The 56893-nt window shown below is 56.9% G+C and carries 63 protein-coding genes, 1 pseudogene and 1 riboswitch (1 of these 65 cut by a window edge); of the genes and pseudogenes, 11 read left to right on the top strand and 53 right to left on the bottom strand.

The features are described from left to right. The 5 genes from MOST_RS03510 to MOST_RS03490 form a co-directional block, all read right to left on the bottom strand. A protein-coding gene (locus MOST_RS03510; protein WP_054937371.1) for a phosphodiester glycosidase family protein crosses the window boundary here: on the bottom strand, positions 1-1876 show its 5' portion. Its footprint begins 323 nt before the window's first position; the window shows 1876 of its 2199 coding nt (coding positions 1-1876); its start codon is at positions 1874-1876; its stop codon lies off the left edge, out of view. 131 nt (positions 1877-2007) lie between these two features. After that, positions 2008-2688 carry a metallophosphoesterase gene (locus tag MOST_RS03505; protein WP_054937372.1) on the bottom strand — a complete coding sequence of 227 codons (681 nt, stop codon included), beginning with the start codon at positions 2686-2688 and terminating at the stop codon, positions 2008-2010. Positions 2689-2709: 21 nt separating this feature from the next. Continuing rightward, positions 2710-3717, bottom strand: coding sequence for an isocitrate/isopropylmalate dehydrogenase family protein (locus MOST_RS03500; protein ID WP_054937373.1), 1008 nt, complete (start codon positions 3715-3717; stop codon positions 2710-2712). 102 nt (positions 3718-3819) lie between these two features. Then, on the bottom strand, positions 3820-4482 hold the full coding sequence (locus MOST_RS03495) for a coenzyme F420-0:L-glutamate ligase (RefSeq protein ID WP_083476715.1): 663 nt from the start codon (positions 4480-4482) through the stop codon (positions 3820-3822). Between the two features lie 4 nt (positions 4483-4486). Next, positions 4487-5374: an N-acetylmuramoyl-L-alanine amidase family protein gene (locus MOST_RS03490; RefSeq protein ID WP_054937374.1), complete on the bottom strand. Its 888-nt coding sequence runs from the start codon at positions 5372-5374 to the stop codon at positions 4487-4489. A 199-nt stretch (positions 5375-5573) separates the two neighbouring features. Between MOST_RS03490 and MOST_RS03485 the strand changes: the two genes are divergently transcribed. Both MOST_RS03485 and MOST_RS03480 read left to right on the top strand, forming a co-directional pair. Continuing rightward, complete coding sequence (locus tag MOST_RS03485) at positions 5574-7241, top strand: hydantoinase/oxoprolinase family protein (protein ID WP_054937375.1); 1668 nt, start codon at positions 5574-5576, stop codon at positions 7239-7241. Then, positions 7241-8554: a histone deacetylase family protein gene (locus tag MOST_RS03480; RefSeq protein ID WP_054937376.1), complete on the top strand. Its 1314-nt coding sequence runs from the start codon at positions 7241-7243 to the stop codon at positions 8552-8554. The genes MOST_RS03485 and MOST_RS03480 overlap by 1 nt, the downstream gene beginning before the upstream one ends. Positions 8555-8566: 12 nt before the next feature. Here the strand turns inward: MOST_RS03480 and MOST_RS03475 are convergent, their stop codons facing one another. The 27 genes from MOST_RS03475 to ftsY form a co-directional block, all read right to left on the bottom strand. Further along, positions 8567-8929: a YraN family protein gene (locus MOST_RS03475; protein WP_054937377.1), complete on the bottom strand. Its 363-nt coding sequence runs from the start codon at positions 8927-8929 to the stop codon at positions 8567-8569. A 29-nt stretch (positions 8930-8958) separates the two neighbouring features. Then, positions 8959-10389: an NADH-quinone oxidoreductase subunit N gene (locus MOST_RS03470; protein WP_054937378.1), complete on the bottom strand. Its 1431-nt coding sequence runs from the start codon at positions 10387-10389 to the stop codon at positions 8959-8961. Then, a complete protein-coding gene (locus tag MOST_RS03465) occupies positions 10389-11918 on the bottom strand; it encodes a complex I subunit 4 family protein (protein WP_054937379.1) in 1530 nt (509 codons plus the stop codon). Before MOST_RS03465 ends, MOST_RS03470 begins: the two co-directional genes overlap by 1 nt. Beyond that, positions 11915-13789, bottom strand: a complete 1875-nt coding sequence (nuoL, locus tag MOST_RS03460; protein ID WP_054937380.1) for an NADH-quinone oxidoreductase subunit L — start codon at positions 13787-13789, stop codon at positions 11915-11917. The genes MOST_RS03465 and nuoL overlap by 4 nt, the downstream gene beginning before the upstream one ends. 26 nt (positions 13790-13815) lie before the next feature. Continuing rightward, positions 13816-14124 carry an NADH-quinone oxidoreductase subunit NuoK gene (gene nuoK / locus MOST_RS03455; RefSeq protein ID WP_054937381.1) on the bottom strand — a complete coding sequence of 103 codons (309 nt, stop codon included), beginning with the start codon at positions 14122-14124 and terminating at the stop codon, positions 13816-13818. Next, positions 14121-14618, bottom strand: a complete 498-nt coding sequence (locus MOST_RS03450; RefSeq protein WP_054937427.1) for an NADH-quinone oxidoreductase subunit J family protein — start codon at positions 14616-14618, stop codon at positions 14121-14123. The genes nuoK and MOST_RS03450 overlap by 4 nt, the downstream gene beginning before the upstream one ends. Before the next feature lies 1 nt (position 14619). After that, the gene (locus MOST_RS03445) at positions 14620-15024 is read right to left on the bottom strand and encodes a NuoI/complex I 23 kDa subunit family protein (RefSeq protein WP_054937382.1); all 405 of its coding nucleotides are present in this window, start codon (positions 15022-15024) and stop codon (positions 14620-14622) included. Position 15025: 1 nt separating this feature from the next. Further along, complete coding sequence (nuoH, locus tag MOST_RS03440) at positions 15026-16066, bottom strand: NADH-quinone oxidoreductase subunit NuoH (RefSeq protein WP_054937428.1); 1041 nt, start codon at positions 16064-16066, stop codon at positions 15026-15028. Between the two features lie 36 nt (positions 16067-16102). Further along, the gene (locus tag MOST_RS03435; protein ID WP_054937383.1) at positions 16103-17218 is read right to left on the bottom strand and encodes an NADH-quinone oxidoreductase subunit D; all 1116 of its coding nucleotides are present in this window, start codon (positions 17216-17218) and stop codon (positions 16103-16105) included. Between the two features lie 3 nt (positions 17219-17221). Then, on the bottom strand, positions 17222-17671 hold the full coding sequence (locus MOST_RS03430; protein WP_054937384.1) for an NADH-quinone oxidoreductase subunit C: 450 nt from the start codon (positions 17669-17671) through the stop codon (positions 17222-17224). A gap of 1 nt (position 17672) precedes the next feature. Continuing rightward, positions 17673-18173, bottom strand: coding sequence for an NADH-quinone oxidoreductase subunit B (locus MOST_RS03425; RefSeq protein ID WP_106007026.1), 501 nt, complete (start codon positions 18171-18173; stop codon positions 17673-17675). Continuing rightward, positions 18164-18523, bottom strand: a complete 360-nt coding sequence (locus tag MOST_RS03420; RefSeq protein WP_054937386.1) for an NADH-quinone oxidoreductase subunit A — start codon at positions 18521-18523, stop codon at positions 18164-18166. Before MOST_RS03420 ends, MOST_RS03425 begins: the two co-directional genes overlap by 10 nt. Before the next feature lie 55 nt (positions 18524-18578). Then, positions 18579-19253 carry a ribonuclease HII gene (rnhB, locus tag MOST_RS03415; protein WP_244267121.1) on the bottom strand — a complete coding sequence of 225 codons (675 nt, stop codon included), beginning with the start codon at positions 19251-19253 and terminating at the stop codon, positions 18579-18581. Positions 19254-19265: 12 nt separating this feature from the next. Further along, positions 19266-19934 carry a response regulator gene (locus MOST_RS03410; RefSeq protein WP_054937387.1) on the bottom strand — a complete coding sequence of 223 codons (669 nt, stop codon included), beginning with the start codon at positions 19932-19934 and terminating at the stop codon, positions 19266-19268. Next, the gene (locus MOST_RS17160) at positions 19900-20076 is read right to left on the bottom strand and encodes a hypothetical protein (RefSeq protein ID WP_157049491.1); all 177 of its coding nucleotides are present in this window, start codon (positions 20074-20076) and stop codon (positions 19900-19902) included. The genes MOST_RS03410 and MOST_RS17160 overlap by 35 nt, the downstream gene beginning before the upstream one ends. 2 nt (positions 20077-20078) lie before the next feature. Then, positions 20079-20894 carry a ribosome biogenesis GTPase YlqF gene (ylqF, locus tag MOST_RS03405; RefSeq protein WP_054937388.1) on the bottom strand — a complete coding sequence of 272 codons (816 nt, stop codon included), beginning with the start codon at positions 20892-20894 and terminating at the stop codon, positions 20079-20081. 64 nt (positions 20895-20958) lie between these two features. Then, positions 20959-21489 (bottom strand): signal peptidase I, encoded by a 531-nt coding sequence (gene lepB / locus MOST_RS03400; protein ID WP_054937430.1) that lies wholly within the window; start codon positions 21487-21489, stop codon positions 20959-20961. 84 nt (positions 21490-21573) lie between these two features. Continuing rightward, on the bottom strand, positions 21574-21915 hold the full coding sequence (gene rplS, locus MOST_RS03395; RefSeq protein ID WP_054937389.1) for a 50S ribosomal protein L19: 342 nt from the start codon (positions 21913-21915) through the stop codon (positions 21574-21576). 128 nt (positions 21916-22043) lie between these two features. Continuing rightward, a complete protein-coding gene (trmD, locus tag MOST_RS03390; RefSeq protein ID WP_054937390.1) occupies positions 22044-22805 on the bottom strand; it encodes a tRNA (guanosine(37)-N1)-methyltransferase TrmD in 762 nt (253 codons plus the stop codon). 12 nt (positions 22806-22817) lie between these two features. After that, positions 22818-23330, bottom strand: coding sequence for a ribosome maturation factor RimM (rimM, locus tag MOST_RS03385; protein WP_054937391.1), 513 nt, complete (start codon positions 23328-23330; stop codon positions 22818-22820). 2 nt (positions 23331-23332) lie between these two features. After that, positions 23333-23563 (bottom strand): KH domain-containing protein, encoded by a 231-nt coding sequence (locus MOST_RS03380; protein ID WP_054937392.1) that lies wholly within the window; start codon positions 23561-23563, stop codon positions 23333-23335. A 12-nt stretch (positions 23564-23575) separates the two neighbouring features. Then, positions 23576-23848, bottom strand: coding sequence for a 30S ribosomal protein S16 (gene rpsP / locus MOST_RS03375; RefSeq protein WP_054937393.1), 273 nt, complete (start codon positions 23846-23848; stop codon positions 23576-23578). Positions 23849-23864: 16 nt separating this feature from the next. Next, positions 23865-25208, bottom strand: coding sequence for a signal recognition particle protein (ffh, locus tag MOST_RS03370; RefSeq protein WP_054937394.1), 1344 nt, complete (start codon positions 25206-25208; stop codon positions 23865-23867). Positions 25209-25401: 193 nt separating this feature from the next. After that, complete coding sequence (gene ylxM / locus MOST_RS03365; protein ID WP_054937395.1) at positions 25402-25770, bottom strand: YlxM family DNA-binding protein; 369 nt, start codon at positions 25768-25770, stop codon at positions 25402-25404. A gap of 62 nt (positions 25771-25832) precedes the next feature. Then, complete coding sequence (locus MOST_RS03360) at positions 25833-26771, bottom strand: aldo/keto reductase (RefSeq protein ID WP_054937396.1); 939 nt, start codon at positions 26769-26771, stop codon at positions 25833-25835. Between the two features lie 140 nt (positions 26772-26911). Further along, positions 26912-27058, top strand: a riboswitch (cyclic di-AMP (ydaO/yuaA leader). Positions 27059-27063: 5 nt separating this feature from the next. Continuing rightward, the gene (locus MOST_RS03355) at positions 27064-28350 is read right to left on the bottom strand and encodes an amidohydrolase (RefSeq protein WP_054937397.1); all 1287 of its coding nucleotides are present in this window, start codon (positions 28348-28350) and stop codon (positions 27064-27066) included. Positions 28351-28355: 5 nt separating this feature from the next. Next, positions 28356-29291 (bottom strand): signal recognition particle-docking protein FtsY, encoded by a 936-nt coding sequence (gene ftsY / locus MOST_RS03350; protein WP_054937398.1) that lies wholly within the window; start codon positions 29289-29291, stop codon positions 28356-28358. Positions 29292-29657: 366 nt separating this feature from the next. Here ftsY and MOST_RS18415 point away from each other — a divergent pair. The 5 genes and pseudogenes from MOST_RS18415 to MOST_RS03335 all read left to right on the top strand — a co-directional run bounded on the left by MOST_RS18415 (position 29658) and on the right by MOST_RS03335 (position 31890). Next, positions 29658-30763 (top strand): annotated as a pseudogene (locus MOST_RS18415) (stalk domain-containing protein). A 5-nt stretch (positions 30764-30768) separates the two neighbouring features. Further along, a complete protein-coding gene (locus tag MOST_RS17155; RefSeq protein WP_157049492.1) occupies positions 30769-30912 on the top strand; it encodes a hypothetical protein in 144 nt (47 codons plus the stop codon). A gap of 79 nt (positions 30913-30991) precedes the next feature. Further along, positions 30992-31132 carry a hypothetical protein gene (locus tag MOST_RS17150; RefSeq protein WP_157049493.1) on the top strand — a complete coding sequence of 47 codons (141 nt, stop codon included), beginning with the start codon at positions 30992-30994 and terminating at the stop codon, positions 31130-31132. 102 nt (positions 31133-31234) lie between these two features. Next, positions 31235-31489, top strand: coding sequence for an AbrB/MazE/SpoVT family DNA-binding domain-containing protein (locus tag MOST_RS03340; RefSeq protein WP_054937399.1), 255 nt, complete (start codon positions 31235-31237; stop codon positions 31487-31489). Continuing rightward, complete coding sequence (locus MOST_RS03335) at positions 31486-31890, top strand: type II toxin-antitoxin system VapC family toxin (RefSeq protein WP_054937400.1); 405 nt, start codon at positions 31486-31488, stop codon at positions 31888-31890. Before MOST_RS03340 ends, MOST_RS03335 begins: the two co-directional genes overlap by 4 nt. Positions 31891-32105: 215 nt before the next feature. On the opposite strand, the gene MOST_RS03330 is transcribed toward MOST_RS03335, so the two are convergent. The 19 genes from MOST_RS03330 to MOST_RS03240 form a co-directional block, all read right to left on the bottom strand. Further along, on the bottom strand, positions 32106-32657 hold the full coding sequence (locus MOST_RS03330) for a TRAP transporter large permease subunit (RefSeq protein WP_083476716.1): 552 nt from the start codon (positions 32655-32657) through the stop codon (positions 32106-32108). After that, positions 32650-33525 (bottom strand): ABC transporter permease, encoded by an 876-nt coding sequence (locus MOST_RS03325; RefSeq protein ID WP_054937402.1) that lies wholly within the window; start codon positions 33523-33525, stop codon positions 32650-32652. The genes MOST_RS03330 and MOST_RS03325 overlap by 8 nt, the downstream gene beginning before the upstream one ends. Continuing rightward, a complete protein-coding gene (locus MOST_RS03320) occupies positions 33516-34433 on the bottom strand; it encodes an ABC transporter ATP-binding protein (protein WP_054937403.1) in 918 nt (305 codons plus the stop codon). Before MOST_RS03320 ends, MOST_RS03325 begins: the two co-directional genes overlap by 10 nt. Continuing rightward, positions 34433-35557 (bottom strand): anti-sigma factor family protein, encoded by a 1125-nt coding sequence (locus MOST_RS03315; protein WP_106007025.1) that lies wholly within the window; start codon positions 35555-35557, stop codon positions 34433-34435. Before MOST_RS03315 ends, MOST_RS03320 begins: the two co-directional genes overlap by 1 nt. Next, positions 35520-36032 (bottom strand): RNA polymerase sigma factor SigX, encoded by a 513-nt coding sequence (locus MOST_RS03310; RefSeq protein ID WP_083476717.1) that lies wholly within the window; start codon positions 36030-36032, stop codon positions 35520-35522. Before MOST_RS03310 ends, MOST_RS03315 begins: the two co-directional genes overlap by 38 nt. A gap of 87 nt (positions 36033-36119) precedes the next feature. After that, complete coding sequence (smc, locus tag MOST_RS03305) at positions 36120-39683, bottom strand: chromosome segregation protein SMC (protein ID WP_054937406.1); 3564 nt, start codon at positions 39681-39683, stop codon at positions 36120-36122. Between the two features lie 56 nt (positions 39684-39739). Continuing rightward, a complete protein-coding gene (locus MOST_RS03300) occupies positions 39740-40000 on the bottom strand; it encodes a stage V sporulation protein S (RefSeq protein ID WP_054937431.1) in 261 nt (86 codons plus the stop codon). Positions 40001-40106: 106 nt separating this feature from the next. After that, positions 40107-40808 (bottom strand): ribonuclease III, encoded by a 702-nt coding sequence (rnc, locus tag MOST_RS03295; RefSeq protein WP_054937407.1) that lies wholly within the window; start codon positions 40806-40808, stop codon positions 40107-40109. A gap of 59 nt (positions 40809-40867) precedes the next feature. Continuing rightward, complete coding sequence (gene fabF, locus MOST_RS03290; protein ID WP_054937408.1) at positions 40868-42103, bottom strand: beta-ketoacyl-ACP synthase II; 1236 nt, start codon at positions 42101-42103, stop codon at positions 40868-40870. A 58-nt stretch (positions 42104-42161) separates the two neighbouring features. After that, complete coding sequence (acpP, locus tag MOST_RS03285; RefSeq protein ID WP_054937409.1) at positions 42162-42395, bottom strand: acyl carrier protein; 234 nt, start codon at positions 42393-42395, stop codon at positions 42162-42164. Positions 42396-42426: 31 nt separating this feature from the next. Next, positions 42427-43176 carry a 3-oxoacyl-[acyl-carrier-protein] reductase gene (gene fabG / locus MOST_RS03280; RefSeq protein ID WP_054937410.1) on the bottom strand — a complete coding sequence of 250 codons (750 nt, stop codon included), beginning with the start codon at positions 43174-43176 and terminating at the stop codon, positions 42427-42429. Between the two features lies 1 nt (position 43177). Then, a complete protein-coding gene (fabD, locus tag MOST_RS03275) occupies positions 43178-44116 on the bottom strand; it encodes an ACP S-malonyltransferase (RefSeq protein ID WP_054937411.1) in 939 nt (312 codons plus the stop codon). Between the two features lie 359 nt (positions 44117-44475). Further along, the gene (fabK, locus tag MOST_RS03270; protein ID WP_054937412.1) at positions 44476-45417 is read right to left on the bottom strand and encodes an enoyl-[acyl-carrier-protein] reductase FabK; all 942 of its coding nucleotides are present in this window, start codon (positions 45415-45417) and stop codon (positions 44476-44478) included. Between the two features lie 5 nt (positions 45418-45422). After that, positions 45423-46439 carry a beta-ketoacyl-ACP synthase III gene (locus tag MOST_RS03265; RefSeq protein ID WP_054937413.1) on the bottom strand — a complete coding sequence of 339 codons (1017 nt, stop codon included), beginning with the start codon at positions 46437-46439 and terminating at the stop codon, positions 45423-45425. Next, on the bottom strand, positions 46424-47443 hold the full coding sequence (gene plsX / locus MOST_RS03260) for a phosphate acyltransferase PlsX (RefSeq protein ID WP_054937414.1): 1020 nt from the start codon (positions 47441-47443) through the stop codon (positions 46424-46426). The genes MOST_RS03265 and plsX overlap by 16 nt, the downstream gene beginning before the upstream one ends. 55 nt (positions 47444-47498) lie before the next feature. Beyond that, positions 47499-48080: a transcription factor FapR gene (gene fapR, locus MOST_RS03255; RefSeq protein ID WP_054937415.1), complete on the bottom strand. Its 582-nt coding sequence runs from the start codon at positions 48078-48080 to the stop codon at positions 47499-47501. A gap of 124 nt (positions 48081-48204) precedes the next feature. Continuing rightward, complete coding sequence (gene rpmF / locus MOST_RS03250) at positions 48205-48390, bottom strand: 50S ribosomal protein L32 (RefSeq protein ID WP_054937416.1); 186 nt, start codon at positions 48388-48390, stop codon at positions 48205-48207. Between the two features lies 1 nt (position 48391). Beyond that, the gene (locus MOST_RS03245; protein ID WP_054937417.1) at positions 48392-48928 is read right to left on the bottom strand and encodes a YceD family protein; all 537 of its coding nucleotides are present in this window, start codon (positions 48926-48928) and stop codon (positions 48392-48394) included. A gap of 42 nt (positions 48929-48970) precedes the next feature. Continuing rightward, entirely contained in the window at positions 48971-50167 is a 1197-nt protein-coding gene (locus tag MOST_RS03240) for an acetate/propionate family kinase (protein ID WP_054937418.1), read from the bottom strand. 169 nt (positions 50168-50336) lie between these two features. Between MOST_RS03240 and spoVV the strand changes: the two genes are divergently transcribed. Continuing rightward, complete coding sequence (spoVV, locus tag MOST_RS03235; RefSeq protein WP_083476719.1) at positions 50337-51569, top strand: dipicolinic acid transporter SpoVV; 1233 nt, start codon at positions 50337-50339, stop codon at positions 51567-51569. Here spoVV and MOST_RS03230 read toward each other — a convergent pair. After that, positions 51554-52069: an SPFH domain-containing protein gene (locus tag MOST_RS03230; RefSeq protein WP_054937419.1), complete on the bottom strand. Its 516-nt coding sequence runs from the start codon at positions 52067-52069 to the stop codon at positions 51554-51556. The genes spoVV and MOST_RS03230 overlap by 16 nt on opposite strands. Then, a complete protein-coding gene (gene rsmD / locus MOST_RS03225; protein WP_054937433.1) occupies positions 52047-52625 on the bottom strand; it encodes a 16S rRNA (guanine(966)-N(2))-methyltransferase RsmD in 579 nt (192 codons plus the stop codon). Before rsmD ends, MOST_RS03230 begins: the two co-directional genes overlap by 23 nt. 499 nt (positions 52626-53124) lie before the next feature. Here rsmD and iorA point away from each other — a divergent pair, with 499 nt between their 5' ends. Genes iorA through MOST_RS03210 form a run of 3 tightly spaced genes read left to right on the top strand, consistent with a single transcriptional unit; the run spans position 53125 to position 56747 of the window. Beyond that, positions 53125-54906, top strand: a complete 1782-nt coding sequence (iorA, locus tag MOST_RS03220) for an indolepyruvate ferredoxin oxidoreductase subunit alpha (RefSeq protein WP_083476720.1) — start codon at positions 53125-53127, stop codon at positions 54904-54906. Beyond that, positions 54907-55485 carry an indolepyruvate oxidoreductase subunit beta gene (locus MOST_RS03215; protein WP_054937420.1) on the top strand — a complete coding sequence of 193 codons (579 nt, stop codon included), beginning with the start codon at positions 54907-54909 and terminating at the stop codon, positions 55483-55485. It abuts the gene before it with no gap. Between the two features lie 2 nt (positions 55486-55487). After that, on the top strand, positions 55488-56747 hold the full coding sequence (locus MOST_RS03210; RefSeq protein ID WP_054937421.1) for a phenylacetate--CoA ligase: 1260 nt from the start codon (positions 55488-55490) through the stop codon (positions 56745-56747). Positions 56748-56893 lie beyond the last annotated feature (146 nt).

Raw genomic sequence — 56893 nt, 5'->3', positions numbered from 1 at the left:
CTAACGTCGCTGCTGGCTGGATTTGCTGGACCACCGCTCCCGCTACCGGCGCACCGTTGTGGCGGACGACCAGGGTTACCTCCTGCCCGGCTACGGGCCGGCCTTCTAGAGCCAGCTCCAGGGCGGGGTTGATTGCGGCTATAGCTTCCTGGTCACCCAGCCTGACCTTGACCCAGGCATTACTCGCTGTCTTGGTCAGTGACAGCTGCCTTTTTTCCGGGTCAAACCGGCCCAGCCCTTCGCTGACCGTCCACCGGTACAAAGAGCTGTCGACATAGATTTCGTTGCCTTCGGCATCAAAGGCCGTTACTGTAAACTGCTGGACAGCACCGGGCTGCAGGGTGGCAATGGCCGGGGTAATTTTGAGCCTGTATACCTTATCGACGACAGTAACCCTGGAGGTAGCTTTTACCATCCCTGTCCGGGCGGTAATCTCACCCTGGCCGGGGTTATCAGCCTGGAACAGGCCGGGGGAGATAAAGCGGCCCACATTCCCCGCCACGCGCCAGGTCACACCGGCAGGTACCGGGGCAGGGTTATAATAATTATCCTGAGCCTTGAGGCTGAATTGCACTTTACTGCCTTTATACACCTTTATTACATCAGGAACCAGGTATAAATGGCTGAGCTGACCCCGGGGGGCAGTAGAAAAAACCACCAGGCCATTAGTAACCGGCCTTTCCTGCCCGTCGGAGGGTTTGTTTAAAATCGATAGCTCGTACTCGCCAGCATTACGGGCCGCCAGCACTGATGAACCGCCACCGTCAAGGTTCAGGGCCGTGACTATCCCCTTGGCCTGCATAAATGCGGCCAGTTCGTAAAGGGTCATACCGTCACTGTAGCCTGGCTGGCGGCCATCGGCAACCACGATCTGGAGGCGCCCATCCTTCGTGAGGCCAACAGCCGTCCGGGGGTGGCGGGACCTCACCAGGGTGTCCCTGCTATCCGCGGGCAGGACGACCTGCCCGTTTTGCAGGATAATCTCATGGCCGCCCACGGCCTGGATAACATCATGCCAGCGGGTATCGGTAAATCTGATGGTGAAATTAACCCTGTCGCCAACATGAAGCTGTTTTAAAAACTCCTGGGCCTTACCGTGGCCGGACAGGATCAGGCCGTCCGGCGGGATGGGGTTATTACCCTTGGCGTCAATCCTGGCGGCTACGGTGCCGCTGTATGTACGGCCTGCTTTAACGGGCAGGTCAACGCCTTGCAGAATTATTTCCGTACCGTAGTCATTGGTACCGGTGCTGGCCGCAAAGGCCGGGGTATAGAGGACAAGCATGTCGGCCTCCCTTTCCCGGTTGACGTGGGCGATGGGGTAAGTGTAAACCATCCGGGCCACGCTTCCCCCTTTCCCCGGTATTTCCCTGGTCACCGTCAGGTAGGCAGCCATGACAGGAGTACCGATAATGGCTTCTTTGTCCCTGGTCAACCCCAGGGCTGGAAACCCCTGGGGGCTGATTAACAGCTCGCCGTTGCTTATTTGCAGGCCGATGGGCAAGTAAGGTACCCGGGTGCTGTAGAAATCACCATTTGTTGCCGCTACGGCGGCCTTGCCTTCCCTGGCCAGCCTGGCGGCCATAGCCGTCGGTCTTTCCTGGTCAAGGGCCAGGTTGCCGTGGGATACGGCCGTCTCCAGAATCGTAAACCTGTCCCGGGGATCGATAGTTAAGACCTTCAGCGCTTCCTTATAGTCGGGAGTACTGATTTTATAGGCTGAATACTGCACTCCTGTGGCCAGGGGGACTTCCTCTACCTCTGGTACTACCTGCCAGGCACTGGCAGCCAGGGCTACCAGGGGATTGGCCAGGAAGCTGAAGGCCAGAATAATAGCCAGTAAGACGGGTAAAACCTTTTTGCGTTTGTAGCTCATAATTCTTCCTCCAAAAATACGACTTGGCTGGCTTTGTTATCGTTCGCTCTATTATATATTAGACGTCCTTAAGGACCGTAAGGTTCCCAAAACTCAGCGACCTGTCCACATAATATGGACAGGTCACCATCTTAACAGGATACCAGAACCGGGGTAAAATTTACATAATCAGCGGCCACCAGGTGAAAGTTGATGCCCCACTCCTCCCCCACCAGGGCCCTTTCCTGGTCGGCGCCGTGGAGGTGCCCGTAATAACAGTGACTGACGCCATAGCTCTGCATTAGAGTTATAAAATCGGTCGCTTCACCCCGGCAGGCCGGAGGAAAATGCATCATCACGGCCAGGGGCTCTTCCCGGCGTAACTTCTGCACTCCATTCAGGGCCATCTCCAGGCGCAATACTTCTCGCCGGTAAACTCTCCCATCAGTCTCTTCATTAAAAAGTGGGTGCCGGGGAACCAGCCAGCCACGGGTGCCGCAGACGGCCACCCCGGCGATGATCTCCGGCTTTAAAAGGGCGAGATCCGCATCAAGGATGGCCGCCGCCATCTTGCGCTCCGTCTGCCACCAGTAGTCGTGGTTCCCCTTCAGGATGCGCTTGGACCCCGGCAGGGACTTGAGGAACTGCAGGTCGGGCAGGGCATCCTCGAGGCGCATGCCCCAGCTAATATCTCCCAGGATTAAAACTGTATCCCCGGGGTTCACCACCCTCTGCCAGCGTGCGGCGAGTTTCTCCCGGTGGTTTTCCCATACCGGTCCAAACATGGCCATATCGCGGCCCAGGTGCAAATCAGCAATGGCAAATAATGCCACTCCTACCCCTCCGCCAGGTGGCTACGCCTTTTCCAGCTGCCTTACTATGGCGTCGGCCATTTCGCTGGTACCGGCATTGCCTCCCAGGTCGTAGGTTAAGTATTTTCCTTCGGCCAGGACAGCCAGGATGGCCTTTTGAATCCTGCCGGCAGCTTCTTTTTCGCCTAAATGCTCCAGCATCATCACGCCGGACAGGATGGTTGCCAGGGGGTTAACCTTATTCTGGCCGGCATATTTGGGCGCACTGCCATGGATGGGTTCAAAAACAGCAGCCCGGTCACCGATATTCGCCCCCGGTGCCACCCCCAGGCCGCCTACCAGGCCGGCGCAGAGGTCGGAGAGGATATCGCCGTAGAGGTTGGGCAGGACCAGGACATCATATTGTTCCGGTTTCTGCACCAGCTGCATGCTCAGGTTGTCCACAATGCGGTCGTCGGCAGTTAGATCGGGGTAATCTTGAGCCACTTCATAAAAAGTCCGCAAGAAAAGGCCGTCGCTGAATTTCATGATATTGGCTTTGTGTCCGGCCGTCACCCTTTTCCGCCCATTGCGGCGAGCATATTCAAAGGCCGCCCGGGCAATCCGCTCTGAACCTTTGCGGGTGATGATTTTAATGCTTTCCGCCGCTTCTTCCCCTACCATATGTTCTATGCCGGCATAGAGATCCTCGGTGTTTTCCCGGAAGATGACCAGGTCAACGCCTTCATAACGGGAGGGTACATTGGGCAGGTTACGGGCGGGACGAATATTGGCATAGAGGTCCAGCTCTTTCCGCAGGGCCACATTAACGCTGCGGAAACCGGTGCCCACCGGGGTGGTTATGGGCCCTTTGAGGGCCACGCCGTTTTTACGAATGGAAGCCAGGGTTTCCTCCGGTAATACGCTGCCGTACTTCTCCTGGGCCGTCTCCCCGGCCACCATTACTTCCCACTCCAGTCCGGCCCCGCTGGCATCCAGGACCCGCCGGGCCGCAGCAATTAGTTCCGGGCCAGTACCATCACCCGGTATCAGGGTAACCACATGCTTCAACAAAAGCCACCTCCAGAAAATCTCATTACCCCATTATTATACGGTTTTGTCCACCTGCAGGACAAGTAAAAAATCGCCCTCTCGGGCGATTACAATTACAATCTACAATCTGGTTTTCCGGCGTTTGAGGATAACTATGGGCGTCTGCTCGTCTTCATTACCAAAGGGGTTATCCTTTAAAGCCTCAATTACTGCTTGCCTGTAACTTTTATCAGTGATGCCCAGGATGTCAACACACTTTTTATCATTGACATCGGCAATCACGGCTTCTGCCCCGGTAGCCTTTTTAATGGCCTGCACCAGTTGGCCCGGGTTTTTAGGTCCCATGACGATATGCCGCTGATAGGGGTACATGGTCCCGGCTATATCGTCGATCAGGGCCAACTCGCGCCCGGCCACAATGTAGAAGAGGCCTTTTTTCTTGATTAACCGGCCCAGGACGGCGGCGGCACAGCCGGCCAGGATGCGTGCTGGGCCTACTTCTTCAATGGCTAATTGCATGGCCGGCGGGGTGGCGAGACTCCCGTCTTTACCGGGAAAACGGCTTAAAAAACGGGCCAGTCTGCCGGGACGCACCGCTTCCGGTAAAATGGCCCGTCCCTGGGTAATGGCAACGACGCTTTCCGCCAGGCAGATGACATCGCCGGGCGCGGCAATACCGGCGCTATATTTTCGGGCCAGGTCAACTATATCATCGTTTTCAGTAACGATATGGGTACGGATGGGTATTTTATAGAAAAAAATTTTTTTATCCTTCCTGGCCATAAGCTTATTTCCCCCGCTGGAAATGTTGTTTAATAGCCACGGCGGTAGCCAGGGCTACCTTCTGGTGGAAATAGGGGTTACGTAACAAACCTTCGTCAACCCAGTTGGTAATGGCCACCGGCTCCAGCTTTAAGCCAGGTATCTCCCCCAACCGGGCCAGTTCCTCGTCAGCTTTGACTCCCCGTGCCGGCGTGTTAACCCTGGCCACGATTCTCTCTAAAACCTTAGCCGCCAGTTCCTCATTACCCGGCACTACAGGATTATAAAGGACTGCCGTCCCCCGCTGGCTGGTGTCCGCCGCACCGTGTTCGTGGACGCTGATAAAACAAAAGGTATCCGGAGTTACTTTACGCAAACGTTCCTGCGAGGAGGGGTTTTCCTCTGCCTGGCGGGTCCAGATCACCCGGGCTTTAAACCCCTCCAGGACCCGGGCTAGTTCCTGGGCGGTCTTCCAGGCCATATCCCGCTCCCACAGATTAACCGGTCCCCGCCAACCGCCATCGGTCCCCCCGTGGCCCGGGTCAATGATAATTATCCTGTCCCGGTAAAATTCCTGCAGGGGCCGGCGGCTGAAGCGTAACACAATCCGGTAGGGAATCCCTTCTACGGCAGTCAGCATCGCCCGGACGTCTTCATCCAGTGCAATGTGAAAAGCAACTTGCCCTTCACCCGGTTCAACCGTTACTTTCCGGAGAATACCGTCCTGGATATAAAGGGGGCCAGGGTACATATTCAGGAGGGCCCGGAGGGTCACCCGGCAGACACCCGGCTCAGGGTAGGCGATTACCACGGGCGGCGGGGCATTAGCTTCAATGGTAACGGTGCTGAACTGCTCTTCTCCCTCCAGGATTACCCTGCTATAGAAATTGGTCAACCGGGCGGTGGGGGACAACTTCTTCACCTCGCAAGCAGGCAGGATGTTACCCGCCCGCTATCAATCATATGCCGGTAACCTTAACTGAAGACCGCCTGGTGGTACCTGGCAAGATTTACTTTTTCCCTTTTTAGCGTCAAACTATGTCTGAGTCCCCCGGTAATTATGGTTGCAACCGGAGGTCCAAGGGTCTAAAATAAACCTGGAGGCGAGGTAAATGTTTGTAGGTCTGGATATGGGTGGCACCCATACCGATGCCGTCCTCGTTGCGGGCGGCCGCATTCAGCGCCACTATAAAACAAATACCGACCAGGCGGACTACTTCGGCACTGTTACCCGGGCCCTGGAAGCTATCCTGGCCGGTATCAATCCCTCATCAATCAAGCGCCTCAATTTAAGCACAACCATCTGTACTAACGCCATCGTTACCGGTCGCACCAGCCCCGTAGGTTTACTCCTGGAGCCGGGGCCGGGCTTAAATCCCGCTATACTCACCTGCGGCCAGAAAAACTTTATCCTCTCGGGGTCCATCGACCACCGCGGCCGCCCTGCCAGCCCTCTGGTAGAGGCGGAGATTAAGGCTGCCGACAGGGAGTTGCAGCAGGCCGGCATCCGCCACCTGGCCATTGTCGGCAAGTTCTCAACCCGTAACCCGGAACACGAACTTGGCATAAAGGAGGCCCTGTCCCCTGGCTACGATTTTATTACCACCGGCCACCGCCTGTCAGGCCGGTTAAACTTCCCCCGCAGGGTCTTTACCGCCTATCTGAATAGCGCCGTCGCTGCTACCTATAGTTCCTTTGCGGCCGCCATTAAAACTTTTACTGCCAAAAAGAAATTACCCTTTGCTCCCGATATTTTAAAGGCCGATGGCGGCACCCTGTCCCTAGAGGCCTCCCTGTCCTTACCCGTAGAGACCATCCTTTCCGGCCCTGCGGCCAGCATCATGGGCGCCCTGGCCCTGGTGCCTACTTCGCAAGATGCTATCATCCTGGATATAGGCGGGACCACCACTGATATTGCCTTCCTGGCCGGCGGTGTGCCCCTCTATGAACCCCAGGGCATCAATCTGGCTGGCTATCCTACCCTGGTGCGGGCGCTGTTCAGCTACTCCCTGGGCCTGGGTGGCGACAGCTGCCTGCGGGTAAAGGAGGGCCGTTTAACCATTGGCCCCGACCGCCAGGGGCCGGCCCGGGCCCTGGGCGGCCCGGCCGCCACCCCTACCGATGCCCTCATTACCCTGGGCCGCCTGGACCTGGGTGATACGGCTGCCTCCCGTCAGGGCATAGCCGAATTGGGCGATAAACTGGGACTTAGTACACTGAATATGGCCGCAGCGATTTTGCAACAAATGGTGGGGGAAATTGCCCGACAAAGCCGCGCCCTGCTGGCTAAAATCAACAGCCGGCCGGTCTACACCGTCCGCGAAGTGCTGGCAGGTAAGCAATTACAGCCCGCCCAGGTGATTGTCATTGGCGCCCCGGCGCCCGTACTGGCGGACGAGCTGGAAGCTGCTTTCGGCCTCCCGGTCACCGTCCCCAACCTGGCCGGGGTGGCCAATGCCATCGGGGCAGCTTTAAGCCAGCCAACTACGGAGTTAACCCTCCTGGCCGACACCGCCCAGGAAGTTCTAACTGTTCCCGAAGAAGGTATCCGGGAAAAGATCCCCGCCAGCTTTAACCTGGACCGGGCCCGTAACCGCGCCCTGGAGCTTTTACGAGAGCGTCTCGTGCGCCTGGCCCCGGAAGTGGCCGGCTCCGAACTGGAAGTAGTGGAAGAACAATCCTTTAACATGGTTTCTGGTTTTTATACTACCGGTAAAAATATCCGGGTAAAAGTTCAGGTTAAACCCCGGGTCACCCCCCTGAAGGGAGATGCGGAATGATGTATAAAGCCGCCCGTCGCCTGGGCCTGGTCTTCTTCCCGGCCTTTGACTGGGCCATCAGCCCTACCCACCCGGAACGGGAAGAGCGGCTCCTCTATACCCAGGACCAGGTCCTGGAAGAAGGCATCCTCGATATTGACGGCATCTATGAATACCGCCCCCGCCTGGCAGCAGTCGCGGATGTGGAAAGGGTGCATGTCTGTGTTCCTGATGTCATGTCCCGGGTCACCGAATCCCACCTGATAGCCGCCGGCGGCGCTATAGTGGCTGCCGAAGCCGTCCTTAAAGGTGAGGTGGATAAAGCCTTTGCCATCGTCCGGCCGCCGGGGCACCATGCCATGCGCATTGTCCACGGTGCCCGGGGTTTCTGCAATATTAATATAGAAGCCATTATGATCGAATATATCCGCCGTCATTATGGTAAAAAGCGCATCGCCATTGTGGATACCGACTGCCACCACGGCGACGGCAGCCAGGACATCTACTGGCATGATCCAGACACCCTTTATATTTCTTTGCACCAGGACGGGCGTACCCTCTACCCCGGCACCGGCTTCTTAAATGAGTTCGGGGGACCGAACGCCTTCGGTTACAATTTAAACCTGCCCCTACCTCCTGAAACGGGCGAGGAAGGTTTCCTCTACGCCCTGGAACATTTCATCCTGCCCGTACTGGCCGATTTTAAACCCGATCTGGTCATCAATTCCGCCGGCCAGGATAACCATTATACCGATCCTATCACCAACATGCGTTTTTCGGCCCAGGGTTACGCCCGCCTGAATGACCGCCTGCAACCGGATATCGCCGTCTTAGAGGGTGGCTACTCCATCGAAGGTGCCCTGCCCTATGTCAATGTGGGAATTATCCTGGCCCTGGCCGGCCTGGATTACTCCGGCATCCGGGAACCCGACTACAGCCCGGCCATGGTGGCCCAGTCACCCCGGGTCAGTGATTATATAGCCCGCCTGTGCGATGAAACTTACCGGGCCTGGCAGCAGCGGGAAACACTACGGGCTGAATATGTCCGGGATAAAAAAGAAATCAGCCGCCGGCGCCAGATCTATTATGACACCGAGGGGCTGATGGAAACCCAGGAAGAAACAACGTTAGTATGTGATACTTGCGGCGGGCTGACCTGGATCGACTCGCGGACCGACCGGGGTCGCCATATCCTGGCCATCTTTATCCCCCCGGACGCCTGCCCCCGCTGCCAGGAAGAGGGCCACGCCCTCTTTGAACGCACCTCTGCCGGGGCTTATAGGGACGGTATTTACCTCCAGAACCGGGTTGCGGATCAGCTGTTAAAGAAATAATTTTGGAAAAGCCTAAAAAGCTCCCTTGATAACTTCAATCCCCGTCACTCTCTCATGCCGGTCCAGCCATACGGCCACCACATCAAAACGACAGGGACGGTTGCTCAAACCATGCCTGCTAAGGTAATAATTAGCCAGGCGGCGCAGGCGCAACTGTTTGCGCACGTCAACTGACTCCTGGGGTGTACCGAAGGTGCCTGAAGAACGGGTGCGCACCTCGACAAAAACAACTTCCTCGCCGTCGGCAGCAATGATGTCTATTTCTCCCAGGGGGCAGCGGTAATTGCGCGCCAGCAGCCGGTAGCCATAGCGTTCTAAATAAGCAGCGGCGGCTGCCTCCCCTAGCTGGCCGCGCCGCCGCCGCGCCACAGTCATGGCTATGCACCTCTTCTCAAGGTATCTTCTCAAGGCATAAAGAAGGACACTGCCGAGTTCATGGCATAATCGGTCAATGGGGTCGGGTAAATCCCCAGGATGAAGAGGACCAGCAGGGATACAACCATGGCTACCTGGAGGCCGGGAGCTACCCGCACCGGCCGGCTCCCCTCCGGCGGATTACCCAGGTACATGGCCTTAGCCACCAGCAGGTAGTAGTAGACGGAAACCATACTCATCAGGATACCGAGGATGGCCAACCAGATATAACCCCGGGAGATAATGGACATGAACAGGTAAAACTTGCCTACAAACCCGGCCATGGGCGGTATCCCGGCCAGGGACAGGAGGGAAAAGAGCATTACTGCCGCCACCAGAGGTGAACGCCTGGCCAGGCCGGCATAATCCTTGATCTCATCGCTCCCCTCGGTGTTGTAGAAAGCCGTGGCCGCCATAAAGGCGCCCATGTTACCGAAGACGTAGAGCATAGCGTAGTACATAATAGCCCCGATGCCTAAGACCGAGAAGGAAACAACACCCAGTAGCAGGTAGCCGGCCTGGGAGACGCTGGAATAGGCCAGTAGCCGCTTGATATTGGTCTGGGGGATGGCCACCAGGTTCCCCAGGACCATGGTCAGCACTGCCAGGGCGATAAAGAGCTGCACCCAGAAGTTGTGCAGGTCCGGCAGGGCCCCGAAAAACACTCGCACCAGGGCGGCAAAGCCGGCGGCCTTGGAAGCCACCGACAGGAAACCAGTTACCGGCGTCGGTGCTCCCTCATAAACATCGGGAGACCACATGTGAAAGGGTACGGCCGTAACCTTGAAGGCAAAACCAGCGAGGAGAAAGATGGTTCCCAGGAGGAGGGACGGGCTGGCGCCGCCGGCCGCAACCGCCTGGCCAATCTGCTTGATTACCGTGCTACCGCTGGCCCCATAGACCAGGCTCAAGCCGTACAGGAGAATGGCCGAGGACATGGCCCCCAGCAGGACGTACTTGATACCGGCTTCGGCCGATTTGGCATCATTCAGGTGATAGGCGGCCAGGATGCAGAAGGTAATAGTCATCAATTCCAGGCCCAGGTACAGGCTGATCAACTCGCCGGAAGAAGCCAGGACCATCATCCCCAGGGTCGCCAGCACCAGCAAAGCATAATATTCTCCCTGGTTAAAGCCCATCTTTTCTACATAATCAAAGGAACAAACAGCAGTCAGGAGGGCCGCGGCCAGGAATAAAACTTTAAAATAGGTGCCGAAGGGGTCGATAACATAACCGCCCAGAACTACCCCGCTAGCATCCCGCATGCTAAAGGCAGCCACCATTAGGCCGGCCAGGCCGGCGGCAGCTACATAGCCAATACCCCGGCGATCACTTTTGGGTACCAGGAGGCCTAATGCCAGCAAGCCCAAACCCAACGCTGCCGTTAAGATTTCCACCGTTAGTAGATAAAGATTCGTCATTAGAAAATACCCCCTATCGCCTTCGCAGCTTCTATCTTAGCTACGAGCGGGGCTATACCGCTATTAATCATGTCAATCTGGAGGGAGGGCAACAAGCCAAAGAGGATCAGGGTGGCAACTAAAACGACAATGGGCACCATCTCAACGCCGTGGGCATCCTCAAGGTGATCCCATTCGGTTTTCCGCGGGCCAAAGAAGGTATTCTTGACCACCCTTAAAACATAGGTGGCCGTTATGACAATACCTGATATGGCCAGGACTGAAAGGATCCGGTAGGATAGGAGGCCACCCAGTAAAGACTGTTCCCGGGTAAAGGAACCCATGAAAATAAGAAACTCGGCCACAAAGTTATTGAGTCCCGGCAGTCCCAGGGAGGCCAGGCCGCCAATGAGGAAGCCGGCCGCTACCCGTGGCATCTGGTGGGCCAGGCCACCAAAGCGGGCAATTTCCCTGGTATGGGCCTTATGGTAAACATTACCTACCAGGGCAAAGAAGAGGGCCGTCATGATGCCATGGGCAAACATCTGGGCTACGGCTCCGTTCAGGCTCAAGGTATTGAGGGCGGCTATCCCCAGCAGGACGTAACCCATATGGCTGACGCTGCTATAACCGATAACAAACTTGAGGTCTTTCTGGACCATGGCAATCATGGCCCCGTAAACGACATTAACTATACAGAGTACGGCAATGAGGGGCGCCCAGTATTTGGCTCCTTCAGGAAAGAGGAAAACGCCCACCCTGATGAGACCGTAGGCCCCCAGCTTCATCAAGACACCGGCGTGGAGCATGCTGACCGCCGTCGGCGCGGCCACGTGGCCGTCCGGTGACCACAGGTGCAGGGGCCAGATGGGCACCAGCACCCCAAAACCGATTAACATCAAGAAAAAGACAAATTTCTGGAAGCCGAGGTCATACTTAACTGCCGCCAGGGTCTGGATGTCAAAGGTGGCATGACCCAACTGCTGCGCAGCGTACAGGAAGGTGGCAATAATACCAATCAGGGCAAAGGCGCTGCCGACCAGGAGGTACAGGGTCAGCTTCATGGCCGCATATTCTTTCCTGGTACTGCCCCAGATACCTATTAAAAGGTACATTGGGATCACCGCTACCTCGAAGAAGAGGTAGAAGAAAAAGAGATCGCGGCTGATGAAGACCCCGAAAACCCCCGTCACCAGCATTAACAGGAAAATAAAGAATTCCTTCACCCGTTTGGTCATATCCCAGGAAGCAAAGACGCCGGTAAAGATAACTATGGCCGTCAGCAGTACCATAGGCATGCTCATCCCGTCGACACCGACGGAGTAATTAATGCCAAAAGACGGCACCCAGGTAATATCCTGGAGGAATTGCAGGCCCCCCCGGCCGTGATCAAAGAGCACGTAGGCCAGGATGGCCAGCACCAGGGATACAAAGGTGGCCACAGCGGCGGTAATCTTAATGGTTAGCTCTTCTCTTTCCGGGATCAGCAGGATCAAGAGGAGCCCCACCACCGGGGCCAGCATAATGGCCGTCAAGATGGGAAAATTCACTGGATCACCCCTCCTAACACCGGTGCCGCCATCCAGAGGGCAATAATCACGACGGCGGTGAAGATCACCAGGGCGTAGGTCTGCAGGTTCCCCGTCTGGAGGAAGCGCAGTTTCTGGCCCGAGATACGGGTCACATCGCCGACACCGTCAAAGATGCCGTCAACTACATGGCGGTCGTGCCAGTTAAAGGCTTCAGACAGTCCCAGGACAACACGGCGGAAAAGCCACATATAAATTTCGTCGATATAAAACTTGTTCACTAATAACGTATAGATGCTGCGATAACGGGTCGCCAGTTTTTCCGGCACGTCGCTGGGACGTCCATAGAGCAACCAGGCCAGGCCAATACCGGCCAGGGCTACCAGCGTCGAAAGCAACATGACGGCATAGTTTGGTTCCACGTGATGGGGTTCACCATAATAAACAAAGGTGCTGAAACCGTGGCTGACAAAGGGCGCCCCCGCGAAACCTGCTACCACTGAAAGTACGGCCAGGATAAGCAGGGGTACGGTCATGGTTAAAGGCGACTCATGGCCATGGAGGCCGGCGCGCCTGTTGCCAAAAAAGGCCACGAAGATCAGGCGGAACATATAAAAGGCCGTCATGAAGGCTACCAGAGTGCCCAGAATATAAAGGCCGGTAAAGCCATGGTCAAAGGCAGCGGCCAGGATTTCATCCTTGCTCCAGAATCCGGCCAGGGGCGGGAGCCCGGCCAGGGCTAAAGCAGCAATAATAAAGGTGCTGGCAGTAACCTTCATATCCTTGTACAAGCCACCCATGCGGAAAATGTCCTGTTCTTCCAGGGCATGGATCACGCTGCCTGCTCCCAGGAAGAGGAGGGCTTTAAAGAAGGCATGGGTCATGAGATGGAACATGCCGGCCGTCATGCTACCTACGCCCATGGCCATGACCATGTAGCCCAGCTGGCTCATGGTCGAGTAGGCCAGGATCCGCTTGATGTCCCGCTGGGCAACGGCAATGGTAGCTGCCAGTAAAGCCGTAAAGCCGCCCACATAGGCAACTAGCAGCATGATGCCGGGCAGGCTGGCAAAGAGGACAAAGGCCCGCGCCAGTAAATAGACACCGGCAGCCACCATGGTCGCGGCGTGAATCAGGGCGCTCACCGGCGTGGGGCCTTCCATGGCATCAGGCAGCCAGACGTGCAGGGGAAACTGGGCCGACTTGCCGATGGGGCCGATAAATACCAGGGCTGCCGCCAGGGCTAAAAAGCCGGTATTTTGATAGCCGGGAATGGCCTCGGCCAGTTCCCGGAAATTAAAGGTACCAAACATGGCGAAGAGGAAGAAAAATCCCAGCATAAAACCGAAGTCGGCCACCCGGTTGGTGACAAAGGCCTTCAAGCCGGCCCGGGCTGCCGAGTGTTTATGATAGTAAAAGCCAATAAGAAGGTAAGAGCAAAGTCCTACCAGTTCCCAGAAGAAAAAGATCATAAAGTAGTTATTGGCCAGGACCAGGCCCAGCATGGAGGCGCTGAAAAGGGACAGGTAACTGAAGAAGGAAGAAAAGCCCGGGTCGCCGTGCATATAGCCTACCGAGTAAATTTCCACCAGCAGGGCCACCAGGGTAACTACTAGGAGCATTACTGCGGCCAGGGGGTCAATCAAGATCCCGGCCTCAATCTTTAAAAGTCCCGGGATCTGGAGCCACGGGGCAGCATACTCTACCGGTTTTTCCATGGTTACACCGAGGAGAAAAACTTCCCGTAATACCCCGACGGCCATGACAAAGCTGGCAGCAATTGCAGCAATAGCCACCAGGGCGCTTAAAAGGCGCACTTTCCGCGTCAGGAAGATAATGATGGGAAACGCAACGGCGGGAAAAACCGGTATCAACCAGGCATACTTGATCACGGGATATCACCTGCCTTATTGACGAATTACCATCTCAGCCAGTCAAGGTCATCCACGTTGCTATCCAGGCGCCGGCGGTAGATATTTAAGACCAGGGCCAGGCCAACGGCTACTTCGGCTGCGGCCACGACAATGACAAAAATGGCAAAGACCTGGCCTGTCACCCGGGCCGGTTCCAGGAAATGGTTAAAAGCTACCAGGTTAATATTAACGGCATTAAGCATTAACTCGATTCCCATTAAAACGGCGACGGCATTTCTCTTGGCCAGGGCACCAAAGAGGCCGATGCAGAAAAGCAGGCCGCCCAGGGCCAGGTAGTGATTTAAGGTAATCACTGGTCCTGTTTCCCTCCCCTCGCCAGGAGTATAGCCCCCACCATGGCCACCAGCAAGAGTACAGCCGCTATTTCAAAGGGGATGGCAAAACGGCCCAGGAAAGCATCGGCAATGGCCCCCACATTACCTGCCGGAGCCTGACCGGGAGTAGCCGTCCAGGCCATACGGCCCGTGGCCAGGGTGATCACGATAAACAGGGCCAGGGAAACAACAGCAGCCGCCAGGTAATTGACATTAAACAGGTTGCTGGCCCGGATGTCCCCCCGCCGGATGAGCATGACGGCAAAGACAATAAGAATGGCAACGGCGCCGGCATAGACCAGCAACTGTACGGCTGCCAGGAACTCGGCATTGAGGAGGATATAGAGCCCGGCAACGCCGACAAAGGTCAAGACCAGGTACAGGGCGCTGTGCACGATATTTTTTAAGAGGACGACCGCCAGGGCGGAGGCGATGATGATAGCCGCCAGCAGCCAGAAGAAAAGGGCACTCATATCAGGCACCTTTTTTCACCTCCGCTGCCGGGCCGGCCAGCAGATCCTGCTCGGTATCCTCATAGCGATAGCAGGCCAGCTCAAAGTCAGGCTGCCAGTGCAGGGCATCCTGGGGACAACTTTCCACACACAGGCCGCAGAAGAGGCACTGGCCAAATTTCACCCGGTAACCAGTAAGCCGGCGCTTCTTCTGCTCGTCGCGCTCGCTCTCGATAATAATGGCATGATTGGGACAGGCACTGGCGCACAGGCCACAGGCAATGCATTTCTCCCTGTCCAGGCGCAAGGAACCGTGGGAAGCCGGGGGCAGGTTGGGCCGCCGTTCTGGATACTGTTCCGTTACTGCCTTGCCAAAACAAAAGTGCCAGGTAATACTTAAACCCTTCAGTAAACCTTGCCCGAACATCCTACCACCTCCCCAGGGTTAGCAGCTGGTAAATCTTAATACCCACACCGGTCACCAGGATGTTGGCCAGGGACAGGGGTAACAATACCTTCCAGTTAAAGCTCAGCAGGTGGTCGATGCGGATCCGGGGAAAGGTCCAGCGCACCCACATGAAGATGAAGATCATAATATAGACTTTAATAAGGAACCATAACCACGAGGGCAACCACGGCCCGTGCCAGCCCCCCAGGAAAAGGGTTACCGCCAGGGCAGAAACGCTGACCAGGTTGGCATACTCTGAGAGATAAAAGAGGGCGTAACGCATCCCGGTATATTCTGTATAGGGACCGGCGATAATCTCCTGTTCCCCTTCCACCAGGTCAAAGGGGGCGCGGTTCACTTCCGCCGTGGCCGCAATAAAGTAAATAAGAAAGGCCACCGGCTGGAGCAGGATATACCAGACCTTTTCCTGAGCAGCAACAATCTGGGAAGTCTGCAAGGAGCCGGCCAGCATAATCACCCCCAGCAAAGAAAAGGTCAGGGGGATTTCATAACTTACCATCTGGGCTACCGAGCGCATACTCCCCAGCAGGGCGTATTTATTGTTGGCCCCCCAGCCGCCCATTAAAATGGCTATGGTCGTGGTCGAGGCCACTGCCAGGAAATAAAAGACACCAATATTTAAATCAACAGGTATCATCCCTTTACCAAAGGGGATGATGGCATAGACCATGACCGCCGGGATAAAGATGATTATCGGGGCAATAATAAAAACCCATTTATCAGCCCCGCGAGGTATAATATCCTCCTTGCCCAGGAGCTTTACGGCATCGGCTACCGGCTGGAGGAGCCCGCGGGGTCCCAGGCGATTGGGCCCAAGCCGCTGCTGCATATAAGCGCTTACTTTCCGTTCCAGGTAAATCAAATAAATGGCATTAAGAAAGATAAAGGCTAAGACACCCACCAGGTACATAAGTCCCATCCCCAGGGTCTGGACCCATGGCGGTGCCCCGGCAAGTAGCCCCTTTATATAGGCGGCTATGCCAGTAAAAATATTTTCCATAGCCATCTATCCTCTCCCTTTAATCAAAACTCCCGTTCACCGGTCAACCTCACCCAGAACAATATCAATAGAGGCGATGTTGACAACAAAATCCTGGATATTACCGCCTTCGGCTATTCTGGGCAAAGCACCTAAATTAACAAAGGAGGGGCTGTGAATGTGCAGGCGGTAGGGCTTATTGCCGCCGTCGCTTACCAGGTAAAAGCCCAGGATTCCTTTGGCGCCCTCGATCTGGTGGTAAACTTCTCCCTTGGGCGGTTTAATTACCCGGGGCACTTTGGCCGTTACCGGCCCGTCGGGGAGTCCTGCCATGGCCTGGCGGATAATGCGGGCGCTCTGTTCCATCTCCAAAAGGCGAATAACAAAGCGGTCATAGCTATCCCCGTTGTTTAAAGTGGGAATATCGAATTCGAAGCGGTCATAAATACCATACGGCCGCGCTTTACGCAAATCAAAGGGCAGCCCGCAGGCGCGAAGATTAGGCCCCGAGATGCCATAGGCCAGGGCCGTCTCCAGGTCAATCTTACCCACGCCCTGGCAACGGGCCTTAAAGATTTCATTACCGGTAATCAGGCCGTTCATTTCCGCAATCAACTGGGGCAGGTCGTCTAAAAAAGCTTCCAGGGCTGGTAAGAAGCCCGGCGGGATGTCGGCAGCCACACCACCGATGCGCATATAGCTCACCGTCAGGCGTGAGCCACAGGTCATCTCAAAGAGATCAAGTATCCGCTCCCTTTCCCGGAAAGGGGGAAACCATGCCGTCCAGCCGGACACATCCAGGGCCATGGAAGCAACCATGAGCATGTGGCTGGCTATCCGGGACAGCTCGGCCATGATTATGCGCAGATACTCGGCTCGCTCCGGCACCTCTATACCCATCAGTTTTTCAACCGTCTGGACATAACCCAGGTTATTTAGCATCCCAGCCAGGTAATCGAGACGGTCGGTGTAAGGGATGACCTGGGTGTAGGTGCGGTCTTCAGCCAACTTTTCTATGCCCCGGTGCAAATAACCAATAATATTTTCGACCTTGACTACTTTTTCACCATCCAGGGTTAGAAGGGCCCGGTAAACGCCATGGGTACTGGGGTGCTGGGGGCCCATATTGAGCTCGATTTCCTGAGTCAGCAAATCTTCCCTGGCAACGGCCATGACCTATTCCCTCCCTTCTTCTGCATTTAACTGGAAATCCTTCCGCAAGGGATGGCCGGTAAAATCATCGGGACAGAGGATGCGTTTCAGGTTGGGGTGCCCTTGAAAAGTGACCCCCATGAGATCATAGACTTCCCGTTCCTGGACATCGGCTGCCGGCCAGATAGCAGTTAGCGAAGGAACTTCCGGGTGCTGGCGGTTGAGGTTCACCTTTACCCTTAGCTCCCTGGCTTCCGGCACGGCCAGCAAATGGTATACCATTTCTATCCGTTCGTCGTCCTTGTAATCTACCGCCGTGATGTCGGCCAAAAAATTAAAACCCTGTTTTTCCTTCAATTCCTTCATTAACGCCAGCAACTGGTCGGCCGGTACAACCAGGGCCGGCATGTCACCGCCTTCCTCCCCTTGAATACCAGGGAAAAGGCGCTGCAATTCTTCAATTAAACCGGTCATTTCACTTCACCAGCACTGCTTTAGGATTGATCACTTTTTTCTTTAGCTGCAGGAGGCCGTTAATCAAAGCCTCCGGACGTGGGGCGCACCCGGGAACATAGACATCCACCGGCACAATAGTATCTACTCCGGGCACAACGTTATAAGAATCCACAAAGGGGCCGCCGCTGATGGCACAGCTCCCCATGGCGATAACCCACTTTGGCGCCGGCATCTGCTCGTAGAGGCGCCGTAAAAGGGGTGCCATTTTTTTCGTTACCGTTCCCGCCACAATCATCAAATCAGCCTGGCGCGGCGAAGGCCGGAAAACTTCGTAACCAAAACGGGCAATATCATAACGGGCGCCGCCGGCAGCCATCATTTCAATGGCGCAACAGGCCAGGCCAAAGGTTAGCGGCCAGAAGGAATGGGCCCGGCAGAAATTGAGCATATAATCTACCGTCGACAGGATAATGTTGTCAGGCACTTGGGGTTCTGGCGGTCTTAACCTGGCTACAGCCACTTTAACGCACCCTCCTTCCAGGCATACCAGAGGCCAATTACCAGGATGCCGATAAAAATAATCATTTCAATAAAAGCGAATAGCCCCAGCACTTGAAAGCGTACCGCCCAGGGGTATAAAAAAACAGTTTCGACGTCAAATAATAAAAAGACCAGAGCATAAAGGAAGTAACTGACTTTAAACTGGACCCAAGTTGGTCCCTGGGTTTCCAGGCCGCATTCATAGGTGGCTACCTTGTCCCCCACCGCTCTTTCCTTGGGGCGGAGGAGCCAGTTGGTTGCCAGGGCGGCGATGGCCGTAGCTGCCCCGCCAACCAGGAAAATGGCTATTATCCCATACTGCTGCAACACCCTTGGCACCTCCTTTCCATAATGGGCCCCATAACCTTTGGCAATACTCTAATACTTATTCGCCATATTTATGGAAATCCCTGCTTTTCACCACCAAAGCGTTTTTAAAACTTAAGCGGTGCAGTGAAGTGGGGCCTAGACAGGCCAGGGCACGCCGGTGCTCTGGCGTTGGGTAACCCTTATTTTCAGCCAGGCCATAGCCTGGAAAAACAGCGTCGTAGGCCACCATCAGTTCATCCCGGGCCACCTTGGCCAGGATCGAGGCGGCCGCAATGGAGGCGCTTAACGCGTCACCGCCTACCAGGGGCGTCTGGGGTACAGGTAGACCCGGTAGTTTCAAGCCATCAACTAAAACGTGGTCGGGCTTTATGGGTAAAGCCATGAGGGCCCGCCACATGGCCCACCGGGAGGCCACCAGGATATTCAGGCAATCAATCTCTTTAACCGAAGCCCAGCCCACCGCCCAGGCCAGGCTGGCTTTTTTAATTGTCCCCGCCAGTTCCTGCCGTTTGCGGGGTGGTACTTTTTTCGAATCATTGAGGCCGGCGATAAACAACCCCGGTGGTAAAATAACGGCAGCTGCAGTTACCGGCCCGGCCAGGGGCCCACGGCCGGCTTCATCCAGGCCGGCTATATATACGGCACCCTGGCGCTGTAAGCGCCGCTCCCAGGCGTAAAGGGCATCTACCCGCTCCTGCTCCTCCAGGCTTACACCCTGCACTTCGACCACCTGTTTTACCACCTATATAAGATTACCACCACTTAAGCCATGTTTCAAGGCATAAAGGGCCGCCTGGGTACGATCGCTAACGCCAATTTTATGAAAGATATTCGTTAAATGGTTTTTTACCGTTTTTTCACTAATATATAAGTCCCGGGCGATCTCGCGGTTTGATTTCCCCAGGCTGACGTGAACTAAAATTTCCCGTTCCCTTGGCGTTAAAGGTAGCCCTGCATCAGATAAAGTAACAGGCAGGTCCTTCTTCTGGATATAATCAATTACCTTGGGGGCAATACCGGGGTGAATTACCTGGTACCCCTGGGCTACCTGGAAAATAGCTTTGACCAGCTCTTCCGCGCCGATGTCCTTAAGGACATAGCCGGAGACCCCGGCCCTTAGCAATTCAATAACATATTCCTCGTCATCATGAATGGTCAGGGCCAGGATGCCGGTTTGGGGCAGTTCCCGGCGGATTACTTTGGTGGCTTGGATACCATTTAAACCCGGCATGTTAATATCAATTAAAATTACGTCCGGACGATGGCGCCGGGCCATGGCAATGGCTTCCTGCCCGTCCCTGGCCTCGGCAACCACCTGGATACCCGGCTCCAGTTCCAGGATCTTGCGGATGCCTTCCCGTACCAATGGGTGGTCATCAGCAATGACAATGGTAATCTTGCTGGCTGCCACAACTTCCACCCCCTCCCTGCTGTTGCGGTATAACGGTGGCAACTGCCTCGTAAAAATAATGACGCTCTTCAGCCAGTTTGCACCGCAGCCTGGCTTCTTCCACGCGGGCCACCGCGGCGATGCTGTAGAAGTAGTAGTGCATGATCACGGTAGCTCCAGGGTAAAGCGCCCTAAATATCCTGCCCGGAAATCGTTAACCAGGGCCAGGGCCGTCTTTTCCTGGTCAACTATACCGCCGGGCAGGAGATAACCACGCCGGCGACCGATGGCCTCGAGTAAATTAGCACCCTCTGCCTCCTGCCTGGTGATACCGTATCTTGTCACCAGTACTTCCGGGGCTTTACCGAGTAAAAATTCACCCACCAGATTAGCTATCTCGGTAACGGGCAGGATACCTTCCGGGGCACAACCAATGGCTCCCAACCACAGGGCCGTCCCCGGTTCCTGCCAGTGGGACCAGAGGACACCCGGGGTATCTAAGAGTTCCATATTACCCTCAATACGGATCCACTGGGGCCCGCGGGTAATCCCGGGCCGGTCACCGGTACGGGCCGCTCCCCGTCCCGCCAGGCGATTTAACAGTGAAGATTTACCCACATTGGGTATCCCGATGGCCATCACCCTTAATGGCCGCGCCCGCAGTCCCTTTTGAGCCAGTTTTTCCCTTTTTTCCTTCGCTGTACCGGCCAGTTGCTGGCGTAAAGCCCGCACGCCCTCCCCTGTCCGGGCATTGACGGCTACGGCAGGCGTCCCCCCCGCCTGGAAGACTTCCAGCCAGCGCGCCGTGGCCACGGGGTCAGCCAGGTCGGCCCTGGTTAAAACCAGAATCCGCGTCCTGTTGCCAAGGATTGTCCCCAGGTCAGGGTAACGGCTGGCAGCAGGCAGCCGGGCATCTGCTACTTCCAACACAATGTCAACAAACTTCAGGTAATGGCGCAAGGACTTTATTCCTGCCGGCATACTGCCACCCACCCTGAAAATGGAGGTCTGAGCCTGGTAGTTACGCCTCAGGCGTCATGGGTGTCTACCTGATAAGTCCGATATGGTTTAAGGGCCAGAAAACCAAAACCGCTTTGCCGATAATGAGCTTCCTGTCCAGGGTCCCCCATACCCGGCTGTCGGCACTGTTATTGCGGTTATCTCCCATCATAAAGTAGTTGTTGGGCGGTACTTTTATAGGGCCAAAGTCACTGTAAACTACTCCCGGCGGTAAATAGCTTGCCCGTGGCTGGGGCTGGCCATTGATATAGAGGACATTGTTCCGCGCCTCAACAGTATCCCCCCCCACGGCTACTACCCGTTTGATATAATCACGGCTGGGATCAAGGGGGTAACGAAAAACCACCACATCACCGCGCTGTGGTTCCCCCAGGCGGTAGGCCAGGCGGTTAACAATAATCCGGTCCCCGGGGTAAAGGGTGGGTTCCATAGACGGTGATGGAATATAAAAAGGTGTAAAAAGAAAACTCCGGATGATTAGAGCTAAAACAGCGGCGATTACCAGGGACTGGAGTGAATCCCACCACCAGGACGAACCCTTACTTTCCCCCGCCATACTCTTACTTTCCTCCAATGGTTGACGCCCCCTATTAGTCAAACACGGGACTGATTTGAGCACCAGTCCCGTTGTTCGACTATGTTACCTCTCTTCTTTAATCCGGGCAGCTTTACCAGTCCGCTCGCGCAGGTAGTAGAGCTTCGCCCTCCTGACCCGGCCATGCCGTACCACTTCAATCCGGTCAATGCGCGGTGAATGGACGGGGAAAATCCTCTCTACCGCCACACCATAGGAAACCCTCCGGACGGTGAAGGTTTCATTTATACCCCGCCCCCGGCGGCCAATAACTGTACCTTCAAAAACCTGGATGCGCTCCCGGTTGCCTTCAATCACCTTGACATGTACCCGTACTGTATCCCCGGGTTTAAAGTCGGGTATATCTGAACGCATTTGTTCTTTTTCCAGGGCTTCAATGATATTCAACTTAACCCCTCCTTTCCCTGCCAGTAACACCAGCGATTATTATACCACAGGTTTTCACCAGGAAACAACTTTAAGAGTGGACCAGGGGCCAAAGAGCAGCCAGGCCTCCAACCAGTGCCGAAATAAGTTTATTCTCCCGGCAGCTCTTCATTCCCCGCACGGCGGATAATTTCAGCCAGGAGGCGCCGGTCTTCCAGGCTTAACTCTAACTTCGCCAGCAAATCCGGCCGCCGCCGCCAGGTACGTTCCAGGGCCTGCTGCCGCCGCCAGAGTCTTATCTGTTCATGATTTCCCGATAGCAAGACTTCCGGTACCTCCAGGCCGCGAAAGGAACGAGGCCGGGTATACTGGGGATATTCCAGCAGCCCCATGGCAAAGGAATCCTCCGTGGCCCCTGCCGGGTCTCCCAGCACCCCGGGCAACAGGCGGGTAACGGCGTCGATAATGACCATGGCCGGTAACTCGCCGCCCGTCAGGACATAATCACCAATTGATATTTCCCGGTTTACCAGGAACTGCCTGACCCTTTCATCGACGCCTTCATAATGGCCGCAAATGAGGATCAGGCGTTCCTGCCCGGCCAGTTCACTGGCCAGGGCCTGGTTAAAGACTTCGCCCTGGGGTGACAAGAGGATGATGGGTGGCCTGACCGCGTCTGCCCCGGGTAACAAAGCCTCTACAGCCAGGAAGATGGGTTCGGCCTGCATGACCATCCCCGGCCCGCCGCCAAAGGGATAGTCGTCAACACTGCGGTGTTTATTCCTGGTGTAATCCCGAATATCAACCAGGTTAACGGTTAAATGGCCCTGTTCCCGTGCCCGCTTGATGATACTGGTATTTAAAAACCCGGTGAACATTTCGGGGAAAATGGTCAGCACATCAACCCGCAAGGGTCAGGCCTCCTAATCCAGCAAACCCGGTGGCAGGGCGACGCTAATTTCCCTCCTGGCCAGGTCAATTTTACGCACGACCTCTTTTAAAGCCGGTATCAGTATTTCCTTCTTCCCGGCGCCCTTGACGACATAGACATCGTTGGCGCCGGTGGTTAATACATCAGTTAAAGTTCCCAGGAAATCGCCGCCGGTAGTATAAACCCGGCTACCCACTAACTGGAATATATAATAATGCCCTTCCGGGAGGGGTTCCACTTCCCAGGGTTCTACCTTGAGAAGCGCCCCGCGTAAAGCTCCGGCCTGGTCAACATCATTAATTTCCGCCAGCTTCAGGATCAGGTGCCGACCATGGGGGCGGGCCCTGGCAACTGTCACCGGCCTTATCTCTTCTCCCCACTGGAGGATCAGCCTGGTCCCGGGCCGGAAGCGGCCAGGAAAGTCCGTCCAGGGTTCAACTTTTACTTCCCCCCGGACACCGTGGGTAGCCACAATTTTACCGACGCCGATCCTGTCAGGTACCATCTCTACTGGATAATCTCCACCACTACGCGCTTGCCCTGGTGGGCAGCGGCGGCTTTGACCAGGGTACGGATGGCCCGGGCGATACGCCCCTGCTTGCCAATGACCTTACCCATGTCCTCCTGGGCCACCCTGAGCTCCAGGATAACCGATTTTTCTCCTTCTACCTGGTTAACGCTGACCTGGTCGGGGTGATCTACCAGGGCCTGGGCCAGGGTCAATAACAATTCCTTCATTAAACTTCCCCCCTACTTAGCTTCCCTGGCAGCAACAAATTTCTGCCAGACACCAGCTTTTTTCAACAGGGCACGCACTGTTTCTGAAGGTTGCGCTCCCGTGCTCAGCCAGCGCAGGGCTTTTTCCTCATCCACATTGATTTCAGCGGGTTGTTTGACGGGGTTGTAGTAACCGATCTCTTCAATTACCCGGCCATCGCGGGGCGAGCGGGAATCGGCTACTACCACCCGGTAAAAGGGTGCTTTTTTAGCCCCCATGCGCTTTAAGCGGATCTTAGTTGCCATGTTCAGTCACCTCCTTTTAAAAGGGGAAAGGGAAGCGGCCTTTCATTTTTTTCTTGCTACCGCCTTCGGTGAAAAGGTGCATCAGCTTTTTAGCTTCCTCAAACTGGCGCAGCAGGCGGTTTACGTCCTGGACCCGGGTACCGCTGCCGGCGGCAATGCGCTTTTTGCGGCTGCCGTTAATGATGGCTGGGTTGCGCCTCTCCTCCGGGGTCATGGACTGGATAATGGCTTCGGTATGGATCATTTCTTTCGGGTCAATCTGGAGATCTTTTAGCTGCTTCATTTTCCCGGCGCCGGGTAACATGCTTAGAATTTCATCCAGGGGACCCATCTTCTTCATTTGTTTCATCTGCTCCAGGAAATCTTCCAGGGTAAACTCCTGCTGGCGGATCTTCCTCTGGAGTTCTTTCGCCCTCTCTACATCAAGATTGGCCTGGGCCTTTTCAATGAGGCTCAGGACATCCCCCATCCCCAGGATGCGGGAAGCCAGGCGATCCGGGTGGAAGGTCTCCAGGGCCTCGGTTTTTTCCCCCATACCGATAAATTTTATGGGGCAACCGGTCACAGCCCGGACGGACAGGGCGGCACCGCCGCGGGTATCGCCGTCCAGTTTGGTGAGTATTACCCCTGTCAGGCCCAGCTGCTGGTGAAAGGTAGAAGCCACCTGGACAGCATCCTGGCCGGTCATAGCATCTACTACCAGGAGAATCTCCTGGGGTTTAACCGCCTCCTTAATGGCGGCCAGTTCAGCCATCATGGCTTCATTAATATGCAGCCGGCCGGCAGTATCCAGGATCACAGGGTTACTGCCAACCTTACGGGCGTGCTCTACCGCGGCCCGGGCAATATCTACTGGACTGCTCCCTTCCCCCATGCTGAATACCGGTACCTTTAACTGCTCCCCCAGGACCTGGAGTTGCTTGATGGCCGCGGGACGGTAAACATCGGCAGCCACCAGCAGGGGCCGCCGGCCCTGGTTTTGCACCAGGCGGGCCAGTTTGGCAGCAGTAGTTGTCTTACCGGCGCCCTGCAAGCCCACCAGCATTATAACAGTCGGCGGCTGGCTGGCCCAGTTGATTTTACTCTCGCTGCCGCCCATGAGGGCTGTCAGCTCCTCATGGACAATCTTAACCACCTGCTGGCCTGGGGTCAGGCTCTGCATGACTTCCTGGCCGACGGCCCGTTCCTTGACCCGGTTGATAAAATCTTTGACCACCTTGAAGTTGACGTCGGCTTCCAGTAAAGCCAGGCGGATTTCCCGCATGGCCGCGCTGACGTCGGCTTCAGTGAGCTTTCCTTTACCGCGCAGTTTCTTGAAAGTTTCCTGTAGTTTGTCGGCCAAGGAAGCAAAAACGGCCACCTGTTCCACCCCCTTGGTTACTGATTTTCCGGGTCACGAGTTATCCAAGTTAAATGTTACTTAACCGGTCACCCCGGCCCCTCTCCCTACCATCACCGCTCCATCTCCGTTTTATGGACGATAGTAAAATAAAATAAAATTAAAATACCCCACGATATATTACTAGCTCGCAGAAGGATAACCAGCGCCTTGCTTAATTTTTCCCTATACTGCCTTCTGGCAGATCCAGGAGTCTCTTCAGGATCTGGCCGGCCTCCGCCAGCTCTCCCTCACAACCACTCCGGCGGTAGCTTTCCAGGTGTCTGATAGCTGCTGCCAGCTGCTCCCGCAGGGCCAGATCCCGCTGCAGGTAACCCAGACGGGCTTCATAATTCTCCAGTGCTTTGACGGCCCGCTGCAGGCCGTCATAAACGGCCTGGCGGCTGATCCCCTCTTCATCGGCTATCTCCCCCAGGGAAAGGTCGTGGTGGTAGTGGAGTTCCAGCCAGTGCCTCTGCTTGGGGGTGAGGAGAGGGCCGTAAAAATCATAGAGGCGCGCCACCCGGGCCAGCTCGTCGAGCATGAGCACCACCAAAAAAAATTATAGGGCACATTCCTGGAGGTGTCAAGGGCAGGACTTTGACACTATATCATCCTGATGGCAAACTGCGGGCACACCTCGGTGCAGTAGCCGCAGAGGAGGCACTTAGCGCGGTTTATCCTGGCCTTACCGTTAACCATAGTTATGGCGTCGTTGGTGCAGGCCTTAAGACAGGCGCCATCGCCTATACAGACACTCTCTACCACAGTAAATTCCTTGGCGGCAGTTTGTATTGTCCCCGGGTCTTCGCCGTTAAAGTAGCGCAGGTTGTAATCCACCTCCGCCTCGCTGACCATGCCTACGGCTACGGCAGCAATACCCGGTACCCGGCGAGCAAAGGCCATGGCCTCCTGGTAGTTGTCCAGCAGGTTGCCCCCCGCCAGGGCCTTCATCAGGTAAACCCCCTTCCCGGCAGCTACGGCTTCAGCGATGGCGGCCAGCATGTCTTCGCGGCTGCCGTCAATGATGCCCATGCCCTTGATATTTACCAGGGGAAAGATAACATCTATTTCTTTTTCGGTAGCCGCTTTCCGCACGGCCGCCACGCCGTGGGTGGAAATACCTACAGCCCCGATAAGCCCTTTCTCCCTGGCATCCAGGAGACAGCGCAAAGCACCCGCCCTTTCCTCAAAAATTCGCTCCGTTGCCCGGGCGGCATGCAGGTGGAAAATATGGATATAATCCAGCTGGAGCTTCTCCCGGGCGTCCTCTACAGCCTGCTCCATATCCTCATAGGTGACAGCTGTGGACTTGGTGGCGATAATTACTTCACCGCCATAGGCGTGAATGGCCCTCTGGATAGGCTCATAGGTTTCATAAATTTGAGCCGTATCGATGAAATTAACCCCGCCCCCCAGGGCTTTTTTGATAATCCTGGTGCAGTTGTCTACATCTAAATTTTTCTGGCGCGGCCCCATGGGCAGAGCGCCGAAACATAGCTCGGAAACCCTCATCCCTGTATTACCTAGCTGGCGGTATTCCACAGGTTGCTCCCCCCCGGATTGAAATCAAGGAAACCTGAAATTGGTCCTGGAAAAAAATATTTGGTTTTACCATTAAGTTTTATGTTAACAAAATAGGACCTTCATGCTACAATAAAAATGCCATCAATTCCATCCTTTCTTCCACCAGATCGCCGAATTTCCTCGGTGGGAAACGGGGGAACCAGTTCAAAGGGGTTAATCCCAGCACTCAGAAATCTGAGTGCTGGGTAGGGCCATCCTTGGTCCGCACCCGGCAGCTAACCTCGTAGGCGTGGAAGGAGGTGGAATTTTTTTACCCTTTACTGGACCTCTTAGTTACCTGCCCGTAAATTTCTCCGGCATCCAGGGTCTTTACTTCCCCGGCGGCCATGAGAATTTTTCCGTTAACAATCACCGTATCTACATCGCTTCCCCGGGCGGCATAAACCAGGTTTGCCTCCACATCATGGGGCGGCATTAAGTGGGGCTGGTGCTTGTTTATCAGGATCAGGTCGGCTTTTTTCCCGGTCTCCAGGGTGCCAATCTCCTTTTCCAGGCCTAAGGCCCTGGCACCGTTCAGGGTGGCCATGATCACGACCTGGTGGGCGGGAACTACCGTGGGGTCACCGGTGATCCCTTTGGCCAGTAAGGCGCAAGTACGCATTTCGGCCACCATGTCCAGGTTATTATTGCTGGCAGCGCCGTCGGTGCCGATGGCCACATTGACGCCGGCGGCCAGCATTTCAGCCACCGGGGCCACGCCGCTGGCCAGCTTCAGGTTGCTCTCGGGGCAGTGGGCCACCCCCACTTTTTTTTCTGCCAGGAGGGCAATTTCTTCTGCGGTCAAATGGACACAGTGGGCCGCCAGGGTCGGTAGTTCAAACAGGCCCAGTTTAGCGGCCAGGGCTACCGGGGTGTAGCCGTACTGGGCGCGGACATTCTCCACTTCTTCCTTAGTTTCCGCCAGGTGGATATGTAGCCCTACACCGAGCCCGGCTGCCGTGTCGGCTACTTTACTAAGGTATTCCGGCGGGCAGGTATAGGGGGCATGGGGGCCCAGCATAGTGGTAACCCGGCCGTCACCGGCACCATGCCACTCTTTCACCAGGCTGACACCGGTGGCCAGGCGCTGGCCGCCGCTGTCCTGGAAGCCAATGAGCCCCTGGCTGAGGCAGGCCCGCAGGCCGGCTTCCACTACTGCTTCGGCTACGGCATCCATGTGGAAATACATATCGGCAAAGGTGGTGGTACCGGAGCGGATCATTTCCAGCAGGGCCAGTTTGGTGCCCCAGTAAATATCCTCCCGCTCGAGCTTTGCTTCCCGGGGCCAGATCTTTTCTTCCAGCCACTGTTTCAGGGGGAGATCGTCGGCGAAACTCCTGAGCAGTGTCATGGCCGCGTGGGTGTGGCTGTTGACCAGCCCCGGCAGGGCCACCTTATCTCCGGCCTCAATAATGGTGTCTGCCTGCCAGCCTGGCGGCAACCCTCCTGCCGGGCCGACATAATGGAGGCGGTCATCATTAATGGCGATGACCCCCTCCTCAATTACCGGACCGCTAATTGGGACAATGGTACAATCCTTGATTAAAATTTTGCCCATGGAATTTATTCCTCCTTCTCCCCTGCCAGGCCGCTGAATAAGGCGGCGGCAAAGTCCCGGGGTTGAAATTCCCTTAGATCGTCCAGGCCTTCGCCCAGGCCGACCAGCTTGACCGGGATCCCCATTTCAGCCGCGATGGCCAGGACCACGCCGCCCTTTGCCGTACCGTCGAGCTTGGTCAGGACGATACCGGTCACGCCCACCGCCTCGCTGAAGAGCCTGGCCTGGGACAGGGCATTCTGGCCGGTAGTGGCGTCCAGGACCAGGAGCACCTCATGGGGCGCCCCCGGCAGTTCCCGTTCAATCACCCGGCGGATTTTCTTTAATTCTTCCATCAGGTTGGTTTTAGTCTGCAGGCGGCCGGCCGTATCCACCAGCACCACGTCCGCGCGGCGGTTGCGGGCCGACTGTAAAGCATCGTAAACTACTGCCGCCGGGTCGGCCCCGGCCTGGTGGCGGATTAAACTGGCCCCGGCCCGCTCGGCCCAGATGGCCAGCTGTTCGCCGGCCGCAGCCCGGAAGGTATCGGCTGCCGCCAGGATTACTTTTTTCCCTTCTCGGCCCAACTGGTAGGCCAGCTTGCCGATGGTCGTCGTCTTGCCGGCGCCGTTGACCCCCACCACCAGGATCACCGTCGGCGGTGACGGCGCCCAGCTTAAACGGGGCACCTCTTCTCCCAGCAGCCGGGTAACTTCCTCTTGCAAAAAAGTACCTACTGCGGCCGGGTCGGTTATCTTGCGGGCCTTGACCTCCTGGCGCAGCCTCTCCACCAGTTCCAGGCTGGTTTTGGCGCCGACATCGGCCGTCAGCAATATTTCCTCCAGCTCGTCAAAGAAATCGTCATCCAGGCGGCTGCTGGCGGCCAGCAAAGCACCCAGCCGTTGGGTCAAATTCTGCCGCGTCTTATTTAAACCTTCTTTAAGCTTGCTGAAAAGGCTCAATGGTAATCCCCCTTGCGCAAACGTCAAAAGGCCTCCCCTCTAATTTACCAGAGGCGAGGCCTTTTGTCCAAGGTTTATTGTTGACAACCCTGCTTCCCCTTAAGCCAGAATGTCCTCTTCCAATTGGCCCTTTTACTCCGGGGTATTGGTGGGGTTTAAATATCACGCCTGTTAAACAGACAGGCAGCAGCCACCAGCAGGACGATAATATCCCTGCGGTAAATCGGTTTCGAGCTGGATGAAGGGTAAGACCCGTACGACGAAATTCTGTGAGAAAGGGAGAAATTGCCAGCCCTAACGGCGAAAAAGTTACCTGTTTCCTGTCAATGCGATGACATTTGACACTACCATTGCAGGAGGTTGAAAATGAAACGGTTACTCTTTATTACTCTCATTTCTGTGGTTATGCTGGCCAGCGGTTTCGCGCTGCCGGCCTTCGCTCAAGAACAGCAGGAAATTCCATTCCTGATTGACGGGCTGCCGGTTATCTTTGACGTGCAGCCGGTTATCCAGAACGGGCGCACCCTGGTTCCCTTCCGCGCCACAGCGGAAGCGTTGAGCGTAAAGGTTACCTGGGACAGTAGCACCTAAACGTTCAATGCTACCAACGGGAAAACCTCTCTCCGGCTCCGGATTGGCAACAAGACCGCCTACCGCAACGAAAGCCCTATGCCTTTGGACGTTCCCCCTCAAATCCTTGGCGGCCGGACACTGATACCGCTGCGGTTCTTCAGCAAAGCCTTCAACTGTGAAGTGGAATGAGATAACTCCCTTAACGGGGTGAGGATTACCTCCCCGCCCAGAGAGATAACGGTAATTGGCTTCTATGCCCTGGGCGACAGCAAAACCAGCAGTTAGACCAACCTCTTTGGGAAGTCCTACCCGGAACATTCCGCATAAAATACCGATATGGTAGGCAACTGGTGTTAGGCTGGTACAGCCTGGACAAAGATGGCAACCTCCTGACCAGGAGCAGGACTGGCTGGCAAAGGACGGGTGGGAGAAGGTGCTAGAAGCCGCTAAGGAGTACAACTTGAAAGCTGGGATGGTCGTCTACGTGACTGGCGGAGACGGCACCATTTCTTCCCTGTTAGCGAATGATGCAGCCCTGACCAGGGCGGTTAACGGTATAATGGGAGAAGCGGTACTGTACCAACAGCGCCTATAAGGGTTACGATTATAAGGCGTTGGGAGAGATTGCTGACCGGATTATCATCATGGCCTACGACTACGGATCCACGCCAGAGCCGGTAAGCCTTGTCGAGCAGGCTGTAGAGACAGCCAGGGCTTCTGTCCCGCCAGAAAAACTTATACTTGGTATTTCTGCCCCTACGAAAATGGCGGAAAGCATTATAACCAAGGTGGGCATCGCCAAGCGCTACAACCTTGATGGTATCGCCATCTGGCGGTTAGGTTTGGTGACAGGTGAGATATGGGGTGCGTTGAGGGTTACCGTAATACCAAGGAGGTAATGCCTATGAAACGCTGGCGTAAGATTGCCATAACCATAATAGCGGTTATCGCTACCACCGTGGGAGTTATCCGGCTGGCCGCTCCGCAGGCTGGGAAGGAGCTAATTGCCCCTCACCTCAGGTCCTATGGCGAAGAGCACCAAAAATAGCTCAATCTTTCCAGTGATGGTCAAATTCTGATATAAGGTAAATATGTTATAATGATCCCTCATAATATCGTATGGGAGGGTGCGACTAGCCCCCGTCCCCTCCCACCACCGGACAAGCGGGTCCATCCGGCGGGTCAACGCCCATGCCGGGCGCACAAAAAAATCCCTAGCTATTTCGGCCAGGGAGCAATCTTATTTGACGACCTATGCTAAAAAATAATTGCTAACCCTGGTATCAGCCCTTGACCCTGAGTTTTGATTAAATCTATAATTGAAATAGGTTGTACTGAGTAGGAAAGTAGGAAAGGGGGCTGTTTAGGCTATGGAACTGATCCGAATCCGTCCAAAGGGTCAAATAACTCTTCCCCTCTCGGTGCGCAAAGCCGTACAGGCCGATGTCGGCGATTACCTGATGTACGAAATCCGGGGTAATAGCGTGATTTTGCGCAAAACTCCGGTCTACCCCCCTGCTAACTTTAACGACGGCATCTGGCGGCTCGTTGGCTCCGCTGAAGACAAAGAGGGTAAAAAGGACGTGGCTACTAACAAACATAAATACTTGGGAGAAGAGCCATGAGGGTCTTAGTTGATTCCAGTGCCATAGCGGCCTTAATCCTGAGAAATGATCAGCGTCACACTGAGGCAATCAAAACCCTGCGTTACCTTACAGAAAAAGGTGCGGTGTTAATTCTTTCCAACTTCATCGTGGCTGAAACTTATAACCTTATTGCCGCAAGGGCCTACCCGGCCAAAGCAAGGGAATGGCTTTTGACTAACAACTGGCCCGTGGAACGGGTCTCAGCCCACGATGAAAGAGAAGCCAGGCGGATTCTCGAAAAATATGCTGATAAAGATTTCTCTTATACGGACGCTACCAGCTTCGCCTTAATGGCCCGTTTCTCATTTGATTTAGCTTTTACCTACGACCGACATTTCATCCAATACGGCCTGCCCACGCAAGAAAACCTCAAGATTTAATATACGAAACCCCTGGTGGGGATTACCACGCCCGGATGCTCCTTGTACTTCAGAACGTCTCGCGCCACCAGGACCGCTTCTTCCAGGGGCACTTCTCGCCTGGTCTGGATCTCGTTAAACAGGTAGTTATAACTTCAGCCCGGGAAAACCTGGACGTCTCCGGCTATTCGAAAATTATCGCCTGCATAAAATGGCTGCTCGCTATTTCAACCTTATTAATGCGGCAGTTCACCAAGGCAAAACGGAATACTTATGATTATAAAGGGCCCCACCCCAGAAAAGATTCGATTGAGGGATAACTTTGCCGTGGAACTGGCAACAAAGAGGTTAAGGCCAAAAGGTGGAGTAAACATGCCAATCGCAGCATTAGCAACCATAATTACACCCAAATGGACAGGATTTATTCCAAGTTTTACAGCTATTGAATAAACCAGAGGCGCCAGGATGATAATGGCGGAAGATCCATCGATAAACATACCGGCAATAAGCAAGATAATATTTATGGCTAGGAGAAACTGCCAGGCGCTCAAATTGTTAGCGGTAATTAGATTCGTAAGTTGCTGAGGAACATGGCCGATAGTTAATATCCAGCTTAATACCGAAGCTCCGGCTAAAAGTATCATTACCTGAGCTGTGCTGGCCGCAGATTGCACGTAACACGGAATGTAGCGAGGAGCCAATTTACATAGGCGAGGCCTTTTGTTAAATTTAACGCTGCTGTAGTCTAAAAGGCGAAACGGGTTTAGCGCTGCCGTTGGTTTAAACATCCCGCCGGTTAAAGATGCAAACTGCCACCGAGAGCAAGATGACTATATATACCAGGGTGTAAACTAGCATCCAGTCGCTGGGGGTAGATTGACTGCCGAAAGGACCCAGCATCGACTGGGGATTGATAAAGTAGGGAACGTCCTGGCCGTTACCTACGGGCATCCGGTCCACTACCGCCGCCACCAGCCGCCGGTAGATGGCGTCCGCCGGCAGGATGAGGCTCGTGACCACGCCGGTATAAACGGCAGCGGTACTCTCCATCAGGGCGCCGATCTGTTCCATCATGCCCCCTACTACTGCTATGGCGTAAAGGGCGAAGGCCAGGACGCCGTTGCCCAAGGTGGTGAGCCTGGTGGTTCCCAGCATGGTGACAGCCAGGAGGACCAGGGGCTCCAGGATAAAGAGGCCCAGGGCCGGCACCAACCCGGGTATGACCAGGCCCGTTTGCCAGTACACCAGACCGGCGAGGGCCAGGAAAAAGAGGGCGGCGTAGATAACCAGCATGGCCGCCTGACCAAGGAATTTACCCAGGAGCAGGTCGCTGCGGGACAGAGGCCGTACCGCCAAGGTGTAAAGGGTACCGTTCTCGATTTCCCCGGCGACGCTGCCCACAGCGGCCAGGATGGCCAGGCCGGCCACCAGGAAGCTGGCCAGGTACAGGCCCATGACAAAGAGCAGGATAGACTGCATCATCGCAAAGTAACTCGTGGCGGTCGCGGCGGGATTGGCCGTATTCACCATGTCCCTGGCAATAAAGTGCAGGCCGGTGCCGTAAAGGACCAGGAAGGCCAGGGTCAGGACGCCGGCCACCAGGACGACCTTCTTGCGCCAGGCTTCCCGGAAGGTAAAGGTGGCCATCAGCCACATACCTGCTCCCCCACCCGCACCAGGTGGACGAAGACGTCCTCCAGGGAATTATGGCCGGGTACCACTTCATAGATGCGGCAGCCCCCGGCCGCCAGCCGGGCCACCAGATCGGCGATCTCCTCCCGGTCACCCAGGGCCAGGGTCAGCCGGTCACTTTCCAGTTGCATGTCCGGGTAACGCCGGCGTAGTTCCGCCGCCAGTTCTCCCGTCAGGCCATCCAACCTGATGGCGACCGTCGCCGGGCCGGCCTGGAGGTCCGCCAGCCGGCCACTGGCGACCACCACACCCCGGTTGATGATGGCCACCCAGTCGCAGACCTGCTCCACCTCGCTCAAGAGGTGACTGTTTAAGAAGACGGTCTTGCCGGCCTCCTTCAGGTCCAGGAGGATCTCCCTTACCTGGCGGCGGCCCAGGGGGTCCAGGGCCGAGGTGGGTTCATCCAGGAAGACCACCCGCGGGTCGCCCACCAGGGCAGCCGCCAGGCCCAGGCGCTGCTGCATGCCTTTGCTGTAGCTGGCCACCAGTTTCCGGCCTTCCCCGCTCAAGCCGACCAGTTCCAGGACTTCGCGGGCCCGACGCCGGGCTTCTTCTCCTTTAAGTCCTGCCAGGCGGGCATGAAAGATTAGCAGCTCTTCCCCCTGCAGCCACCCATGGAGGCGGAAGTTCTCCGGTAAAAAGCCCACCTGGCGCCGGCCTTTTATGTCCTGGGGCGGGTAGCCGGCTACCCGGGCCTCCCCAGCCGTGGGGTAGACCAGGCCCACCAGCATCTTTACCAGGGTGCTCTTGCCGGCGCCATTGGGGCCTAAAAGCCCAAAGACCTGCCCCTCCTCTACGGAAAGGCAGATCTCCCGGCAGGCCGTTTGCCGGCCGTAGACTTTGGTCAGGTTCCGGGCTTCAATAATAGCCATTACTTGACCTCCGTAGCTACCCGCAGGGCTTCTTCCAGGGGCAGGCCGCTGATGGCCCGCCAGCTGTTATCCTGGCGCCAGGCCAGGATAACATTGCTGCTGTTGGTTGCACCATCACCGAAGTAGACCCCCTGGTTGCCGTTGACCGTGATCTCCCGTGCCGGCATGTCCCTAGTCTCGAGGATAGGCAGCGTACGCTGCCAGTCGTTGATGGCGGCCAGTTGCCGGCGCAAGCTTTCGGGTAAGAAAGGCAGGTTCAGCAGGGCCTGGCGCAGGGCTACCAGGTCGACGCCCTGGGGAGCGTCAATGGTCAGGTCGCGGGCGGCGTAGAGGGTAAAACCTTTGCCCGGCTGGCCATAGTCTGCTATGACCAGGGGCGGGATGCTTAGAGTAAAGGACTTGCCCGCCAGGTTGGCCGGCAGCAGGACGCCGCCGTGCTTCTGGAGATAGCTGTTGAGCTTCTCTACATCGGGGGTGAAGGTGATGGTCGGGGCCTGCTCAATGTATATGGCCGCCCTTTCCCGCCCGACCAGGGTGGCGGGCAGGTCCAGTTGCAAACCGCTAAGGGCTGCCACCTGGTCCGGCTTCACCTGCTTCACCTTTACCTCTGCCTTATCTGGCTTTTGGACTTCCACCCGGCCGAAGTTCCTGATGTCCACCTCGCCCCCCTGGCCGTTAAAGAGTTTATCCAGCTGGGCCATGTCCTCGGGGGTGATCTTGACCACCTGGATCTTTTCCATGCGGAAGACGTTCAGGAACTGCGCGGCCAGGCTGCGGCCCGGCGCCCAGCTTAGGAAAATAACCAGGGCCAGGACGGCCGCGGCTACGCCGGAAAACCATTTATGCTGCCGGATCATGTTGCCGATCCCCCTTCTCTTAGTCAGGGGCTGGTAGCGAGAAGCCATGGAACCGGGACCAGGCGCCCGCAGGGGACGACCGGCGGCCTCCGTTTCCTGCTCGTAGGCCTGGAGGGCCGCAGTTACGCTCCCAGCTAACTCCTCTAAAGCCTGCAGGCGCTGCCGGCAGGCGGCACACGCCGCCAGGTGGCCGGCCACCCTGCCGGTCATCTCCGCATCCAGTTCACCATCAAGATAGGCCTGAAGAAGACCCTCTTCCGGGCACATGGTCGTCCCTCCCTTCCAGTTCCTTATACAGGTCGGCAAAGTGCCGCCGCGCCCGGGCCAGGATGGTACCCACTGAATTCTTATCCACCTTGACGACCGCGGCAATCTCGGCGTAGCTGTGGCCCGCATTCTTTAACAGCAGGCAGATACGGTCCCGGGGCGGCAGCTTGGCCAGACATTGATGGACCAGCCGGGCCTCCTGGCTGCGCATGACCGCTTCCTCCAGGGGGATAACGCCGGTTTCCTCCCGGAACTGGCCTTCCTCGCGGCGGCGGCGCCGCTCTTCGCCGCGCAAGTAGTTATAGGCCAGGTTGGCGGCCACCCGTAAGAGCCAGCCACCCAGGTTGCTATTATCCCGGGGCGGCTGGTGGTACAGCTTGAGGAAGACCTCCTGGGTCAGATCCTCGGCCGCCGCCCGCTCTCCCAGGAGATAATAGAGCCGCCGGTACACCAAGGGATAGTAGCTCTGAAACAGGGCCTCGAATTCAGCGGGTTTGATGACCCATTCCTCCCTTGCAACCCCTGCTATAACTATAACACCGCCGGGGGAGGTTTTGTGACATCAGGCCGGCAATTGTTCCAATCGAACCGAGACCAGGCGGGAGACGCCCTGTTCCATCATGGTCACACCGTAAAGGACGTCGGCAGCTGCCATGGTGCCCTGGCGGTGGGAGATGACGATAAACTGGGTCCGGGCGGCAAACTGGCGCAACAGCCGGGCAAAGCGCTCCACATTGGCTTCATCCAGGGCCGTATCCACCTCATCAAAGATACAAAAGGCGCTGGGTTTGACCTTTAACAGGGCGAAGATAAAGGCTACCGCCGTCAGGGCCTTTTCCCCGCCCGAGAGGAGGGCCAGGTGCTGGGGTTTCTTACCCGGCGGCCGGGCAACGATCTCCAGGCCGGCGGCCAGGATATCCTCGCTGCCGGTCAGCTCCAGGCGGGCCTCACCGCCATCGAAAAGTTCCTGGAAGATGGCGGCAAAGTGTTCCTGGACCGCGGCCAGGGTAGCTTTGAGCTGCCGGGCCATTAATCGTTCCATCTCGTTAATTACCTGGTGCAAGGCCGCCCGGCCTCCCTCCAGGTCCTGCTTCTGCTGCTCCAGTTCATCAACGCGGGCCTTTAAGCGTCCGTAAGCCGCCATGGCCCCGGGGTTGACTTCCCCTAAGCTTAAAAGTTTTTCCTTCACGCGTTCCCGTACCAATGCTGCCCTCCGCTGCAGGTGCGGGCGCTGTTTTTGTAATTCCACCTCCCACCGCGGACCAAAGCGTTCCTCCAGTTCGGCGAGACCGGCGGCCAGAGCCGTTTCCAGACGGGCTAAATTGATCTCTTCCTGCTGCCGGCGGGCAAGCAGTTTATCTTTTTGCGCCTGTACTCTATCCTGTTCCCGGGCCAGTTCTTCCTGCTTATCAACCCAGGTAGAGGTTTCGTCTTCCAGGCGCGTCAAGCCTGCCATGGCCTGCTGGCAGGCCCCCTGGAGCCAGTCCTCTTCCCCGGCCAGCTTTTCCAGGTTAGCTTTAAGCTCATTTTCCATGGCAACTGCCGCCGCCCTCCTGGCAGCCAGTTCTTCCTGTTGCCGCTGCCAGTTTTCCTGCTGCCGGGCCAGCTCCCTTTCCCGGAGATTTAACTGTTCCCGGGCGTTGACCAGGGCCTGGAGGCGGGCTTCATTGACTGCTAGTTCCTGCCGGCAGACAGCGAGATGCTGCTGGCCTGCCGCTACTCGCTCCTGGAGGCCGCTCAACTGGCGGTTTAGCTCACCTTCCAGGGCTTCCAGCCGGGCCAGGAGTTCTTGCTTTTCCGCCCGCTCTTTGCCCAGGTCCAGGGAACCGCTAGTGCTCTGGACCAGTTCTTCCTCAAGGACGGCAATCTTTTCTTCCAGGCGGGCCAGGTCTTCTTTACGCTCGCTCAGGCGTTGCAGTAAATTGTGAATCTGGCCCCGGCAGGTAAGAATCCCTTCCGTTACCTGGTGGTACTCCTGCCGGCTCCCTGCCAGCATCTTTTGCAGCTGTTCCTGCTGCTCCTGGCCCTTTTTTATCCTGGCTACCACGTTAGCCAGTTCGGCCTCACCCTGCTGGATAGCCAGGCGCCGCTGGAGATAACCGCCTTGCTGCCTGGCCACCCCGCCCGTCACCGGTCCCCGGGGCTGGATTACTTCCCCTTCCAGGGTGACCAGGCGCACAGGTGGTCGCAGGCGCTCCCCCAACGCCAGGGCGCGGCGGATGTCGGCTACAATCAGGATCTGCCCCAGGAGATACTCCACCGCCGGCCGTACTTCAGCCTCGCATTGGACCAGGCCGGCCGCTATCCCCAGGACGCCGGGCTCCTTTAAGACCCAATTGGCCCAGGCCGGCCAACGGCGCGGCTCCAGCCAGGCCAGGGGTAAGATAGTGGCCCGTCCCCGGCCCCGGGCTTTAAGGAACTGGATAACTGCTTCCGCCTCGGCCGCCGTCCTTACCAGGATTTGTTGGGCCGCCCCGCCCAGGGCCACCTCCACGGCCCGGGTGAGTTCGGCCGGTACCGCCAGCTTTTCCACCACTACTCCCAGGACACCGGCACAGGCAGCTTCACCCCTGCTCCTGGCCTGCAGGATAAACTTCACGCCTTCGGCGAAACCTTCATAGTCGGCCTGGGATTGACGTAAAACCTTTAACTGTACGGCCAGGGCACGTTGACGTTCCTTCCAGCTGGCCAGTTCCTTTTCGCGGGCGGCCAGCTCAGCCTCCTTTAGCTGCACCTCCATTTCCAGGCCGGCCTTTTTCCCTTCCAGTCTTTTTAATTCCTCTTCCAGCTGCTGCAGTTGTTCCTGACCGGCCTGCAGGTGGTCCAGTAAATGCTCCCTTTCCTTTTGCCATTCCTGGAGCTGGCGCCGTTTTTGCTCTAAAAGCCGCTCTACAGCTGTCTGTTTTTCCTCCAGGCGCACCAGTTCATTATGACAGCCGGCCCGTTCATGGGCTACTTGAAAGAGGTTGCTCCTTACTTTTTCAATCTCTGCGGCCAGCTCCCGGGCTCCCGTCTGGAGTTTTTCCTGCTCCTCCCGGCCTTTTATTATCTCCTGCTCCAGCCGGGCCTGCTCCTGAATGTTCTCCTCCCTTTCCCGGGCCAGCGCAGCCAGAGCGGCTGCTAAACTGGCTTTTTCCTCTTCCAGGTGCCGCTGCCGGGTAGAGTCTTCCTCCTGCTGCCGGGCCAGCTCAGCCAGCTTTTCCCTGACCAGGTTTATTTCCCCCCGGGTTCTGACCAGCTGTTCCCTTAAACTTTGGAGTTCCGCCTGGTAACGTTGCCTCTCGGCCTGGTACCTCTGCTGCTCTTCCTGCAGTTCCTTGGCTTTTGCCTGGAGCTGCTGTTCTAAAGCCTTCAGTTCCTCCATGGCGGCCGCCAGGGCCTGTAAACGTTCCTGGCTGCGCCGGTGGCGGCGCCTGGTTTCTTCCATTTCCCCGGCCTTGAGGAGCAGTTCCACGAGATTTAAAAGCCGGCTTAATTTCCGGTAACGCCGGGCCCGGGCTGCTTCTGCAGCCGCCGGTCCCAGCTGTTCCTTTAGCTCGCCGATTAAATCATGTAAGCGTAATAAATCTTGCTCGACACCTTCCAGGCGCTGCTCCGCTTCTTTTTTGCGCCACCGGTAGCGGGCAATGCCAGCCGCCTCCTCGAGCACTGCCCGCCGCTCCTCCGGCCGGGCGGAGAGGATCTCTTCCAGGCGTCCCTGGCCGACAATGGCCAGGCTCCCCCGGCCGGAACCGGTATCTAAGAACAGCTCCTGGATATCCCGCAACCGGCAGGGAACCTTGTTGATATAATACTCGCCCTCGCCGGAGCGAAAAAAACGCCGCGTCACGGCTATTTCCTCAAACTCCAGGGGCAGGCTGCCGTCGCTGTTATCGAGGTGTAAAGTTACTTCCGCCATACCCACCGGCCGCCGTTTCTCACTGCCGGCAAAGATCACGTCGTCCATGCGCGCCCCGCGTAAAGTCCTGGCGCTCTGTTCGCCCAGGACCCAGAGGATGGCATCGGCAATGTTGCTCTTGCCGCTGCCGTTGGGGCCGACAATGGCCGTCACCCCGGGGCCAAACTCCAGTCTCACCCGGTCGACAAAGGTCTTGAAACCCTGGATCTCAACACCCTTTAGATACATTTTTGCCTCCAAAAATAAATAAAGAAAACTGCTCGGAGAGCAGTTTGCCGTTACCCTTAGCGGGGTTCGACAATAAATTTAATTGCGGTTCTTTCTTCACCATTGATGTTAATTTCCGCAAAAGCAGGAATCATTACCAGGTCGATGCCATTGGGGGCAATAAAACCCCGGGCAATGGCAATGGCCTTGACGGCCTGGTTAACTGCTCCTGCCCCCACGGCCTGGACTTCGGCCTTACCGTATTGACGGAAGACGGCTGCCAGTGCTCCAGCTACGGCTTTGGGATTGGACTGGGCCGAAACCTTTAGGACCTCCATTGCTTCCTCCTCCCTATCTTTACCGCCCTTTAAACCCATATGTTATTCGACATGAGAGCCACCAATTCCTTCCTGAAAGAATGGACTGAAAAAATTAAATTGCAAATTAACCTTGGATTTTTATTAATGCCAGGGCGGCCCGGGCGGCTTCCTGTTCGGCCTCTTTCTTGCTGTGCCCTTCGCCGGTAGCCAGGAGGCGGTTCCGGTAAAATACGCCGGCCTTATATTGCTTGGCGTGGTCCGGCCCCCATTCCTCCAGGATTTTATAGGTCACATTGTCCGGTCCCCTTTGCTGGATAAATTCCTGCAGGGCCGACTTGCTGTCAATAACACCGGTATCCTTAAGTATCTCCAGGGCAGGGGTAAAGATTTGCAAGATAAAATCCTGAGCTGTTTTTAACCCCCCGGCCAGGTAGAAGCTGCCAATTACTGCCTCCAGGGCATCGGCCAGGTTGGAGGGCCGCTGGCGACCCCCGCTAATTTCTTCTCCCTGCCCCAGGAGAAGCAATTCCCCTAGGTTGATCTGCCGGGCGACTTTAGCAAGGCTCGCCTCACAGACCATGGCCGCCCGCATGCGGGTCATATCCCCCTCCGGCAGGTGGGGAAATTCCCGGTAAAGATAGGTAGCAATCACCAGCCCCAGGACAGCATCACCCAGGAACTCCAGCCGCTGGTTGTCGTGGGGCAACTGGTGTTCATAGGCGTAGGTAGGATGGGTCAGGGCCGTATTTAGACCTTCCAGGTTGTCAATATCCAGGTGAAAACGGCGTAAAAACTGTTGCAGCAGCTCCCGTCTCTTGTTATCCAATTTTTTACCCTGCCTTATTCACAAAAACCATCGCCCAGACACTATGGGGGCCACCATTGCTAAAGTTTGCGCAGCACGACGGCGACGTTATGACCACCGAAGCCAAAGGAATTGGAAATGGCCGCCCTGACCTGGCGCTCCCGGGCCACATTGGGCACATAGTCCAGGTCGCAATCGGGATCGGGTTCTTCGTAATTAATGGTCGGCGGGAGGACACCGGTGTGCACGGCCAGGGCCGTTGCCACCAGCTCAATGGCCCCGGCAGCTCCCAGGAGATGGCCGGTCATGGACTTGGTCGAACTGACGGTCAGCCGGTAGGCATGATCGCCAAAGACTTTTTTAATGGCCAGGGTCTCCTGGCGGTCGTTGAGCTCGGTAGAAGTACCGTGGGCATTGATGTAATCAATATCCTCCGGCTTTAGACCTGCATCCTGGAGGGCCAGGGCCATGGCCCGGCTGGCCGCCGCTCCATCGGGGGCCGGGGCCGTAATGTGATAGGCGTCGGCCGTGCAGCCATAGCCGGCCACCTCCGCGTAAATGCGGGCGTCCCGCGCCGCAGCATGTTCCAAGGTTTCCAGGACCATTACCCCCGCCCCCTCGCCCAGGACGAAGCCGTCCCGGCCCCGGTCAAAGGGGCGGCTGGCCTTTGCCGGCTCTTCATTGCGGGTAGAGAGCGCCTTCATGGCCGCAAAGCCGGCCACCGTCAGGGGGGTTACACTGGCCTCGCTGCCACCGGTGATAATTACATCGGCGTCGCCCCGCTGCAGGGTGCGGAAGGCCTCGCCGATGGCGTTGGCACCCGAGGCGCAGGCATTGACTACCGTAAAGTTTACCCCGCGGGCGCCTAAATTAATAGAGATTTGCCCGGCGGCCATATTGGCAATCATCATGGGGACAAAAAAGGGGCTGACCCGGTTGGGACCTTTTTCCAGGAGAACCCGGGTTTGTTCTTCAAAGGTTTCCATGCCGCCAATACCCGTAGCAAAAATAACCCCTACCCGGTCCCGGTCCTCCTTTTCCAGATCGAGCTTTGCGTCTTCTACCGCCATGCGGGCTGCGGCTACCGCATACTGGGTAAAACGATCCATGCGCCGGGCTTCTTTGCGATCAAAGAAGGCTTCCGGGTCAAAGTCCTTTACCTCACCGGCAAAACGGACGGCCATTTCCCCGGCATCAAAGCGGGTAATGGGGCTAATGCCCGACTGCCCCGCAACTAAGGCCTGCCAGAATTTATCTTTACCGGTACCCACGGGGGAGATGGCTCCCAGGCCGGTGATAACGACACGCTTTTGCAAAGCTATCCCCCATTCTAAGGGGAAGTCCCGTTAAAGCACGGGACTTCCCTTTCTTGTTTTATTTGCCGGTATGTTCTTTAATATAGGCCACCGCGGCCCCTACTGTCGTCAGCTTTTCTGCATCCTCGTCGGGAATTTCCAGGTCAAATTCCTCTTCCAGGGCCATGATAAGTTCCACGATATCCAGGGAATCGGCATTTAGATCTTCAAAGGAAGTTTCCATGGTAATTTCGTCTTCCTCGACCCCGAGTTGTTCGGCTACAATTGCCCTGATCTTTTCGAAAACCTCCACTGACCTCACCTCCTTCCCTTGTTAAACCGGCTTACAGGGCCAGGGTCAGGCCCCCATCAACAGTTAGCACCTGGCCGGTAATATACCTGGCCGCTGGCGAAGCCAGGAAAAGAATAACTTCGGCTACTTCCTCCGGCTTGCCGGGGCGTCCCAGGGGGATATGGCGGTAAAATTCTTCCCGGGCCACCTCATTTAAAGCCGCCGTCATTTCCGTAGTGATAAAACCCGGGGCGACGGCATTAACCAGGATGCCACGCGAGGCCACCTCTTTAGCCAGGGCTTTGGTAAAACCTATGACCCCGGCCTTGGCTGCGGCATAATTTACCTGGCCAGCATTACCGCGCAGGCCAACCACAGAGGTCAGGTTGATTATCCGTCCCTGGTGCTGGCGGAGCATGGGCTTTAAGGCGGCCTGGCAGCAATTGAAAACGCCGGTCAGGTTGGTCTGGAGAACGGCAGCCCAGTCTTCCGGTTTCAAGCGAGCCGCCAGGTTATCCCGGGCTATACCGGCATTGTTGACCAGGATATCCAGCCGGCCGAAATGATCCAGGGCTGCCTGGATTAAATTCCTGGCCGCCTCATAATCGCCCACATCGGCAGCAACGGCTACGGCCTGGCCACCGCCATCCTGGATGGCGGCCACTACCTCCGCCGCCGCCTCCGCCTGGCGGGCATAATTGACCACTACCCTGGCACCGGCCCGGGCGAGTTCCAGGGCCGTGGCCCGGCCTATCCCCCGGGAAGCCCCGGTGACAACTGCTACCTGGCCTTGCAATTCCATTTTATTTAGCCTCCTGAAGTAAAGCAAGGGTTTTTCCCAGCGTCTGGATATTTTCTGCCTGGCTGATGGTTGCCTGGCGGTCAATGCGCCTGATGAGCCCGCTTAAAACATCGCCCGGTCCTACTTCGATGAATGTGCGGTAACCGTCGGCCAGCAGGCGGCGGATGCTCTCTTCCCAGCGCACCGGGCTGGCTACCTGCTTAATCAGATTCTCCCTGACCTGCGCCGCCGTGTAGACATAGCCAGCCGTGACATTGGTTACCAGTGGCACCTGGGGATCGGCCACGGGAACCTCTTCTAAAACCCGGGCCAGTTCCCGTGCCGCCGGCGCCATCAGGCTGGAATGGAAGGGACCGCTCACCTGGAGGGGCACTACCCTTTTAGCTCCTGCTGCTTTAGCCAGGGAAGATAGGGCCGCCAGCCCCTCCCGGTCACCGGCAACGACCACCTGGCCCGGGGCGTTGAAGTTCGCCGCCTCAGCTATACCTTCCTTTACCTGCCGGCAGAGGGCGGCTACTTTTTCTGCCTCCAGGCCCAGCACGGCCACCATGCCGCCCTGGCCTGCCGGTACAGCCGTGGCCATGAGCTGCGCGCGTTTGGCCACCAGTTTGACTGCCTCGCTAAAGGTAAGGCTGCCGGTAGCCACCAGGGCGCTGTACTCCCCCAGGCTGTGGCCGGCTACTGCCCCGGGCCTGACCCCGTGGGCCGCCAGGACGCGGAAGCAGGCAATGCTTACCGTCAGCACTGCCGGCTGGGTGTTTTCCGTCCGGGTGAGTTCTTCCGCCGGCCCTGTAAAGCAGAGCTTATCCACCGGCCACCCCAGAGCGGCTTCAGCTTCTTGAAAGACGGCAGCTGCCTCAGGATACCGGCCGGCCAGCTCCTGGCCCATACCTACATACTGGGACCCCTGGCCGGGGAAGACAAAGACTATGCCTGACATAAGGAATTCCTCCAAAAGTAACTCTATCGCAGGCTGGCATTATCGCGCTCGCTCCCTGGCCCTTGTGGAGCGCCCAGCACTCACTAAACTCAGGTACCTCCAAAGGCAGTGCGCCTGCATAAACCGAAGAATTGGTTGCTGTAACTTGGTTACTGTGAGTGCTGGGCGGCCTATTCGGCATCCTTACCTCAGAGGCCGGCCTCGGACATCCTGTCCTCGGCCCCGCCCTCGCTCCTCGACTTCGCCTGGGCCGCTTCGCCACTCGGTAGAAGCTCGCTCGCTTCCGACAAATGCCAGCCACGCATTTTCATGCCCTCGCTAGTAATGTCTCGTCGCCATGGGCTGTTCCACAGATATTTTTACCTCACCAGCTTGCCAAGGCGGGAGATGATCGCTTCTGCTTCAGCCATTATTTCTTCGATAATCGCAGCCGCCGGCTTGATTTCTCGCACCAGGGCCGCGCTCTGGCCGGCCATGAGGGAACCGTACTCCACATCTCCTTCCACTACTGCGGCCCGGAGCTTGCCGGTACCCAGCCGATCCATCTCTTCCCAGGAAGCACCCCGGGCGGCCAGCTCTTCAAACTGCCGGGTTAATTTATTTTTCAGCACCCGGACATAGTGCCCCGGCATACCGGTAACGACGGCGTCCCTGTCCCCGGCCTTTAAGATAGCCTCTTTATAATTGGGATGGACGGTACACTCCTCGGCACAGATAAAGCGTGTCCCCATCTGCACGCCGGCAGCACCCAGGGCCAGAACCGCTGCCAGGCCGCGACCGTCGGCAATCCCCCCCGCGGCAATCACGGGAATATGTACGGCGTCAACAATTTGAGGCACCAGGGGCATGGTGGCGATTTCACCAATATGGCCGCCGCACTCCATGCCTTCGGCTACCAGGGCATCAACCCCCAGCCGTTCCAGCCTTTTAGCCAGGGCCACTGAAGCTACTACCGGGATTACCTTGACGCCGGCGGCCTTTAATTTGGGCAGGTGTTTGCCGGGATTGCCGGCGCCGGTAGTAACCACAGGCACTTTTTCGGCGCAGACCAGATCAATCAGCTCTTCCACATAGGGCGACATATAGTAAATATTAACACCAAAGGGGTTGTCTGTCCGTTCCCGGACCTTGTGAATCTCCTGGCGCACTGTTTCCGGCGGCGCATTGCCGGCACCGATAATCCCTAACCCCCCGGCTTTAGATACGGCTGCCGCCAGTTCGCCGGTAGCCACCCAGGCCATGCCACCCTGGATAATGGGATAGGTAATCCCCAGGAGATCGCAAAGGGGTGTCCGCAGCATAAAACTCAACTCCTTTCCGGGGTTGCCAGGCTCCAGCTTAAGACGGCGGCCCCCCAGGTCAGCCCGGCGCCAAAGGCCACCAGGACAATTTTATCGCCATACCGTAACCTGCCTTCCCGGTAAGCTTCATCCAGGGCCACCGGGATGGAAGCGCTGGACATATTACCATAGCGGTCGAGATTAACGTAAACCTTTTCCGGTACCAGGCCCAGGCGTTTGGTAGCCGCTTCGATAATGCGGATGTTGGCCTGGTGGGGGATTAAAAAGTCCACGTCTTCTTTCTTTAAACCCGCCTGCTTCAGGGCCTTCAGAGAAGCTTCTCCCATGACCCGCACGGCAAATTTAAAAACCTCCGCGCCGTTCATATGGATAGTATGCAGCTGGCTCTGGACGGTACTGGGACTTGCCGGTAGGCGCGATCCCCCGGCCGGAATACTGAGGAGGTTACCACCGCTGCCGTCGGCCCCTAGGTGCAGGCCCAGGAGCCCTTCCCCTGGCAGCACGGCCTGGAGAACGACGGCTCCGGCCCCGTCCCCAAAGAGGACGCAGGTATTACGGTCCCGCCAGTTGATAATCTTACTCAGGATCTCGACACCGATCACCAGGGCCGTCTGGTAAACCCCGGTAGCTATAAACTGGCTGGCGACTGCCAGGGCGTAGATAAAACCACTGCAGCCGGCTGAAAGGTCAAAGGCGGCGGCGCCCCTGGCTCCCAGGCGCTCCTGGACCAGGCAGGCCGTAGCCGGGAAAAGGGTATCCGGGGTTACGGTAGCCACGATGATTAAATCCACGGCCTCTGCCGGGAGCCCGGCCATTTTCAAGGCCTTTACTGCTGCCGGGACGGCCAGGTCAGAGGCAGCCGTATCGTGACTTGCTATCCGGCGTTCCCGGATACCGGTCCGGGTGCGAATCCATTCATCGCTGGTATCTACCATTTGCTCCAGCTCAGCATTGGTCAGGACGCGTTCCGGCAGGCAGGACCCCGTCCCGACAATCCCGACCGGCTTTAATGGGGCTGGCATTTAACTACCTCCCCTTCACCGTTGACTCCCGGCAACTGCCCCAAACCTGTTACCAGTCCCTGCTCGACACAGCGGGCGGCCACCTTGATGGCATTTTTTATGGCCCGGGCGTTAGAACTGCCGTGGCAGATGATGCTGATGCCCTGGACACCCAGGAGGGGGGCGCCGCCGTATTCGGTATAATCCACCTGTTTCTTCAAGCCCCGTAAAGTGGGTAACACCAGAGCGGCACCGAGCCTGGCCCGGAAGCTGTTTTTAATTTCCCGCCCGATCATGGTAAAGAGGGCCTGGGCCATACCCTCACCAAATTTCAACAGGACGTTACCCACAAACCCGTCACAGACGATGACATCCGTATCGCCGGCTAAAATATCCCGGCCTTCGATATTGCCAGTAAAGTTTAAGGGCGATCCCTTTAACAGGTTATAGGCCCCCAGGGTCTGTTCATTTCCCTTGCAGGCCTCGGTACCGATATTGAGCAATCCCACCCGGGGCTCACGGATACCCATTACCCTGGCGGCATAAAGATTGCCCATTAAAGCAAATTCATAGAGGTGTTCGGGCCGGCAATCGACATTGGCCCCGGCATCGAGTAAAAGCTTTGGCCCTTTAAGGGTAGGGATAATGGTGGCAATGGCTGGTCGCTGGATTTTGCCGCTGCGGCCTAAAATCAGGAGAGCTGCTGCCATCTGGGCCCCGGTACTACCAGCTGAAACAACGGCTGCCGCCCGCCCTTCCTTGACCAGGCGGGTGGCAACGATTATTGACGCTTCCCGCTTGCGCCTCAACGCCAGGGCCGGCTGTTCATCCATCTCCACAACCTGTTCGGTATGGACAATTTCTAAACTGGCAGGGGGATGTAAGGGCTTAAGTTCTGGTTCCAGCCGCCTTTTATCTCCTACCAGGATAATACCGGCTATCTTTTCCCTGGCGGCGGCCACCGCTCCCCGGACAATTTCCCCGGGAGCGTGATCGCCCCCCATGGCATCAACAGCTATTTGCAATCAGTCCCGCCTCCGTAAATAGAAGTAAGAGGTGAGAGGTAGCAGTTATCGGAGCCTACTGCTGGCTCCCTTTTATATTGTCCGGTGTTATGATTATAAACTGGCCTTTAAAGACGATCTCCCCGTTAACCTGGGAATGAACTGATACCAGGCAGGTAGAATCCTTGTTAACCTTGACCATGGCCCTGGCAATAACCCGCTCGCCGGCATAAACAGGCCGCCGGTAGCGCACCCGGGCGCTGCTGGTTAGGACGACCTCGGCGCCAACAGTTGCCAGGGCCAGGGAATGGGCCTGGGCAAAAAGATAATGGCCACGGGCAACGCCGGCCGGCTGGACCAGCATCTGGGGAGTGACCTCCAGGATGGAAATGCCCATCACTCCTGGCTGCAGCTCAACCAGTTCGCCCATCAGTTCTTCCGCCGTTACCCCCCGCATCCGCGACCTGGCTTCCCGGGCCATGGCCATGATGCGCTCCCGCACCTCAGGGATCCCCAGAGCCAGGCGGTCCAGGCGTATGGTTGGTACGCTGACTTTAAATTTTTCCGCCAGCTCTTCATCGGTGGCAAAGGGGTTGTTGCGCAGGTAGCGGCGCAGGGCCTCCTGGCGCTCTTCCTTGTTGCCTTTCCGGCCTACCAAAAATCTCACCTCATACCTGGTACCAAATAATATTACCAGGCCATAGTTATAGTATAATGGTCATGGTAGATTTATGCAAGTAAAAAATAACCGGCAATAATTGCCGGCTGCCATTAAAGCATATTTATGACTCTGCTACTTTGATTACTTCCCGCCCCTTGTAGTAACCGCACTTGGGGCAGACCCGGTGGTTGAGCTTTAACTGGTGGCACTGGGGACATTCCACCAGGGAGGGGGGTGCCATCTGGCTCCAGATGGAACGGCGTTTATTTTTCCGGGCCTTGGAAACTCTTCTTTTCGGTACTCCCAAGCTAGTTCTCTCCTTCCCTTTTGCGTAGCAATTCTTCCAATGCAGCCAGGCGCGGGTCAACTGGCCGAGTATCGCACTGGCATTGCCCCTCATTTAAATTCTGGCCGCAACTAGCACACAGCCCCCGGCAGCTTTCCCGGCAGAGCCATTTCATGGGCAGGGCCAGAATCAGGGCTTCTTCTACCGCTGGCTTTAAGTTGATAAAATCTCCTTCCAGGGGCCGCACTTCACCGGGTTCCTCATTTTCCCCTACAGCGGCTTGACCTACGGCCGCCCCGGCATATTCCTCTTCCAGAGACGCCACTACGGAATACCTGAACTTTTCCAGGCAGCGATCACAGGTTAATTCCAGGGTGGTGGCTACCTGCCCTTTAACGAGCAGTATCCTCCCGGTATTGGTTACTTTACAGGAAACACGTACCGGTGCTACGATAGGGATCCTACCGGTAGCCGTGGTTAAGTAGGACCACTTTTCCTGGGCCTTAAATTCGAGTTCGCCGCCCGGCCTGGCCTTTAAATCGCTAACGCCAATTTTCACCACATTCACCGTGTAGATTATACCGGAAAGGCCAGCCGGGTGTCAACCGGCCTGGACAATGGCCATGGTATCACGGGCGATCATTAATTCTTCGTTGGTAGGAATGACAAAGGTGCGTACCCTGGCCCCGGGAGCCGTAATTTCCTTTTCCTGGCCCCGGACCCGGTTTTCCCCGGGATCAATCTTGATCCCCAGGTAATCCATATCCCGGCAGATGGCTTCCCGGGCCTCAGGGGAATTCTCCCCCAAGCCGGCCGTAAATACCAGGACATCAAGGCCATTTAAAATAGCCACATAGGAGCCAATGTATTTTTTGGCGGTATGGACAAAGATATCCCAGGCCAGGCGGGCACGTTCATTGCCCTCGGCCATGGCGGCTTCAATATCCCGGAAATCGCTGCTCACCCCGGAAACCCCTAAGACCCCGGACTGGCGGTTCATGAGGCGGTCCATATCAGCCGGGGTGTAACCTTCCTTTTCCATGAGGAAGGTTACAATAGCCGGGTCAATATCACCACAGCGGGTACCCATGGTTAAGCCGGCCAGGGGGGTAAAGCCCATGCTGGTATCCCAGGATCTACCGTTTTTAACGGCGGTAATGCTGGAGCCGTTGCCTAGGTGACAGGTAATTACTTTTAATTCTGCCAGAGGCTTATCGACGAGGTTGGCTGCCCGTAAAGCCACGTATTTATGGGAGGTACCATGAAATCCATAGCGCCGGATGTGATGGCGCCGGCAGAGTTCATAAGGAAGACTGTAAGTATAAGCATGAGGGGGCATGCTTTGATGAAAGGCTGTATCAAAGACGGCAACCTGGGGCGTTGCCGGCAAAATTGCTTCACAGGCTTCAATACCCCGCAGCCCCGGGCCATTATGTAAAGGAGCCAGTTTTACCAGATCGCTGATTATCGCTTTGGTCTCCTGGGTAATCAATACCGAATCACAAAAGTCACCGCCATGGACAATCCGGTGACCTACGGCGCCAATCTCACTATAATCTTTAATAACACCATGTTGCTCATCGGTCAAAGCTTCCAGGCAGAGGCGGACAGCCGCCTTATGATCGGTAATTTCTGCTTCGCGCACCAGTTTATCTTTGCCGGCCGGGCGGTGGGTCAGGACTGAACCGGGAATACCAATCCTTTCCACCAGCCCCCGGGCCAGGACCCTCTCACCGGCCATATCAAAAAGCTGGTATTTAACTGAGGAACTACCACAGTTTAAAACTAAAATCTTCATGAATTAAGTACCTCCTGCAAATATTACCCACTACCTACAATGGTACTTTTAAGCTGGCAAAAGTCAATCCCCTTGTTAAAGTTCGCACAATGGTTTCAATTCTTGCCAACAAGTTTACTTCTAAATTACCGGGCGCCGCGTATATTGCATAACAGGATGTCCCTTCGAGGTGAACCCCGTGCGCCACCAGGTACTTATCATTACCCGGGGCCTGGGACCCCTCCTAACCGTCGTTGCCGTCATGGTCCTGACCCTGGCCATTATCTTATTTCCCCAGCCGGTTTTCCAGGCGGCCCTGCGCGGCCTTAAGGCCTGGTGGGAAATTGTCGTTCCGGCTCTTCTCCCTTTCTTTATTATATCCCAGCTTTTTATGGGTCTGGGTATTGTCCATTTCCTCGGGGTACTCCTGGAACCGGTTATGCGGCCTCTCTTTAATGTCCCCGGTAGCGGCGCCTTCGTCATGGCCATGGGGTACACTTCCGGTTCCCCCATCAGTGCCATGCTTACAGCCCAGTTGCGCCAGCAGGGCCTGGTCACCAGGGTTGAGGGGGAACGGCTAATTTGCTTTACCAACAATGCCAGCCCCCTTTTTATGCTGGGGGCCGTGGCTGTAGGCATGCTCCACAACCCGGCCCTGGGGCCAGTCCTGGCCGGCGCCCACTACGGGGCCAACTTCTGCCTGGGTATCCTGTTTCGCTTTTACGGTCGCCGGCAACCGGCCTCCCCGTCGGCAAGCTACACCCTCCTGGCTTTACCCCGGCGGGCCTGGCAGGCCATGCTCCAGGCCCAGCAGAGGGACGGCCGCCCCCTAGGACAGCTCCTGGGAGATGCCGTCAGCCGTTCCTTCCAGACCCTGATTACCATTGGCGGCTTTATTATCTTATTTAGCGTCATCATCCAGGTGGCAACCATCCTGGGCCTGCAGGAACCCCTGGCTAGAATCCTTCTTTATGCCGGCAGCCCCTTCGGTTTAAGCCGGGATACATCCCCGGCCCTGGCCGCCGGCCTCTTTGAAATGACCATGGGCGCTAAATTTGCCAGCGAAGCGGCCGTCCCTCTAACAGAGCGCCTGGTGGCCATTAGTCTCATTATGGGCTGGGCCGGGCTCTCTATACTCGGCCAGGTGGCGGCTATGGTCAGCCATACTGATTTACGCCTGGGTCCATTTATCGTTGCCCGCCTCCTCCACGGCTTCCTGGCTGCCGCGCTGGTCCGGCTCTGCCAGGGGCCGGCCCGGCCCGTCCTGCTCTTACTGGCCCCGGAAATAACCCTGGTCCCCAGGGCTCCCTGGTTTACGTTGTGGTTATATTATACAGGGTTTGCCCTCACCCTGATGACCGTCCTTTTTCTCCTGGCCGGGCTAGCGCTGAGCGCCCGCTACTTCCTTTACCGGCGGTCCTGAGCCTCTGTCTTGTCTGGCGTTGTTGCCGCCACTTCCCTGCCCGCACTTCCTCCGGCCGGATAGGCCTGGAGTTCCTGGCGGCCCTGGCGCACCTGGGTCAGGGCCTGGTTGAGGCTCGCCTCCAGCTGGCCCAGCAGGCCGTCAGCATAACTTAAAGCTCCGGCCTTCATTTCTTCCGCCAGGCGCTGGGCACGGGCCATAATTTCGCTGGCCTGGGCCCTGGCTTTACGGACCAGTTCGTTTTCCTGGGCCATCATTTCTGCCCGCTTCTCCGCTTCGGCCAGGAGGCTCTGGGCCTTCAGGCGGGCTTCTTCCAGCAAACGCTCCTTCTCCTGGCGTATCCACTGGGCCTGGCGCACTTCCTCGGGCAACGCCGTCCGCAACCGGTCCAGGTAATCAAGGAACAGGTCACCGTCAAGGAAAACCCTGCCTGTCAGGGGAATATGGGGACTCTTCTCGATTATTTTTTCCATTTCCTCAATCAGGGTCATGAACTCCATCAGCAAGCCCTCCTGCCCTTTGATAGAAATTTAAAGCTGTATCACCATAAACCCTCCTGGCCATCAATACCATATCGGCTATTTCTGGCGCTGCTTCAGAAGTTGCTGTTTCCAGGACAACCAGGCCACCCGGTGATAACAAAGGAACAACTGCCGGCAAGATAACATCGCCCCACCCCTGGTAGTAAGGTGGATCGCTAAAAACCAGGTCAAAGCCCAGGCCGCGCCCGGCTAAATGAGCCAGGGCCTGGCGGGCATCGGCGGCGATAATTTGCGCCTTATCTTTAAAGCCAGTTGCGACCAAATTGGCGGCCAGACACGCCAGGGCCTGGCGATTATTTTCCACAAAAACGGCCTCCCTGGCCCCGCGGCTCAAAGCTTCCAACCCCACGGCTCCTGAACCGGCAAAAAGATCCAGGAACAGGCTGTCAATGACCCGCGCTCCCAGGATGTTAAATAAGGCCTCCCGCACCCGGTCACTGGTGGGGCGGGTAGCCCGGCCCTTCGGGGTACGTAAATGGCGGCCACGGGCCTGGCCGGCAATTATTCTTAACATAAAATCCCTCACTAAGCTATTATAGCATGAAATGCCACTTTACCTTCCACTTGCGGGTTACTTTGAAAAAATTTTTTTCGGATATGTATAAGCTTCCCCATTGGCGTCCATAATAGTAACCGGTAAATCTGATTTCCAGATTTACCATGAAGAGCTTAGGGTTATTTTATTAACCCTCCCCCATGAGCTCTTCCTCCGGTTTCTCCTCTCCCAAGCCGCCGGTTACCCGCCGGCGGCTAAACTCTGGCCGTTCCTCTCGGAACGGCATTTTTTTACCCTTCTGCCCGCTATCTCCGGTTTGTCCGAATAAGGCACCAGGCTGAAATTTTTGCTGGACCGCTGCCAGGGGATATGCTATACTTTCTTACAAGCGATTTTTTATATTGTGAGCCTAGTTCAGCCTGATCAGTATTAGCAGAGCCGAGGATAGCAGGCAAGCTATAACCGGGCTGCGGCCCGTTTTTTTGTGCCTTTAAGTATCAAGGGGAGAGAGAAAACCGTGCCAGTATTGCTGATGGGTAATGAAGCCATCGCCCGGGGAGCCATAGAGGCCGGCATCCGGGTAGCTACCTCTTACCCCGGTACCCCGGCTTCCGAAATAATGACGGCCCTGATGCAATTTGGACCAGAAGCAGGTGTGTACACCGAGTGGTCGGTTAATGAAAAGGTGGCCGTGGAAATCGCCGCCGGGGCTGCCTATGCCGGTGCCCGGGCCCTGGTGAGCATGAAGCAGATGGGCTTAAATGTCGCTGCCGATGCCGTTATGAGCCTGGCCTACATCGGCGTCAAGGGCGGCCTGGTCCTGGTGGTAGCCGACGACCCCGGCCCCCACAGTTCCCAGACGGAGCAGGACACACGCCTTTTTGCCCGCTTTGCCAAATTGCCAGTCCTGGATCCTTCCTGTCCTCGGGAAGCTTATGAAATGACAAAATATGCCTTCGAGCTTTCGGAAACTTTAAACCTCCCTGTTATCGTCCGCCCCACTACCCGCGTCAGCCACGCCTGCCAGGAAGTGGAGGTGGGTACCATCCCGCCGCGGCCGCCGGTACCGGGGTTTGTTAAAGACCCCCGCTGGGTCATCATGCCCTCCCTGGCGGCCCGCCAGCATGTCTGGTTGAATAAACAGCAGGAACGGGCGCGGGCCGAGTTTGCGGCCAGCCCCTTTAATGCAGCCCGCCTGGCAGGCCCTGTGGGGGTCATTACTAGCGGCCTTTCTTACTTTTACGTCACCGAAGCCCTGGAACGCCTGGGCAAAAAATTATCCCTGCTTAAAATCGGTACCCCCTACCCCCTGCCGGAAGAACCGGTAAAAGACTTCTTAAGCCGGATGGAAAGGGTTCTTATCGTCGAGGAGCAGGAGCCGGTTGTCGAAGACCAGGTCATCCGCCTGGCCTGGCGCAACCGCCTCCCGGTAGAACTGTCTGGCAAACATGATGGCTACCTGCCCCGGGAAGGCGAATTTAACGTCGACAGGGTAGCCGCGGCCCTGGCCCGCTTCTTAAAGCTGGAGCAGGAAAACCCGGCACCCGGCCTCCCGGCGCTGCCGCCTTTACCGGCCCGGCCACCCCTTTTCTGCGCCGGTTGCCCCCACCGGGGCTCCTTCTATGCCTTTAAACAGGCGGCCCGGGATCAGGAAGTGATCTTTACCGGTGACATCGGCTGCTATACCCTGGGGGCAGCGCCACCCCTGGCAGCCATGGATACCTGCCTGTGCATGGGAGCAAGTTTAGGCCTGGCCCAGGGCCTGGCCAGGGTCCAGCCCGGCACCCGGCTGGTAGCCTTTATCGGGGACTCAACCTTTTTCCACGCCGGCCTGCCGCCCCTGGTCAATGCCGTCCACCAGCAGACACCCCTGGTAGTCGTCGTTCTCGATAATGAGACCACGGCCATGACCGGGCACCAGTCACACCCGGGACTGGCCACCAGCACAGGCCAGCGGGCCGTTGATATCGACCGGGTAGCCCGGGCCTGCGGTGTAGAAACAGTCCTCACCGCCGATCCCCTGGACCTGGAGGCCACCATGGCAGTTGCTCGCCAGGCCCTGGCTGCTCCAGGCCCGGCCCTGGTAATCCTCCGTCACCCCTGCCCTCAGATAACCAAACCTGCTACCCGCTACCGGGTCAATGCAGACGCCTGCACCGGCTGCCGTACCTGTATTGAAGAGCTGGGCTGCCCGGCCCTGGTGCCGGCTGACGGCTCAGTAATGATTAATTCTACCTGTACCGGTTGCGGGCTCTGCGCTAAAATTTGCCCGGCGGCAGCCATGGAGGAGGTGGTCTAGATGGATATTCTCATTGCCGGTGTGGGCGGCCAGGGAATAATTCTTGCCTCCCGGGCCCTGGGAGCAGCCGCCGTAACAACGGGCCTGCCGGTACGTACGGCCGAGACCATTGGTATGGCCCAGCGGGAGGGCAGTGTCGTCAGCCATGTCCGCCTGGGAGTGCAGGAGGCCGGCCCCCTCATCCCCTATGGCGCCGCCGACATCCTCCTGGCCCTGGAGCCGGCCGAGGCCTGCCGCAACTTAAAGTATTTACGCCCCGGCGGTAAGGCCCTGGTCTCTACGGCAGCGGTAATACCGGTTTTGGCCGCCCTGGGGAGTAGCCCCTATCCCCTGGAGGATATCCTGGCCTACCTGCAAAACAACCTGCCCGGCTGCCGTTGCCTGGATGCCCTGACCCTGGCCAGGGAAGCCGGTAACCCCCGGACTTTAAACCTGGTCATGCTGGGTGCCCTGGTGAACTTCGGTTTACCCTTCCCTGCCGATGTCCTCCTGGCCGAAGCTTTAAAACTCCTGCCGGCCAGTGTCCATGAAATGAATCGCCGCGCCTTTGAACTGGGCCGGCGAGCCCTGGAGGTGTAAAAATGGGGCAATTTGATTACGAAAAACTCTACCGGCAGCAGGCTCCGGCCCTGCAAGCCCTGGTGCAGCGCCTCTTTGACAGCTCACCCTATTACCGGGAAAAGCTGACGGCAGCCGGTATCAGGCCGGGGGATATCAGGACCGTAGCCGACCTGGCGGCGGTCCCCCTGACCGATAAATGGGAGCTGCGCAACGGCAAGCCCCTGGAACTGATGGCCGTGCCGGAAGAAAAGGTCGTCCGCATTCATTCCTCCTCAGGTACCACCGGTAAGCCCATTATTATCCCCTACACGGCCGGTGATGTGGCTGCCTGGGCCGAAATGATGGCCCGCTGTTTCGCCCTGGCCGGCGTTACCAACCGCGACCGGGTACAGATCACCCCCGGCTACGGCCTCTGGACGGCAGGCATCGGTTTCCAGGCCGGGGTTGAGTACCTGGGCGCCATGGCCATTCCCACCGGTGCCGGCAATACGGAAAAACAGCTGGAAATGCTGGTCGACCTCCAGGCCACCGTCCTGGCGGCTACCGCTTCCTATGCCCTTTTCCTGGGCGAAGAAATCGAGCGCCGGGGCCTGAGGGACCGGCTGGCCCTACGGGTTGGCCTCCTGGGTTCCGAACGCTGGGGCGAAAAAATGCGCAAGCGCATCGAAGAGCTCCTGGGGATTGAAACCTTTGATATTTACGGGCTCACGGAAATTTACGGCCCTGGCATCGGCCTTGACTGCCCGGCCCATGAAGGGATCCACATCTGGACAGATCACCTGCTGCTGGAGATAATTGACCCGGCAACTGGCAGGCAGCTGCCGCCGGGCGAAACCGGGGAACTGGTCATCACCACCCTGACCAAGGAAGGCATGCCTTTACTGCGCTACCGCACCCACGACCTTACCTGTTTGAAGGTTGCAGCCTGTTCCTGCGGCTCGCCCTTCCCAATGATCGAGCGCGTTCTGGGGCGGACCGATGACATGGTTAAAATTAAAGGCGTCAATATTTACCCTGGCCAGGTCGACCATGTCCTGCACCTCACGCCAGGGGCCGGCAGCGAATACCAGCTCATCTTGACCCGTGAGCAGGGCAAGGACCGGTTGCTGGTAAAGATCGAGTACCTCCCCGGCCATGAGGGCGATGCCGTTGCAGCCGAGTGCCGGCGCCAGATTAAAAACCGCATCGGCATCCTGGCCGACGTGGAGGCGGTACCCCTGGGGACTTTGCCCCGCAGCGAAAAGAAAACCCGGCGCGTCTACGACTACCGGGAGAAGTGAAACACCCTACACTTTACCGAAGGAACAGGCCGGGTAGCGGCAGTCGGGGCAGCCCTGGCAGAGGCCACCGGCTGCCAGCCCGGCTATATCTTTACGCTGCAACCGTTCTCCCGTTAAAACCCGTGGCAGGACCAGGTCAAAAATGG

Origin of the sequence: Neomoorella stamsii, from assembly GCF_002995805.1 — a bacterium.
Classification (GTDB): domain Bacteria; phylum Bacillota; class DSM-521; order Neomoorellales; family Neomoorellaceae; genus Neomoorella; species Neomoorella stamsii.
The sequence above is the reverse complement of the archived record's forward strand: the minus strand, read 5'-3'. Positions and strand labels throughout refer to the sequence as shown.

Bases quoted from the DNA above. Each gene is read 5' to 3' on its own strand.
- MOST_RS03495 (WP_083476715.1), bottom strand. From the start codon at position 4,482: ATGGCCAGGAAGGATAAAAAAATTTTTTTCTATAAAATACCCATCCGT.
- MOST_RS03485 (WP_054937375.1), top strand. From the start codon at position 5,574: ATGTTTGTAGGTCTGGATATGGGTGGCACCCATACCGATGCCGTCCTC.
- MOST_RS03480 (WP_054937376.1), top strand. From the start codon at position 7,241: ATGTATAAAGCCGCCCGTCGCCTGGGCCTGGTCTTCTTCCCGGCCTTT.
- MOST_RS03475 (WP_054937377.1), bottom strand. From the start codon at position 8,929: ATGACTGTGGCGCGGCGGCGGCGCGGCCAGCTAGGGGAGGCAGCCGCC.
- MOST_RS03470 (WP_054937378.1), bottom strand. From the start codon at position 10,389: ATGACGAATCTTTATCTACTAACGGTGGAAATCTTAACGGCAGCGTTG.
- MOST_RS03450 (WP_054937427.1), bottom strand. From the start codon at position 14,618: ATGAGTGCCCTTTTCTTCTGGCTGCTGGCGGCTATCATCATCGCCTCC.
- MOST_RS03445 (WP_054937382.1), bottom strand. From the start codon at position 15,024: ATGTTCGGGCAAGGTTTACTGAAGGGTTTAAGTATTACCTGGCACTTT.
- nuoH (WP_054937428.1), bottom strand. From the start codon at position 16,066: ATGGAAAATATTTTTACTGGCATAGCCGCCTATATAAAGGGGCTACTT.
- MOST_RS03435 (WP_054937383.1), bottom strand. From the start codon at position 17,218: ATGGCCGTTGCCAGGGAAGATTTGCTGACTCAGGAAATCGAGCTCAAT.
- MOST_RS03430 (WP_054937384.1), bottom strand. From the start codon at position 17,671: ATGACCGGTTTAATTGAAGAATTGCAGCGCCTTTTCCCTGGTATTCAA.
- MOST_RS17160 (WP_157049491.1), bottom strand. From the start codon at position 20,076: ATGCACTACTACTTCTACAGCATCGCCGCGGTGGCCCGCGTGGAAGAA.
- ylqF (WP_054937388.1), bottom strand. From the start codon at position 20,894: ATGCCGGCAGGAATAAAGTCCTTGCGCCATTACCTGAAGTTTGTTGAC.
- lepB (WP_054937430.1), bottom strand. From the start codon at position 21,489: ATGGCGGGGGAAAGTAAGGGTTCGTCCTGGTGGTGGGATTCACTCCAG.
- rimM (WP_054937391.1), bottom strand. From the start codon at position 23,330: ATGGTACCTGACAGGATCGGCGTCGGTAAAATTGTGGCTACCCACGGT.
- MOST_RS03380 (WP_054937392.1), bottom strand. From the start codon at position 23,563: ATGAAGGAATTGTTATTGACCCTGGCCCAGGCCCTGGTAGATCACCCC.
- rpsP (WP_054937393.1), bottom strand. From the start codon at position 23,848: ATGGCAACTAAGATCCGCTTAAAGCGCATGGGGGCTAAAAAAGCACCC.
- ylxM (WP_054937395.1), bottom strand. From the start codon at position 25,770: ATGCTCGACGAGCTGGCCCGGGTGGCGCGCCTCTATGATTTTTACGGC.
- MOST_RS03355 (WP_054937397.1), bottom strand. From the start codon at position 28,350: ATGGGCAAAATTTTAATCAAGGATTGTACCATTGTCCCAATTAGCGGT.
- MOST_RS17155 (WP_157049492.1), top strand. From the start codon at position 30,769: ATGAAACGCTGGCGTAAGATTGCCATAACCATAATAGCGGTTATCGCT.
- MOST_RS03340 (WP_054937399.1), top strand. From the start codon at position 31,235: ATGGAACTGATCCGAATCCGTCCAAAGGGTCAAATAACTCTTCCCCTC.
- MOST_RS03335 (WP_054937400.1), top strand. From the start codon at position 31,486: ATGAGGGTCTTAGTTGATTCCAGTGCCATAGCGGCCTTAATCCTGAGA.
- MOST_RS03330 (WP_083476716.1), bottom strand. From the start codon at position 32,657: ATGTTTAAACCAACGGCAGCGCTAAACCCGTTTCGCCTTTTAGACTAC.
- MOST_RS03325 (WP_054937402.1), bottom strand. From the start codon at position 33,525: ATGTGGCTGATGGCCACCTTTACCTTCCGGGAAGCCTGGCGCAAGAAG.
- MOST_RS03320 (WP_054937403.1), bottom strand. From the start codon at position 34,433: ATGGCTATTATTGAAGCCCGGAACCTGACCAAAGTCTACGGCCGGCAA.
- MOST_RS03315 (WP_106007025.1), bottom strand. From the start codon at position 35,557: ATGTGCCCGGAAGAGGGTCTTCTTCAGGCCTATCTTGATGGTGAACTG.
- smc (WP_054937406.1), bottom strand. From the start codon at position 39,683: ATGTATCTAAAGGGTGTTGAGATCCAGGGTTTCAAGACCTTTGTCGAC.
- MOST_RS03300 (WP_054937431.1), bottom strand. From the start codon at position 40,000: ATGGAGGTCCTAAAGGTTTCGGCCCAGTCCAATCCCAAAGCCGTAGCT.
- fabG (WP_054937410.1), bottom strand. From the start codon at position 43,176: ATGGAATTGCAAGGCCAGGTAGCAGTTGTCACCGGGGCTTCCCGGGGG.
- fabD (WP_054937411.1), bottom strand. From the start codon at position 44,116: ATGTCAGGCATAGTCTTTGTCTTCCCCGGCCAGGGGTCCCAGTATGTA.
- fabK (WP_054937412.1), bottom strand. From the start codon at position 45,417: ATGCTGCGGACACCCCTTTGCGATCTCCTGGGGATTACCTATCCCATT.
- MOST_RS03265 (WP_054937413.1), bottom strand. From the start codon at position 46,439: ATGCCAGCCCCATTAAAGCCGGTCGGGATTGTCGGGACGGGGTCCTGC.
- MOST_RS03240 (WP_054937418.1), bottom strand. From the start codon at position 50,167: ATGAAGATTTTAGTTTTAAACTGTGGTAGTTCCTCAGTTAAATACCAG.
- MOST_RS03230 (WP_054937419.1), bottom strand. From the start codon at position 52,069: ATGGAGTTCATGACCCTGATTGAGGAAATGGAAAAAATAATCGAGAAG.
- rsmD (WP_054937433.1), bottom strand. From the start codon at position 52,625: ATGTTAAGAATAATTGCCGGCCAGGCCCGTGGCCGCCATTTACGTACC.
- MOST_RS03215 (WP_054937420.1), top strand. From the start codon at position 54,907: ATGGATATTCTCATTGCCGGTGTGGGCGGCCAGGGAATAATTCTTGCC.
- MOST_RS03210 (WP_054937421.1), top strand. From the start codon at position 55,488: ATGGGGCAATTTGATTACGAAAAACTCTACCGGCAGCAGGCTCCGGCC.